Origin of the sequence: Streptosporangium sp. NPDC020072 (assembly GCF_040631445.1) — a bacterium.
Lineage (GTDB): Bacteria > Actinomycetota > Actinomycetes > Streptosporangiales > Streptosporangiaceae > Streptosporangium.
The window spans coordinates 57672-101185 of sequence record NZ_JBEYAB010000025.1 but is presented as its reverse complement, the minus strand read 5'-3'; the positions used below and the strand labels follow the sequence as shown (position 1 = coordinate 101185).

Here is a 43514-nt window from a genome sequence, read left to right as displayed (position 1 = left end):
GATGGTGGGGGGGTTGTGGCGGGTGAGGTCGTGTAGGAGGTGGGCGCCGTCGATTTTGGGGGTGAGGACGGGGTGGAGTCGTTGGGGGGTGAGGGTGGTCAGGGGGGTGTCGTCGGTTACGCCTGCGGTGTGGATGATGGCGGTGAGGGGGTGGTTGGGGGGGATGGTGTTGAGGAGTTGGGTGAGGGCGTGTCGGTCGGTGGTGTCGGTGGTGGTGATGGTGATGTGGGCGCCGAGGGTGGTGAGTTCGGTGTGGAGTTGGGTGGCGCCGGGGGTGTGGGGTCCGCGTCTGCCGGTGAGGATGAGGTGTCGGATGTTGTGGGTGGTGACGAGGTGGCGGGCGATGGTGGTGCCGAGGGTGCCGAGGCCACCGGTGATCAACACCGTCCCCTCAGGATCCCAGCTCCTGGTCCCGTCGCTGGCGGAGACCCGGCTGAGCCGGGGCACGAGGAAGGACCCCGCGCGCACCGCCACCTGAGGCTCGTCCACGGCGACCGCCGTCGCCACCGCGTACGGCAGCGCCGCCCACGAGGCGTCGTCCCCGTCCAGGTCCGCCAGCAGCACACGTCCCGGATGCTCGGTCTGCGCCGAACGCGCCAGCCCCCACACCGGAGCCGCCGTCAGGTCCACGACCTCACCTTCGCCTGCGGCGACGGCGCCGCTGGTCAGGACCAGCAGCCGCCCGTCGTCCCACCGTTCGACCCACTCCCGCAGTACGGCCAGCACCCGTTCCGCGTTGTCGTGCGCCCCGGCCACCGGATCGTCCTGGGCGGAGACCACGAGCACGACGAGGGAGAAAGGCGGCGTCCCGGTCCCAAGGTCCTTGGCGAGCGAGGCGAGGTCGGCGTACGAGGAGACCGTGACCCCCGCCGGAGCGGAGAACGGCCCGCCCAACACCGCCCACCGCTGTTCCCCGTCCGCCAGGGCCTCCGGCGGGAGCGCCTCCCAGCGGACCCGGAAGAGCGCGTCACCGTGGGCCGCCCCCCGAAGGCGGTCGCGCCCGACCGGGCGAACCCGCAGCTCGTCGATCGAGACGACGGGCGCTCCCGTGGCGTCGGCCGCGTGCAGGGTCAACGACCCCGAACCGGAGACCACCGCGCGCACCCGTAGCGTGGTCGCGCCGGAGGCGTGCAGCCGTACGCCGTTCCAGGCGAACGGCAGCCGAGGGTCGTCGTCGAGCCACTCCAACGCGGCGACGTGCAGGGCCGCGTCGAGCAACGCCGGATGCACACCGTACGGCGCCGCGTCATCCCGGGCTCCGTCAGGCAACGTGACCTCGGCGAACAGCTCCTCACCCCGCCGCCACGCCCGCCGCAGCCCCTGGAACACCGGCCCGTACCCCAGACCGGCGCCGGCCAGTCTGTCGTAGGCGTCCTCCACGTCGAGAGGTCGCGCGCCCGGGGGCGGCCACGCCGTGAGATCCACCGTGGGGGCCGCGTTTCCCGACGGGGAGAGAACTCCGTCGGCGTGCCTGGTCCAGTCGCCGGTTCCTCCAGCGGTTCCCCCTGAGGGACGGGAGTAGATCTCGACGGATCGCCGCCCGGACGTCTCCGCCGAGACGGTCGTGATCACCTGGAGGTCGACGGCCGTGCCCTCCGCGAGGACGAGCGGGGCGTGCAGGACGAGTTCCTCGACGCCGTCGTGCCCGGCGTGGTCGGCGGCGTGCAGGGCGAGTTCGACAAGGGCCGTGCCGGGGACGACGACCGTGCCGAAGACCGCGTGGTCGGCCAGCCAGGGGTGGGTGGTCGTGGACAGGGTGCCGGTGTGCACCGTGCCTCCACCGCCGGCCAACCGGACCTCCGCCCCCAGCAGGGGGTGACCGGCCGAGGCGAGACCGAGATCGGCGGGGTCCGCCGCCCTGCGGGGCGCGTCGATCCACAGCCGTTCCCGCTGGAAGGGGTAGGTGGGCAGGTCGACGGTCCTGGGCTGTCCGGTGAGGGTGGCGGCCCAGTCGACGTCCACGCCGCCGACGTACAGGCGCGCCACGGCGGTGAGCGCGGCGGTGTCCTCCGGCCGGTTACGGCGCGACACCGGGATCGCGGTCACGCCCTCGGCACCGAGGGTCTCCTGGACCATCCCGCTGAGCGTCCCGTCCGGGCCGATCTCCAGGAACGTGTCCAACCTCTCGCCCGGTTCGACCCCCTCGTGCAGGCGCCGTACGACGTCGTGGAAGCGGACGGGGTGGCGTAGGTGGTTGGTCCAGTAGGTGGGGTCGGTGTGGGTGAGGGGTTCGCCGGTGTGGTCGGAGATGACGGGCAGGGTCGGGGGGTTGAAGGTCAGGCCGCTGATGGCGTCGCGGAACTCGTCGAGGATCGGGTCGAGGTGGTGGGAGTGGAAGGCGTGGCTGACGGTGAGGTGCTTGGTTTTGCGGCCCAGCCTTGTGAAGTGGTCGGTGAGTTTCCGCACGGCGTCGGGGTCGCCGGTGATGACGGTTGAGGTGGGGGTGTTGAGGGCGGCGATACCGACCCCGGGGTCGAGTAGGGGGGTGATGTCTGTTTCTGGGGCGTTGATGGCGGCCATGGCGCCTGGGGGGAGGTCGTTCATGAGGCGGGCGCGAACCGCGACCAGGTGGACGGCGTCCGCCAGGCTGAGCACGCCGGCGAGGTGGGCGGCGGTGATGCCGCCGATGGAGTGGCCTGCCAGAGCGGTGGGGTGGATGTTCCAGGAGGCCAGGAGGTGGTGGAGGGCGGTGTGGAGGGTGAACAGGGCGGGTTGGGTGTAGAGGGTGTGGTTGAGCAGCTCCTCGTGGGCCGGGTCGAAGATGACATCTCTTAACGGGATGTCGAGGTGGGGGTCGAACAGGGCGGTGACCTGGTCGAAGGCACGAGCGAAGGCGGGGTAGGTCTCATACAGGGTGTGGCCCATGCCGGTGCGTTGGCTGCCCTGCCCGCTGAACAGGAACACCACACCCCGGGCGCCTGTCGCCACGCCCGTCGTCACACCGTTGTCCCGGCCGTTCACGGCGACCGTCCGGACCCCGTCCGTGAGCTCCTGCCGTGACCGCCCCAGGACGACCGCGCGGTGCTCGAAGGTGGTGCGGGTGGTGGCCAGGGAGTGGGAGACGTCCTCGGGGCGCAGCTCGGGGTGAGTTTCCAGGTGGTCGGCCAGGCGGGTGGCCTGGGCCGCCAACGCCTCCGCCGAACGCCCCGAGACGACCAGCGGCACCACCCCGGTGGTCTCCGGTTCCGGCGTGGCCGGTGCGGGGTCCGGGGCTTGTTCGATGATGACGTGGGCGTTGGTGCCGCTGACGCCGAAGGCGGAAACGGCCGCCCGGCGGGGGCGTCCGGTCTGGGGCCAGGGGGTGTTCGCGGTGAGGAGTCGTACGGTTCCTGCGCTCCAGTCCACGTGGGGGGTGGGCTGGTCCACATGCAGGGTCTTGGGCAGGACCTTTTCGCGCAGGGCCTGGACGGTTTTGATGATGCCGGCGACTCCGGCGGCGGCCTGGGCGTGTCCGATGTTGGACTTCAATGACCCGAGCCATAGGGGCTGATCAGCAGGCCGGTCCTTGCCGTAGACCGTGATGAGCGCTTGGGCTTCGATGGGGTCGCCGAGGGTGGTTCCGGTGCCGTGGGCTTCGACGGCGTCGACGTCGGTTGAGGTCAATGCGGCGTCGTGGAGGGCTTGGCGGATGACGCGTTGTTGGGCGGGTCCGTTGGGGGCGGTGAGGCCGTTGGAGGCGCCGTCCTGGTTGATGGCGGTGCCTCGGATGACGGCCAGGATGCGGTGTCCGTTGCGCTGGGCGTCGGAGAGCCGCTCCAGGAGGAGGAGTCCGGCGCCTTCGGCCCAGCCGGTGCCGTCGGCGGTCGAGGAGAAGGCCTTGCACCGGCCGTCGGGCGCCAGCCCCCGCTGCCGGGAGAACTCCACGAACGTACTCGGCGACGACATGACGGTCACCCCGCCCGTCAGCGCCAGATCGGACTCACCCGCGCGTAGGGAACGGACGGCCAGGTGCAGTGCGACCAGGGAGGAGGAGCAGGCGGTGTCCACGGTCACCGCGGGTCCCTCGAAACCGAAGGTGTAGGAGACCCGCCCGGACAGCACGCTCGCCGCGGTGCCGGTGATCAGGTATCCCTCGACCTCCTCGGGGACCCGGCTGAGTGTGCTCGCGTAGTCCTGCCCGTTGGTCCCGGCGAAGATCCCGGTGCGGCTTCCCTTCAACCGGCGGGGGTCGATGCCCGCGCGTTCCAGCGTCTCCCAGGCGAGTTCGAGCAGGAGGCGTTGCTGGGGGTCGCTGGCGAGGGCTTCACGGCGGGAGATGCCGAAGAAGTCGGCGTCGAAGTGGCCGGGGCTGTCCAGGAAGCCGCCGTGGCGGGTGTAGGAGGTGCCGGGCCGGTCGGGGTCGGGGTCGTAGAGTTCGTCGAGGTTCCATCCCCGGTCCGTGGGGAACTCGGTGACGGCGTCCCGGCCGCCTGAGACGAGGTCCCAGAGCTGTTCGGGGGTGTCGGTGCCGCCGGGCAGGCGGCAGGCCATGCCCACGATCGCGATCGGCTCCCGCTGTCCGTCCCGTACGTCGCGCAGCTCTTCACGTGTCTTGTGCAGTTCCTCGGTCACACGCCGGAGGAGATGCCGGATCTGGTCGTCACTCACAGGTCTTGCCTTCCGCACGGGCTGAACAGGGGAGCTTCAGGAGATGCCGAGCTCGTTGCTGATGAAGCTGATGAGCTCGTCGTCGGAGACGGCGGAGAGATCGCCGGAACCGGCCGTCGTTTCCTCGGGACGCGGACCCTCAAGGAGCCGCAGCAGCCTGGAGACGGCGGCCTGCCGGTCCGGCTCAGGGACCGCGCCCTCGGCCAGCAGGTCCTCCAACTCGTCGAGCTTGGCCAACGCCACGGCCGACGGCGGCTCAGGCTCGGGGACCAGGAGGTCGTGCAGATGCTCGATGAGCGCCTCGGGGGTCGGGTGGTCGAACACCAGACTGCTCGGCAGCGCCGTACCGGTCAGCCGGCTGAGGCGGTTGCGCAGCTCGACCGCCGACAGCGAGCTGAACCCCTGGTCGCGGAAGCCGCGATGGTCCTCGACCTCGGACGCCGACTCGTACCCCAGCACGGCGGCGACCTCGCCACGGACGAGCCTGCGAACCGTCTGCCGCCGCTCAGACTCGGGCATCGCGGCCAGTCGGACGGCCAGATCCTCCTCCGGCTCCTGGGCCACGGCGTCGGCCGCGTTCAGCGCGGCCTCGGGAAGCTCACCCAGCAGCGGGTACGGCCTGGCCGAGAGCACCGAGGCCCAGTCGGCACGGCTGACGACAAGTCTGGTCTCCCCGTGCCCGACCGCCTCCTCAAGCGCGGTGACGGCGAGGCCGGGCGCCATCGGCGGGAAGCCGTCACGCACCAGCTGCCTCTTCGCGGCGGGATCGGCGATGCCCTCGCCGTCCCAGTGCCCCCACGCGATCGACGTGGCGGGCAGGCCCGCCGCGCGGCGGTACTCGGCGAAGGCGTCCAGGAAGGCGTTGCCCGGCGCGTAGTTGCCCTGCCCTGCCGACCCGAGCGTGCCGGTGACCGAGGAGAACAGCACGAACGCCGACAGATCCAGCTCCCGGGTCAGCTCGTGCAGGTTCAGCGCGCCCGTGACCTTCACCCGCAGCACCCGGTCCATCCGCTCGGCCGTCAGGGAGCCGACGAGCGAGTCGTCCAGCACGGCCGCGGTGTGGACGACCGCGGTCAGCGGGTGTTCCGCGGGGATCGCGGCGAGTACGGCGGCCAGCGCCTCCCGGTCGGCCACGTCGCAGGCGGCCGCGGTGACCTGGGCGCCGAGGGAGGTCAGCTCGGCCTCCAGCTCGGCGGCCCCGGGCGCGTCGAGCCCCCGGCGCCCGACCAGCAGCAGCCGCCGGGTGCCGTTGGCGGCCAGACGGCGCGCGACATGGCCGCCCAGCGCCCCCGTGCCGCCGGTGATCAGTACGGTTCCCTCCGCCGTCCACGGCACCGGGGCACCACCCCCGGGAAGCGGCGCGGGTACCAGCCGCCGTACGAGGAGGCCGTTCGCGCGGGCCGCGAACTCCGACTCACCGTGCTGCCCGGTCAGGGCGGTGACGGCGTGCGCGGCGGCACGCGGGTCCGGCGTCACGGGCAGGTCGATCAGACCGCCCCACCGCTCGGGCTTCTCCGTGGCCACGACCGGGCCGAGGCCCCACCCGAGCGCCCCGGCCGGACGGCTGACCGGGTCCGAGGGGCCCGTCGAGACCGCCCCGGCGGTCGCCGTCCACAACCGTCCGCCGATCCCCGCCAGGTCGAGGGCCTGGATCAGCGCGACCTCGGCGGCGGCCCCGCTGGGCACCGCCGGATGTCCGGGACACGGGGAGTCGTCCAGGGAGAGCAGGGACAACACCCCGGACGGCGCGGAGGGAAGGTGCTCCAGGGCGTTGGCCAGCGCCGTACCGATGCTCTCGGCGTCGGCCGTACCCGCCTGGACGACCACCGGCGCCACCCGCGTCCCACGCCCGGTGAGAGTGCGGGCGAGCACGTCGGCCCATGCCGCCCCGGCCACCCCGGCCGGTCGGACGAGCAACCAGCTCCCCTCGGTACGGCTCCGCGCCGGGGTCACCGTGTCGAGGGGACGCCACACGACGCGGTGACGCCACGAGTCGACGGTCGAACGGACACCGTCGGCGGCGTGCCAGGACGCCAGGGCGGGCAGAACCGTGCCCAGGGCGTCCCGCACCCGTTCCCCCTCGGTGCCCAGGGCGGAGACCAGGGAGTCGAGATCCCCCCTGCCGACCGTGTCCCAGAAACGGGCGTGCCGTGAGCCGTCACCTCCGGAGGAGACGCCCCGCTCCAGCCAGTGCCTACGTCGCTGGAAGGCGTAGGTGGGCAGGTCGACGGTCCTGGGTTGTCCGGTGAGGGTGGCGGTCCAGTCGACGTCCACGCCATCGACGTGCAGGCGGGCGGCCGCGGTGAGAAGGGTGGTGGATTCCGGCCGGTCACGGCGCAACGTCGTGAAGGCCGGGATGTCGGGTGTCGTCTCGGTGGCGAAGGTGGTGAGGACGGGGTCGGGGCCGAGTTCGAGGAAGAGGTCGGTGGTGGGTGCGGCGGTGGTGAGGGCGTCGTGGAAGCGGACGGGGTGGCGTAGGTGGTTGGTCCAGTAGGTGGGGTCGGTGTGGGTGAGGGGTTCGCCGGTGTGGTCGGAGATGACGGGCAGGGTCGGGGGGTTGAAGGTCAGGCCGCTGATGGCGTCGCGGAACTCGTCGAGGATCGGGTCGAGGTGGTGGGAGTGGAAGGCGTGGCTGACGGTGAGGTGCTTGGTTTTGCGGCCCAGCCTTGTGAAGTGGTCGGTGAGTTTCCGCACGGTGTCTTCGTCGCCGGTGATGACGGTTGAGGTGGGGGTGTTGAGGGCGGCGATGGTGACTGCGGGGTCGAGTAGGGGGGTGATGTCGGTTTCGGGGGCGTTGATGGCGGCCATGGCGCCTGGGGGGAGGTCGTTCATGAGGCGGGCGCGAACCGCGACCAGGTGGGCGGCGTCCGCCAGGCTGAGCACGCCGGCGAGGTGGGCGGCGGTGATGCCGCCGATGGAGTGGCCTGCCAGAGCGGTGGGGTGGATGTTCCAGGAGGCCAGGAGGTGGTGGAGGGCGGTGTGGAGGGTGAACAGGGCGGGTTGGGTGTAGAGGGTGTGGTTGAGCAGCTCCTCATGCGCGGGGTCGAAGATGACATCTCTTAACGGGATGTCGAGGTGGGGGTCGAACAGGGCGGTGACCTGGTCGAAGGCACGAGCGAAGGCGGGGTAGGTGTCATACAGGGTTCGGCCCATGCCGGTGCGTTGGCTGCCCTGGCCGGTGAACAGGAAGGTCACCCGGGGTGTGCCGGTGGCGGGGTGGGAGTCGGTGAGCGCCCGTAGCTTTCCGGCCAGGTCCGCACTCGTGTCGCCGAGGACGACCGCGCGGTGTTCGAACACGCTTCGGGTGGTGACCAGCGAATGTGCCACATCCTCGGGGCGCAGTTCGGGGTGGGTTTCCAGGTGGTCGGCCAGGCGGGTGGCCTGGGCGGTCAGCGCCGCCGTCGAGCGGGCTGACAGGGGGAGTGCGACGGGGGAGTTCCGCTTTTCGTCGCGGGGTTCCGGGGGTGTTTCCGGGGCCTGTTCGATGATGACGTGGGCGTTGGTGCCGCTGATCCCGAACGACGAGACACCCACGCGGCGGGGCCGTCCGTTCCGGGGCAACGGAACGTTCTCGGTCAGCAGCCGGACCCCGCCCCCGGCCCAGTCGACGTGCTCGGACGGCTGGTCGGCGTGCAGCGTCCTGGGCAGGATCCCCTCCCGCAGGGCCTGCACGACCTTGATGACACCGGAGACTCCTGCGGCGGCCTGGGTGTGGCCGATGTTGGACTTCAGCGACCCCAGCCACAGAGGCCGGTCTTCGGGGCGGTCCTTGCCGTAGACCGCGATGAGCGCCTGCGCCTCGATCGGGTCGCCCAGGGTGGTTCCGGTGCCGTGGGCTTCGACGGCGTCGACGTCGGTGGGGGCCAGCGCGGCGTCCCTGAGCGCCTGCCGGATCACCCGCTGCTGCGCGAGGCCGTTGGGGGCGGTGAGGCCGTTGGAGGCGCCGTCCTGGTTGATCGCGGTGCCCCGGATCACGGCCAGCACCCGGTGCCCGTTGCGCCGGGCGTCCGACAGCCGCTCGACCAGCAGGAGGCCGACGCCCTCCGCCCAGCCGGTGCCGTCCGCGGCGCCGGAGAAGGCCTTGCAGCGGCCGTCAGGGGCGAGCCCGCCCTGCCGGGAGAACTCGGTGAACATCCCGGGCGCCGACATGACGGTCACCCCGCCCGCCAGCGCCAGGTCCGACTCCCCGGAACGCAGCGAACGGACCGCCAGGTGCAGCGCGACCAGCGACGACGAGCAGGCGGTGTCCACGGTCACCGCGGGCCCCTCAAGGCCCAGGACGTAGGAGATCCGGCCGGAGGCGACGCTCGCGGTGGTGCCGGTCAGCGCGTACCCCTCGGCCCCCTCTCCGGTCTCGTGCAGGCGCGGGCCGTAGTCCTGTGGCGTCAGCCCGACGAACACTCCGGTGCGGCTGCCCCGCAACGTCTCGGGCACGATGCCGGCGCGTTCGAGGGCCTCCCACGCCGTCTCAAGCAGCAGCCGCTGCTGCGGGTCCATCGCGGCGGCCTCCCTGGGGCCGATGCCGAAGAACTCGGCGTCGAACCGGTCGGCGTCGTGCAGGAAACCGCCCTCCCGGGTGGTCGAGGTGCCGGGCCGTACGCCTTCGGGGTCGTGGAGCGCGTCCACGTCCCAGCCCCGGTTGGCGGGGAAGACACCGATCGCGTCGGTGCCGTCGAGCACCAGTTCCCAGAGGGCCTCGGGGGTGTCGGCGCCGCCCGGCCACCGTCCCGCCATCGAGACCAGCGCGATCGGCTCGTTCTCCTGGCCCCGCCGGTCGTCCTCGGCGGAGGGAACGTCCGCCGTACGGCCCTCGGCCGTCGCCTCCAGATGCCTGGCCAGGGCGAGCGGGGTCGGGTGGTCGTAGGTGACGGTCGTGGGGATCGTCAGGCCGGTCGCCGAGGACAGGCTGTCGCGCAGCTCGACGGCGCCGAGCGAGTCGAGCCCCAGATCCCTGAAGGTACGGCCCGCCTCGACGGCCCCCGGGTCCTCGTGGCCGAGGACTTCCGCGGTGGCCGAGACGACCAGGCCGAGCAGTTCCCGGGCCTGCCCGGACGGCCTGGCGACAGGATCCGGGACAGGTGGCCCGCCGAGCGGCGGCGGCGGTACGGGCTCGGTGGCGTCGATCCAGTGGCGGTCGCGCTGGAAGGCGTAGAGGGGCAGGGGAACGCGGCGCGCGCCGGGACGCAGCGCGGCCGTCCAGTCGACGGGGGCGCCGTGCGTGTACAGGTGGGCGAGCGCCAGCAGGAACCGGTCCAGGCCGCCGTCGTCACGCCGCAGCGTCCCCGTCACCACCCCGTCGGAGGAGCCGGGCGCGGCGCTCTCCAGGATTCGCTCAAGCCCGGTGGACAGGATCGGGTGCGGGCTGACCTCGACGAACACCGTGTGGCCGTCGGCCAGAGCGCCACGTACGGCCCGGTCGAACTCGACCGTCTGCCTGAGGTTGCGGTACCAGTAGTCGGCGTCGAGTGTGGTGGTGTCGAGCGGACCTCCGGTGACGCTGGAGTAGAACGCGACGCCGGTGCCGCGCGCGCCGTACCGGGGGAGGAACTCCAGCAGCCGGTCCCGCACCTCCTCGGCGTGCGCGGAGTGCGAGGCGTAGTCGATCCGCACCCGCCGTACGGGGACGTCCTCGGCCTCGTAGTGGGCGACGAGTTCGTCGAGCGCGTCGGCGTCACCGGAGACCACGGTCGTGTCGGGGCCGTTGACGGCGCCGATGTTCAGCCGTCCCTCCCAGCGGGCGAGCGTGGCGCGGACCCGCTCGACGGGCAGCGGGAGCGAGGCCATCCCGCCCCGCCCGGAGATGGCGGCGAGCGCCTGGCTGCGCAGCACCACGATCGCGGCGGCGTCGTCCAGGGACAGCGCCCCGGTCACGGCGGCGGCGGCGAGTTCCCCCTGCGAGTGGCCGATCACGGCGTCGGGGCGGACGCCGAACGACTCCCACAGCCGGGCCAGCGCGACCATGACCGCGAACAACGCGGGCTGGACGACGTCCACCCGCTCCAGGGAGGGCGCTCCCGGCTTCTGCCACAGCACGTCGGTCAGGGACCAGTCCACGTGTCGTTCGAGGGCCTCGGCGACGGTCCGCAGGTGCCCGGCGAACACCGGGGAGGACTCGGCCAGCCGCCTGCCCATGCCCGCCCACTGCCCGCCCTGGCCGGGGAAGACGAACACGGTTCCGCCGAGTTCACGGGCCGTGCCCCGCACGGAGCCCCTGACCGGCTCGCCCGCGCCGAACGCCCTGAGCCGCTCGCGCAGCTCCCCGCCCTCGGTCCCCACGAACACCGCCCGGTGGCCGAACGCCGTCCGGGTGGTGGCCAGTGAGAACGCGACGTCCGGCACGTCCCCGTCGAGCGCGGGGGAGGCGGCCAGCCTCGCGGCCTGCGCGCGCAGCGCGGCGGGCGTCCCGGCGGACAGGATCAGCGGTACGGCGACGGCCTCCGCGGCCGGTCCCGTGGTGACCTCCTCCCGGGTGCCGGAGGGCGCCTCGCCCAGGACGACGTGGCAGTTCACGCCGCCGACCCCGAAGGAGCTGACCCCCGCCACAAGCGGGGCGTCGGGGCGGGGCCAGGGCCGTGCCGTACCGGAGGCGACCCGCAGGTTCAGCGCCTCGAAGTCGATCAGCGGGCTGGGGGTCTCGAAGTTGAGGCTGGGCGGCACCTCCCGGTTGCGGATGCTCAGCACGGCCTTCAGCAGCCCGGCGATGCCCGCGGCCCCCTCCAGGTGGCCGATGTTCGTCTTGACCGAGCCGACGAGCAGCGGCTGCCCGGCGGGGCGGCCGGCGCCGAGGGCCGCCCCGAGCGCGGCGGCCTCTACGGGGTCGCCGACCCTGGTTCCGGTGCCGTGCAGCTCGACCACCTGTACGGCGGAGCCCTCGATCCCGGCCCTGCCCAGCGCCAGGCGTACGACCTCCTCCTGGGCCGTGGCGTCGGGCACGGTCAGGGCGCTGGTCGCGCCGTCGTTGTTGACCGCGCTGCCCAGGATGACGGCGTGCACCTCGTCCCCGTCCGCCAGCGCCTGGTCGAGCGGCTTGAGCACGACCAGGCCGCCGCCCTCCCCGCGCGCGTAGCCGTTGGCGCGCGCGTCGAAGGTGAAGCAGCGTCCGTCGGGGGACAGGCCGCCGAACCGGTCGGCGGTCACCGTGCTCTCCGGCACGAGGTTGAGGTTGACGCCGCCCGCCAGCGCGACGGCCGACTCCCCCGAACGCAGGCTCTCGCAGGCCAGGTGCACCGCGACCAGCGCCGACGACTGGGCGGTGTCGACCGTCAGGCTCGGGCCGCGCAACCCGAGGAAGTAGGACACGCGGTTGGCGAGGATTCCCCTGGTCAGCCCGGCGAGGGTGTGCCGGGTCACCGCGCTCGCACCGTTCCGGTAAACCAGCGTCGCGTAGTCGGAGGCCATCGCGCCGAGGAACACCCCCGAGGCCGTCCCCGCCAGCGTGGCGGGCGGCAGCCCGGCGTCCTCCAGCGCCTCCCAGGCCAGTTCGAGGACGAGCCGCTGCTGGGGGTCCATTGTCGCGGCCTCACGGGGGGAGACGCCGAAGAACCCGGCGTCGAACAGGTCGACGCGGTCGAGGAAACCACCCCGCAGCCCCGCGATCCCGGGGTCGGCCCGCAGCCGGCCCTCGGACGGCTCACCGGTCGCGTCGTGTCCCGACCGCAGCAGCTCCCACAGGTCCGCCGGGTTCGGCGCGCCGGGCAGTCTGCAGGCGAGCCCGATGACCGCGATCGCCTCCCCGCCGTTCCGCTCCCGCCGCGTGCTCTTCTCCGGCTTATTTCCTGCCATTGTGAAAACCCGCCTCTTGTCGTGCCTTCTTCGATCCGTTCGCGCTCCGGATATCGACTTCCGGGAATTGTGGCGCGGGTGGTGGCCGCCCAGCGGACGTCGCAATTAAAAGGCGCGTCGGCAAGAATTCGGTGAGATCGCACAGCCGTGGGGGAAAGGATTCTCCCCGTTCGGTCTCTTCCGGCGGGCGGCGGTGTTACGTGGGCGGAACCCGGTGGGACTCAGCGACAGGCCCGGTCGGCCCGCCGTACGTCCCGGCACGGATGGTCGGTCGCGGTTATTTCCCTGTTCACGCTACGAAGGTCGCACGCATTTCCCTACAAAGTCAAGCGGGATTGAGGGTTTTTTGGGCCTCTGACCTGCCATAAGGCTTCCTTTGTCGTTACTCATTAAGAATCGTGATTGGACGTTCCCGTGATGCCGCGCCTAGCGTGCCAATAAGCATCGGCGGTTAAAAGAGAAGACACGGGAGCGCTTCATGACGGTTGTCGCGGCGGCACCGGGGGAGATCGGCCGCGATTCCAGGCACCCGGGGGACAGGCTCGCCCGGCTGCTCGACCCGGGATCGGTCACCCCGCTGCACCCGGAGGACCGCAGCGGCGTGCTCGCGGTCAGGGGGCTGGCCGGCGGGCATCCGGTGGTCGCGTTCTGCACGGACGCCACGGTCATGGGAGGGGCCCTGGGCATCGCCGGGGCACGGCACATCGTGGCGGCGGTCGACGAGGCCGTACGGCTGCGCGTCCCGATCATCGGCCTGTGGCACTGCGGGGGAGCGAGACTGGGCGACGGGGTCGAGTCGCTGCACGGCGCGGGGCTGGTCTTCGCCGCCAATACCCGCGCCTCGGGGCTGGTGCCGCAGATCTCCGTGGTCCTCGGCCCGGCGGCGGGGGCGGCGGCCTACGGGCCCGCGCTCACCGACGTGATCGTCATGTCCGAGCAGGGCCGAGTCTTCGTGACCGGCCCCGACGTGGTCCGCAGCGTGACCGGTGAGGACATCGACATGGAGCGGCTCGGCGGCGCCGACGCCCACGGCCGCCGCTCGGGGGTGGTGCACGTGGTCGCCGCCGGGGAGGAGGACGCCCTCCTGCGCGCCCGGCGGATCGCGCTCGTCCTCGGTGTCCAGGGAGACTACGACCTCGACGACCTGGACGAGGGCCGCGACCCCGCGGCGCTGCTGCCCCCCTCTCCCCGGCAGGCCTACGACGTCCGGCCGCTGGTGCGCGTCCTGCTGGACGAGGGCGAGCGGTTCGAGGAGTTCCAGCCCCGCTGGGCGCCGAACGTCGTCGTCGGGCTCGGCCGTCTCGCCGGGCGCTCCGTCGGTGTGGTGGCCAACAACCCGCTGCGCAAGGGCGGCTGCCTGGACGCCCTTTCCGCGGAGAAGGCCGCCAGGTTCGTGAGGATGTGCGACGCACTGGGGGTTCCGCTGGTCGTGCTGGCCGACGTCCCCGGTTACCTGCCGGGCGTCGCCCAGGAGTGGGACGGGGTGGTCAGGCGCGGGGCCAAGCTTCTGCACGCCTTCGCCGAGGCCCGGGTCCCCCGGGTGACGGTCGTCCTGCGCAAGTCGTACGGCGGCGCCTACATCGCGATGAACTCCCGCGCGCTCGGCGCGACCCGGGTCTTCGCCTGGCCGGACGCCGAGGTCGCGGTCATGGGCGCGGAGGCCGCCGTCGGGGTCCTGCACCGCAGGCGGCTGGCGGCGGCGCCGCAGGAGGAACGCGCGGAGCTGCGGGCCAGGCTCGTGGAGGAGCACGAGCGGGACGCGGGCGGTGTGCGCAGGGCGATCGACCTCGGCGTGGTGGACGAGGTGATCGACCCGCGCACGACCCGCCGCCGCGTCGCCGAGGCGCTGGCCGGGGCTCCGGGGGAGCGCGGCCACCACGGCAACATCCCGCTGTGAGGGCCTCCCGTCACAGGCGCAGGGCCGCCAGCCGCTCCTCGAACGGCACCGCCTCCCCGGCGCCGGTCGTCGCCTGCCCGTGCCGCATCAGGCCCGCCAGTTCCCCGGCCGCCCTCGTGACACGGGTGGCCAGATCCTCCCCCTGCGAGCCCGCGCTCGTGCCCCAGTCCTCCGAGGCCGCGTAGACGGCCGTCGGCGCGACGACCGCGCGCAGGTAGGCGAACATCGGGCGCAGGGCGTGCTCAAGGGCCAGGGAGTGCCGTGCCGTACCTCCGGTCGCCCCGACGAGCACCGGCTTGCCCGCGAGCGCGGTGTGGTCGATCACGTCGAAGAACGACTTGAAGAGCCCGCTGTAGGAGGCCGTGAAGATCGGCGTCACGGCGATGACGCCGCCCGCCCCGGTCACGGCCTCGATCGCCTCGTCCAGCGCGGGGGACGGGAAGCCGGTGACCATGTTGTTGGCGATGTCCCTCGCCAGGTCGCGCAGCTCGATCACGCGCACCTCGACCTGGCGCTCCGGTTCGAGGTGCTTCCTGGTCGCCTCGGTCAGCCGGTCGGCCAGCAGGCGCGTCGAGGACGGCTTGCCGAGACCCGCCGAGACGGCGACGAGCTTCAGGGCTGTCAACGTTCTCTCCTTCTCGTGTTCCGTACGGCTTCTATCGGGCCTCGGCGGTGTCGCGCTCCCGCTCCGCGGCGACGAGGGCGGCGTGGGTCGGGCCGTCGGGCACCCCTTCGGGCCGTCCGGCGGCGAACTCCCTGCGCAGCACGGGCACGACCTCCTCGCCCAGGATGTCGAGCTGCTCCAGCACGGTCTTCAGCGGCAGGCCCGCGTGGTCCATCAGGAACAGCTGGCGCTGGTAGTCGCCGAAGCTCTCCCTGAAGGTCAGGGTCCTGTCGATGACCTCCTGCGGGCTGCCGACCGTGAGCGGGGTCTGCTCGGTGAACTCCTCAAGTGAGGGGCCGTGGCCGTACACGGGCGCGTTGTCGAAGTAGGGCCGGAACTCGCGCACCGCGTCCTGGGAGTTGCGGCGCATGAACACCTGGCCGCCGAGCCCGACGATCGCCTGCTCCGGGGTGCCGTGCCCGTAGTGGGCGAAGCGCTCCCGGTACAGCTCGACCAGGCGCTGGAAGTGTTCACGAGGCCAGAAGATGTTGTTGGCGAAGAAGCCGTCGCCGTAGTAGGCGGCCTGCTCGGCGATCTCGGGGCTGCGGATCGAGCCGTGCCAGACGAACGGCGGCACGCCGTCCAGCGGCCTGGGCGTCGCGGTGAAGGACTGCAGCGGGGTGCGGAAGCGGCCCTGCCAGTCCACGACGTCCTCGTGCCACAGCCGGTGCAGCAGCGCGTAGTTCTCGATGGCCAGCGGGATGCCCTGGCGGATGTCCTTGCCGAACCACGGGTAGACCGGGCCGGTGTTGCCCCGGCCGAGCATCAGGTCGACCCGCCCGTCCGCCAGGTGCTGCAGCGTCGCGAAGTCCTCGGCGATCTTGACCGGGTCGTTCGTGGTGATCAGCGTCGTGGCCGTGGAGAGGATGAGCCTGTCGGTCCTGGCGGCGATGTAACCGAGCAGGGTCGTCGGCGACGACGGCACGAAGGGCGGGTTGTGGTGTTCTCCGGTCGCGAAGACGTCCAGCCCGACCTCCTCGGCCTTGAGCGCGATGGCGACCGTGGCCTTGATCCGCTCGTGCTCGGTGGGCGTCCTGCCCGTGGTCGGGTCGGTCGTGACGTCTCCGACGGTGAAGATTCCGAACTGCATGATCCTCGCCGCCCTCCCTCTTGGTTGAAGTTTCAACTACGGGAACAGGGTGCGGTTCCCGGCTATTCCCGTCCTCGTCAGCGCCTTCCCCTTCGGCGGCCAGGGCGGGTGAGCCGGTCGTAGACCACGGCCGTCGTCAGCCCGTAGGCGAGATGCGGCAGGAGGTCGGAAACCCACGAGGCCGCGTCCCAGCGCCGCGGGTCGGTCACCCCGGCCGCCGCGAGAGGGATGTCGCTCGCGGCCATCGCGGCCAGTGACAACCCGAGCGCGGCCAGCGGCAGCGCCGGGCGCCGTCCGCCGGGGAGCAGGCCGTACAGCACGCCGACCCCGAGACCGGCGGTGTAGCCCAGCAGCGCTCCCAGGCCCGTACGCCTGCTGTCGCCCTCCTCGCCGTGCCCCAGGTCGATCCCGGCCCGTCCCGCCAGCTCGTCCGCGGCCTCGGCCGGGACGTCGCTCGCGGGACGGCCGCGCACGACCATGTCCAGGTAGCCGACGGTGTCCAGGGCGGTGATGCCCGCCGCGGCGGCGGTGACTCCGGCTGTGAGATTCATGCGCGTCCCCCGAATCCGTGTGCGCGGGCCCCCGGTCTCCACGGTTCGTCTCCCCGCGGAAACCCCGGCGGGCGATCCCCTGAATATGCCCAGCCGGGGCGGGCCGTACCCGCCGTATCGGTCGTGCCCGCAGTGTCCTCCACGGGCGCCCGGATGGTTCGTCCCGCCCAGGAAGGGGACACAGGTCCCGGCCGAAGGGGACCTTCGGCCGGTGAGTCCCGGGGCGGGACGGTGATCGGATGAGGACAGACGTGACAGGAGGCCGGGATGACGGCACATGTGGTGGTGGGGACCGACGGTTCACCCTCGGCGGAGGCCGCGGTCGGGTGGGCGGCAGAGGACGCGGTACGGCGCGGCGGCGCGCTGCGGATCGTCCACGTGCGCGAGGACTGGCGGCGCGGGACCCCGAGGGAGCTTGAGGAGTCCCTGACGGAGGAGGCGAGGGGAGTGCTGGAGACCGCCGCGAGCCTCGCGCGCGGGCGCGCCCCCGGCGTCGACGTCACCACCTCCCTTGAGACGGGCAGGCCCGTCGAGGTCCTGCGGCGGGAGGCGGAGGACGCCGAGCAGATCGTGATCGGCAGCCGGGGCCGGGGCGGGTTCGCCGGGCTGCTGCTCGGCTCCGTCTCACTCTCGCTGGCCGGGCACGTGGCGGTCCCCGTCGTGGTCGTCAGGGGCGAGGAACACGGAGGGCACGGCGGAGTCGTCGTCGGGTTCGACGGCTCGCCCGAGTCCGAGGCCGCACTGGAGTACGCCTTCGGGGAGGCCGCCCGCCGCGGCGCCGGGCTGCGTGCCCTGCACGCCTGGCAGCTGCCCGTCATGGCGGTCGGCTCCGTCGCCTACACACCGCTGATCGAGGACATCTCCGGCACCGAGGAACGGCTCGCCACCGAGATCCTGGCGCCGTGGCGGGAGCGGCACCCGGAGGTCGAGGTCGAGCAGACGGTGCTGTTCGAGCACCCCGTGTTCGCCCTCGGCGAGGCCTCCAAGGCCGCCGACCTGGTGGTCGTCGGGTCACGGGGGCTGGGCGGGTTCGGCTCGGCCGTACTGGGATCGGTCAGCCACGGGGTCCTGCACCACGCCTCCTGCCCGGTGGCCGTGGTACGGGCCAAGGCCTGAGGGGTAATGGTCAGAACATAAGTCCTTTTAAGGGAGGCCCGCAGTTCCGCGGCGGGTCTCCCGGGTCCCGGGACGGCATCTGTGAGACGGAGCACCACCCATGGACGTCTTGGACCTGTCGCGCTGGCAGTTCGGGATAACGACGGTCTACCACTTCTTCTTCGTCCCGCTGACGATCGGCCTGTCCGCCGTCGTGGCCGGTCTGCAGACGGCGTGGTACCGCACGAGGAAGCCCGCCTACCTGCGGCTGACGAAGTTCTTCGGGAAGCTCTTCCTGATCAACTTCGCGATGGGGGTGGTGACCGGCATCGTGCAGGAGTTCCAGTTCGGAATGAACTGGAGTGACTACTCCCGTTTCGTCGGTGACGTGTTCGGCGCCCCGCTGGCGATGGAGGGCCTGATCGCCTTCTTTCTCGAATCCACCTTCCTGGGCCTGTGGATCTTCGGATGGGACAGGCTGTCCCCCGGACTGCACCTGGCGACGATCTGGGCGGCGGCGATTGGCACCACCATTTCCGGATATTTCATCCTTGCTGCGAATTCGTGGATGCAGCACCCGGTCGGCTTCAGGCTCAACCCGAAGTCCGGCCGCGCCGAACTCGTCGACATCTGGGCGGTGCTCACCAACTCCACGAACCTGATCACCTTTCCACACGTCATCTTCGGCGCGTTCGTCTCGGCCGGGATGTTCGTCGTCGGGGTGAGCGCCTGGCAGCTCCTCAAGAAGAGGCACGTGGACCTGTTCCGCCCCGCCGCCCGCCTCGGGATGGTCGTCACCCTGGCCGCGGCGCTGGGCGTCGTGATCAGCGGCCACCTGCAGGCGCAGATCATGACCAGGCAGCAGCCGATGAAGATGGCCGCGGCCGAGGCGCTGTGGGACGACGAGACCTCCGCGGGCTTCTCGATCTTCGCCGTCGGCGACGTCCGCAACGGCCGGAACCACATCAACATCCAGATCCCGTACGGCCTGAGCCTGCTGGCGACCGACACCCTGCACGGACGGGTCGAGGGCATCAACGACATCCAGGCCCGCTACCAGCTGAAGTACGGCCCCGGTGACTACCGGCCCATCATCGGCCTCACCTACTGGTCCTTCCGTCTGATGATCGGGTTCGGCGTGCTGGCCGCCCTGGTCGCGCTGGCCGGTCTGTGGCTCATCAGAGGGAACCGGCTGCCCAGGAGCCGCTGGCCGTACTGGGCCGCGGTCTGGGGGATCGGCCTGCCGCTGCTCGCCAACTCGCTGGGGTGGATCTTCACGGAGATGGGCCGCCAGCCGTGGACCGTCTTCGGGCGGATGCGCACCGCCGACTCGGTCTCACCCGGTGTCGGCGTCACCGAGGCCGCGATCACCCTCAGCGGGTTCACCCTGCTCTACGGGGTGCTCGCGGTGATCGAGGTCGCGCTGCTGATGAAGTTCGTCCGGCGCGGCCCGGAGGACGAACCGGAACCGGAGAGCACGGGCGAGGCGCCCGTCCTGTCCTACTGACCAAGGAACGTTCATGGAGCTCACGACCGTCTGGTTCCTGCTCATCGCCCTGTTGTGGACCGGTTACTTCGTCCTGGAGGGCTTTGACTTCGGGGTCGGTGTCCTGCTGCCGGTCCTCGGTGTGGATGACGACGACCGCAGGTCGATCCTGGCCACGATCGGGCCGGTCTGGGACGGCAACGAGGTCTGGCTGATCGTCGCGGGAGGCGCGACCTTCGCCGCCTTCCCCGAGTGGTACGCCACCCTGTTCTCCGGCTTCTACCTGCCGCTCTTCCTCATCCTGGTCGCGCTGATCCTGCGTGGCGTGGCCATCGAGTACCGCGGCAAGAGCGACAGCCCGCGGAGCTGGGACCGGGCCATGTTCCTCGGCTCCCTGCTGCCGGCCTTCCTGTGGGGCGTGGCGTTCGCCAACGTCGTCAGGGGCGTCCCGCTGGACGCCGACCACGAGTACACCGGTTCGCTGCTCACCCTGCTCAACCCGTACGCCCTGCTGGGCGGCCTGGCGACGCTCACCCTGTTCACCCTGCACGGCGCCGTGTTCCTGACCCTGCGCACCGGCGGCGACCTACGGGCCCGCTCGGCCGCCCTGGCCGGGAGACTGGCCGTCGGCGCGCTCCTGGTGGGCGGCGCCTTCCTGCTGGCCACCCAGCTCACCGTGGGCAAGGCCGCCACCTGGGTCACCGTCGCGGTGGCCGCCGCGGCGATCGCGGGCGCGCTCCTGGCGACGCTGCGCGGCCGGGACGGCTGGGCGTTCACGGCCAGCGCGGTGGCGATCATCGCGGTCACCGTCACGCTGTTCGGCAGCCTGTGGCCCAACGTGATGCCCGCGCTCGACCCGGCCAACAGCCTGAACGTGCGCGACGCGGCCTCGACGCCCTACACGCTGACGGTGATGACCTGGGTCGCGGTGATCTTCACCCCACTCGTCCTGTTCTACCAGGGGTGGACCTACTGGGTCTTCCGCCGCCGGGTCACCGGCGCCCGCGTGGGGGCGTGAGGCCAGGAGAGCGCGGGAGCGCTCTCACCGGTCGCGGTCCGTCTTCATCCGCGCCGCCAGCGCGGCCACCTGGGTACGGCGCTGCATGTTGAGCTTGGACAGCAGGTTGGACACGTAGTTCTTCACCGTCTTCTCGGCCAGGAACATCCGCTCGCCGATCTGCCGGTTCGTCAGGCCCTCGCCGATCAGCTCCAGGATGTGGCGCTCCTGCTCCGACAGCGCCTCGACCGGGTCCTTGCGGGTCGCCTGGTCGCGCAGCCGGGCGAGCATGCTGGCGGTGGTCTGCGGGTCGAGCAGCGACTGGCCGGAGGCCACCGTCCGTACCGCGCCGATCAGGTCGGAGCCGTGGATCTGCTTGAGCACGTATCCGGACGCCCCCGCCATCACCGCCGTGAACAGGGCGTCGTCGTCGGCGAAGGAGGTCAGCATCAGGCAGGCCACCCCCGGCGTCGCCGAGCGGACCTCCCGGCACACGTCGATGCCGCTGCCGTCGGGGAGCCGCACGTCCAGCACCGCGACGTCCGGCCGCAACGCCGGGATGCGGGCGATCGCCGACTCCGCGGTTCCCGCCTCCCCGACGACCTCGATGTCGTCCTCGGACTCCAGCAGGGCCGCGACGCCCCGCCGTACCACCTCGTGATCGTCCACGAGAAACACGCGAATCATGCTCCGAAGCTAGTCGCTTGTGGCCGTGCGGGGTAGGGGCCTTGGTCCCCGATGACCTCCTCAAGGCCCTCGCGGCTCAGGCCGGGCGGGAGGTTCCCCTGGTCGGTGGTCCTCGACGACGGCCGTGACACGGGGCCGCCGGTGCGAAGGGCATGCCGGGGTCTTCCGAGGCCTCCGGGGTCACGGGCTCAGGGGGACGGCTCCCGTCCGATCTCCTCAAGGGAGGTCCGCATGAGGGCCGTAGCGCGGGTGAACCAGTCGGCCAGTACGCCGATCTCGTCGGGCGTGTAGTCGGCGAACAGGTCGGAGAGCCGCCGGTAGAAGGGCTCGTAGACGGCGGCGACACGGGCGGCGGCCGAGGTGTCGGCGACGACCAGCACCCGGCGCCGGTCGGCGGGATCGGCCTGCCTGCGGGCGTATCCGGCCTGTTCGAGGCGGTTCAGCACGCCGGTGACGGCACCGGTGGTGAGGCCGGCCCGCTCGGCCAGCTCGCCCGCGCTGATCGGCTGTCGCCCGGTCCCCATGATGTGGCCCAGGCAGGTCAGGTCCGTCGTGTTCAGCCCGAGACGCTGGGCGATGTGCTGCTGGCCGACGAGGCTGAGCGCGATGAGGCCGTCCATCCCGGCCAGGGCCCGCTCCGCCGTCGCCTCGGGCCGCGGCTTGCCCTCCACAGGCATTCTCCTTAGCATCTAAGATAATTATTACGTGAGATAAGTATTCTACGTTCGCCGAGGAGAGGCAATGAGCGGTGTGCACGGTGACGTCGATCTGGGACACACCGTCGCGGGATGGACCGGATGTGTCATCGGCCTGGCCGGCTTCTCCGCGGTGGGCCTGGCCATGTGCGCCGGATGGGCGCCCGGCCTCTGGCTCGGCGCCGGAGTGATCCTCTGCGCCGGCCTGGTCACCTGGGCGTTGCACCTGGCGGGCTGGGGCAAGCCGAGCGGCCCCCGGCCCGCCGGGCGGCGGGACTGGCGGGTGAAGGACCCCATGACCGGCCATCGCGACTGTCTCGCGTGCCGGTTGGCGGGGAGGGCCTGATCGGGACCGGCGCTCAGACGGACTCGGCGCGGCCCGCCCGCCAGTAGCCCATGAAGGCGACAGAGCGCCGGTCGAGGCCGCGCTCGGCGACCAGGTGGCGGCGGAGCGTCCTGATCACAGCCGCCTCACCGGCCAGCCACGCGTACACCGAACCGGCCTCCCGCCCCTCCGGCGGCACCTCCCACAGGATCTCGCTGTCCACGTCGACCTCGGGAAGACCCTGCGGGGCGGCCGGTCGGCCAGGGGTGGGCAGCAGCCGGTCGGCGGCGGCCCGTACGGCGGGCACCAGCAGGTCGCCGTGCCCGGCGCCGTCGCGCGGCAGCCATGTGACGGCCACCCCCTCCGGCGCGTCGAGGTCGAGGACGTCCGCCGCGCACGGCACCTCGAGCAGGACCTCGCCGCGCCGGTCGCGGGGCAGGCGTTCGAGGATCGAGGCGACGGCGGGAACGGCGGTCTCGTCACCGGCCAGCAGTATCGGCCCGTCCCCCTCGGGCAGGCGGAACTCTATCCCCGTCGGCTCGCCCCCGTGCCGGGCGTCCGGCCCGAGCAGCACGGCCTCGTCGCCGGGCCGTACGGCACGGGCCCAGCGGGCGACGGGGCCGGGGGCGCAGGTCGGGGTGAGCCTCCCGGTTCCATGCGTGGCCTCGCGCGCGGCTGCGTGCGCCGTCGCGTGCGCGGCCTCATGCATGACGATGTCGAGGTCGACCTCGCGGAGGCCGTGCCGTACGGCTCTGACGGTGTAGGTGCGGAAGGGGTTGCGCAGTCCGGCGGGCAGGGCGCGCCAGCGGGCGTACCAGTCGGAGCCGGTCGGCAGATGGGTGAAGCGTTGCTCTCCACGGGCCTTCTCGCGAGGCCCTTCGTGGGGGAGGACGAGTTTGATGCGCTGGTCGAACCCGTTGTCCGCGAACAGGTCGAGGTCGTCGCCGGTGAAGGTGACCCGCAGGAAGGAGGGGCTGAGCCGTCGCAGCCCGCTCACCTGTACGTGGAAGAAGCGGAACGGGTCGATCATCGGCTGTGCCTTCCTCTGCGTGTGCCGCCGGAGACGGTCCCGGGGCGAAACAAAGGTAAGGCTAACCTACTCTCTTTTCGGGTGCGGTTGGGCGGTTAGAACCCGACATTCGGGACACGGATCAGGTGTCGGCAGAGAGGAAGGTGAACACGATGAGTGAGCATGAGCGCTCCCGCAGGATCTCCGCCTCCGCGGAACAGGTCTTCGACCGGGCGAGCGACCTGGACAGTATCGACCGCTGGCTGCCCAGGGACCTGCACGTACGGCCGGACGACCTGCCCGCCGTCACGGTGCACGAGGACGAGACGGGGCGCGACGCCCGAGGCCTGTTCCAGGCGGAGCGTGACCAGCTCCGGATGGAGTGGGGCACCCGCGACGACGACAGCTACGCGGGCTGGCTGCAGGTGGCCGGCATCTCCCCTCAGGAGAGCGAGGTGACCGTACACCTGTCGTTCTTCGAGGAGGAGCACCCGCCACCCGGCGAGTACGTCGAGCGCGCGCTCGACGAGAGCCTGGCCAGGCTCGCCGAGCAGGTACGGCAGCCGGCCTGAGAGCGGGTCGCCGGAGGCTGTGACGCCAGGTGACGCCAGGTGACGCCAGGTGACGCCAGGGTGACGCCGGGACCCGTCCCGGCGTCGCGGCCCTTCCATCCTTTGGCGGGGTGCGAAACGGCCGAACGGAAACCGGCGAGTCGCGTAGGTCGCCTTGCGGAACAGGTGAATGAGGGTTCCGGGCCCACGCCAGGCCGGTCATCGCCCGGCGGCCCGGCGTCCAGCACGGCGGCAGGATGCGCGGCAGGCCCGCGCGGGGAGGCCATGGCTAGCAGGTCACGGTGCGGTCATAGGAGCCCAGGTTCCAGCGGAAGGTAAGAGCCTGGCCGTTTTTCAGGGAGTGGCAGGAGTCGTCGGGGCCATTGTCGATGGTGATCCTCACCTTCATCGTTCTGCCACAGCCGTTTGCGACCCGGGCCACTTTGATGTTCTCGTGCACCTCCCGGCCGACGCAGGCCGGTGCCGTACCTCCGGCGGCAGCTGCGGACGCCGGAGTGATCCGCTCCCGGGCGGCGGTCGCGTTCGCCTGAACAGCGGCGACGCCGGTCACCAGCGCCGCCGTGGACAAGGCGATTCCGATCTTGCGATTAGGCCGAAACATGAGAGCCCCCTTTTCTCGCCGGCGCGGAGAATCGCAAGGAGGTAATTCCACGGCCCGCGCTTTCCCCGTCTGGCACGTTGAACGTCCGGGGCAATTCACTCATGTTCCGCGCTGATGCGTCATTGGCTGCGGGCGCACCGGTCTATGCGCAGGGCGCACTGTCGCCTTCCGGTCTGGAGAGAGGCTTTCTTTACGGCGGCAGACCGGCCTCGCCGCCGCCGTCACCGCCTCAACCGCCGCCTCCGCTGCGCGGGCTCGGTATGGCGCCGCCCAGCACGGTGCTGGTGTCACGCAGGTCCTCGGCGAAGGCCAGCACGGCCCCGACACCGCGGGCGCGGTCCTTGCGTTGCTGCCAGCTCAGTCTGAGGCCGAGCTCCCCGGCGAGCCCCGCGCCGTCCACGAGGTCGCTCAGGAACAGCAGACGCTCGTCAAGCGGGGCCCGCTGGTCGTAGACGGCGCGTAATCGGGCGATGAGCGAGCCACGGGCCGACGGATCAGGATGGTGACGTTCTCCGGCCAGGAACCTGCCGGGCCGGTGGCGTAGCAGGCCCAGCTCGATCAGCGCGTCGCGGTGCAGGGTGAGAGCCGCGCGGCGGCGATGGCGCAGCCACTTGTGCATCCCCGAGCCGGACTGCAGCGCGTCCAGCAGGTCGTCGGCCCAGCCGAGACCGGTGCGGCCGACGTCCAGCAGCTCGATCGTGCCGCTGAGGCGGTAGACCTCGAAACCGAACAGTTCGGACTTGCGGACGCGTACCCGCAGCCTGCGGCGCAGCGCGAGTTCGCCGAGCTCAGCGGCGGCGCAGCCGTAGGCCACCTGCTCGGAGTCACGCACCCTGCCGGACTCCTGGTGCGCGAGGAGCAGGAACTCCTCGGGCAGGGACAAGTGCCACATGGGCTCATTATGTGCCGTGGAAGATCGCCGCGAGGCTCAGTGCGCGGGCGGGGCGCGCGACGGTGAGGGCGGAGGTGCGAACGCGCCGAGTACCAGGGCCCTCCTGGCCGGATGCCTGCCGTGTTCCGCACACGGCGTCCTGTGACATCGAACACCGCGCGTTGTCACCGGAGGTCGGTGATCAGTAGGTTCACGCCACCGGGGATTGGGCGGGAAGGGGTTGCTGAGGTGCTCACATTGGCGGCGGTCGCCGAAGACCCGCTTGTCCTGACGCGTCGCCTGAACCTGAACGACGGTTCGGAGGTCGTCTTCCGGCCCCTCGTGCACGCCGACGCGGAGCGTCTTGCAGGCCTCCTTGAGGAACTGTCCGCCGAATCGCGGCGACTGAGTCCCTTCGACGGGTACGACCTCGGGGCTGCCCGGAAGCTGTGTGACGCGATCGCGCGTTACGACAAGCTCAGGCTGGTGCTTGAGGACGTGTCGTCCGGCAGGATCGTCGGCCTCGTCGAATTCAGTCTCGATCTCCATCCGGCGGACATCGCCCGCTATAGGGAGGCCGACATCCACCTGGAGGCGACGGACTGTCGCTTCGGCCTCAGCCTGGCCGACGACTACCAGGGGAGGGGGGTGGGGACGCGGATCTTCCCTCTCGTCGTGGATGTCGCACAGCGTTTCGGCAGGAAGAGAATCATCCTGTTCGGCGGCGTTCTCGCCGACAACCCACGTGCCATTCGTTACTACGAGAAGCACGGCTTCCGGCTGGTCGGCTCCTTCACCGGGAGGAACGGCGCGCGGTCGTTCGACATGATCCTGGACCTTCGTCCGCCGCCAGGCCGGTGACGCCTTCGCCCAAGCTTCGCCGGCGCGAGCGGTGGCTTCGCCCGAACCGGCTCGCCGTCGGCCGTTCGGCTGTCGCTCAAGGGCGGAGTTTCACAGAGCGGTTTCGCCACCCCGCCATCGGTGACGGTCACGGGTTTTGACCGGCTCCTCACCGTCCGCCATATCGGAAAGTCAGGGCGGTGTTCATCGGGCGCCGACGATTTCCGGTCAAAGGTAATTGGGCACGATTTCGGCCGGTGGCGACCGTATGTGAATGTGTTTCGCCTGGCGGTAGTGGCCGTGGTCGCCCGGGGCCGGCCGGATACCGGCCGTGACGGCGCCCGAGAGGTAGGGATCCGTGTCACTTCGGGTAAGCGCGTGAAACAAACTATGTATGACAGAAATGTCTTTTATTTACTAAGTCTCGATAAATGGTTATTTTAGGTGTTGAGCCGGTTTGTGGTGGACGGAAACAGGGAGACGGGGCGCATGGGGGAGTCCGGTGACCAGGACGATCCGGTTGGTTTCGATGTTCGGCATCTCGGGGGACGACGGCGCGGGAAACCGGGCCGTCCGGCCGGACGCCGCCTCCCGCACGCCGGTGACGGGCGGCTTCGGCAGCGGTGACCCCCTGAACCGCGACCGCCCCCGGCCCTTCGTGCCCGGGGGCCGGAGGCCGGACGCCCGGCACTCCTGACAGGGGACGGACAAGGACCCCGCGCGGCGCACGCGCGGGCACGGGCCCCGGCGCGTTCCACACCGGAAACCGGGGCGTACGGCCGACGTGGCAGGCCGTCGAGTACGGGATTGTCGGTGCGGGGCATTAGCGTTCCGCGCATCACCGTCACAGGTACCGATCCCTGAGGGCGGATTCGTGTCGTGTCGAGAGGTGGGGAGCGTTGGGCTGGCTGTCGGCGGGCGACGGGTACGAGGTCGCCCTCGTGGAGGGCCGGGTGGTGGCGAGGTCCACCTCCGGAAAGGCTGCGGGAAGGCAGCTGAAGTCGCTGCCGAAGCAGGTGCGCGAGCACCCCGAGGCGGAGCGGCTGCGCCGTCTCACCGAGTGGCTCGACCGGCACGCCGCCGCCTGCCTGGCACAGGCCGACACCTGGATGGTCTCCTCCCTTCCCGTCCCCACCGGCCTGGTGGCCGCGGTCTGGCCCGACGAGGCCTGGCAGTCGGTGCTGCGCGACCTCGTGGTGGTCGGCGACGACCCGGAGGAGGCGGGCTTCCTGCGCGACGTCACCGCCACGGGCGAGCTGCGGGTGGTCAACCTCGACGGCGAGACCGTACGGCTGTCGCCGCTGACGGTCACCCTGCCGCACCCCGTCCTGCTGCCCGACCTCGACGAGCTGAGGGAGTTCGCCGCGGAGCTGGGCATCGTCCAGCGCGTCGAGCAGATCCACCGGGCGACCTGGTCCAGGCCCGCCGAGCCCGCCGACCGGGTCGCCGAGGTGACGGAGTTCTCCGGCGGCGGCTTCGACTCCCGGTTCGGCCTCGCGGCCAGGGCGGCCTCGCTGGGCTACCGGGTCTCCGGCGGCTACGTCACCTGCGCGGCGCGCGACGCCGGGGGCGTCACCGAGGCGTCGGTGTGGATCGGCGAACCCTACTGGGACGGCGAGACGGAGACGGGCGGCCTGACCTGGCAGGGCCACGACGGCAGGAGACTGTCGGAGCGCGAGGTCGGCCCGGTCGCCTGGTCGGAGGGGATGCGGATGGCGGCGGCCCTCTACGCGGGGCGGACGGTCGAGGAAGGAAGAGACGCGTGAACGGGGACATGCCGACTGAGGGCGCCGCGACGGCGACGGGAGACGGGGCACACGAGCTGCTCGACGCCGGAGCCGTCCTCCTCCCGGGGGCCGACGGCGGCGACGAACGGGCGGTCGCGCTCACCGCGCGCCCCTACCGGCACCCGGGGCTCGACGGCCGGGTGGTCGTCCGCCTGGTCACCGAGGACCTGGGGGTCGCGGAGGACGCCGCTGCGGGCTTCCTCGGGCTTGAGGCCGCGGGTGAGCCGGTCGTGGTCGGGGTCGGCCTGCGGCGCTCACTCGGCTTCCCCGAGTGGGTGCTGGTGCACCACCCCCGCGACGGCCACCACGCGCTCGCCGTCGTGCCCGAGCTCGAACGAACCGCCAGACAGGCAAGGACGAAGCCGAAGGCCGCCCTCGGCGCCTACCTGCGTCTGGCCGCACAGCTCGCCGGATCGGTCCCGCACTTCCTGCCCACCTTCTTCGAGGAGGCGGGCCGGGCCTTCCTCGCCGCGGAGAGCGTCACCTACGCGGCGCAGATGTTCGGCCAGGCGCGCAGAGCCGAGGCCGAGCACGGCCTGCCGGTCGACGAGGAACGCCTCGACGCGGTCTTCCTGGAGTTCGCGCTCGCCGGGGCGCTGCCGGTCAAGGCGCTGTCCGGATACGCCAAGGAGCTGGCCGCCAGGGTGCCCGCCCAGGAGGCGCTGCGCAGGTTCCGCGGCCTGTGCGTGCGCCGTACGGCGGGCGGTTTGGCACCGTCGACCCAGATGGCGGGCGACCTGCGGCGCCTGGCCAAGGCGGCGGGCAGGGACGCCGAGGCCGAGGAGCAGGACTACCTCGCCGAACTGCTCGGCCTGCCCGCGACCGCCGGGGCTCCGCTCGGCTGGTGGAAGGCACACCGCTCCGCCCTGGTCGCCCTCGGTGCTCGGGACGCCTCCGTGCGCGGGGCGCTGCTCAACCTCATGCCCCGCGGTGACGAGCGGCAGCTGCCCGCCCTCTGGCTTGAGATCCTCAAGGAGTCGGGGGCCGACGCCGGCCTCGGCGAGGGGGAGGTGACCCCGCAGGAACGGCCCAGCGACGGCGCCGCGGGCTGGCTCAGGCGCTTCCAGCGGCTCTGGAGCCCGGGCTGGCAGGCGGAGCCGCGCCTGATGGGCCTGTACGACCTGGTGGAACAGATCGCGGGACGGCTGCGCGCCGAACTGGCCGAGACGGGCGAGAGCCTGACGATCAAACTCGACGTCGACCTGCTCGACCTGCTGCTGGCCCAGCGGGTGCCGGTCGCCGCCCCCGGAGACGACGCCGCCCTGCTGCTCGAACCGTGGGCGCGGGGCGAAGGACAGCGCGACCTGCTCGCCCTGGCCGCGGATCCTCGCTTCACCGCGGCCTTCGACCAGGCCGCCGACCGGTTCCGCGACGACGAGGACGGCAGGCGGGCCGTGCGTGTGCTCGCGGCCTCCCCGGGCGGCAGGCCGATGCTGGCCCGCTGGATGCGGGCGGTCGCGGGCCGCTCGTTCACCATGGGCCTGCCGCAGCTGCCCGACGCCCTCAGAAGGCTCACCTGGCTGCCCGCCGAAGGCCTCGTCCTGGCCGCGGAGGAGGTCGCCGCGGTCGCGCGGGCGGACCTCGCCGCCGAACTGGCCAGGACCCTGCGCGGCGGTCTCGTCGACGAACTCGGCTGGCCCGCCTGGGAGGAGGCGATCGCCGCACTCGTCAGCCCGAAGGACCTCGACGAGATCGAGGTCGCCGACGCCTGGCCCCACCTGGTCGTCTCCGGCCCCTCCCAGGCCAGGGTCATCGGCACCGAGGGCACCGTGCTCGTCCACGACCTGCGCAGGCCGCCCGCCGACGTCTACGGCGACCCCGGCTTCCACTACGTGGACGGCGAACTGCTGGTCTACTGGAACGCCTACGGCGCGGGCGACCAGCTACGCGGATACTGGCACTCCTCAGCCGGGTCACTGCGCACCCTCCAGGGACGGGCCGGGATATGGGCGCTGCGCAACGATCTGGTGACCCTGCCGTTGCCCGGTGGCGGCCGGACGACGGGCGCGGGCGTCATCCACCAGGGAGACACCGTCGTGCCCGCCAGGAGCAACCTGATCAGCGACGGAGCCTCCTTCTGGGTGCCCGACCAGCAGGGCGACGGCTGGCGTGAGTACGACCCGGTCAGCGGGACGTACGGCAGGCCCGGGCTTCCCGGCTTCCTCGCCGACGCCGTGCGCTCGGCCCCGCCCGGCAGCGTGTTCGACGGCGGCTGGCTGCTGCCCCTCCCCTCGGCCGAGGCGACCCCGGTCGCCGTCCCGGTCGGCGGGCTGCTCGGCTGGCGGGTGGTCCGTCTGCCCGGCGGAGGACTGCGCGGAGAGGACCTCGCGGGACGCGTCGTCACCCTGCCCGGCGACCGGGAGACCCTCTCGGGCGCCGTGACCTTCCCCGGGGACGACCGGCCGCGCGCCCTCGTCGAGAGCTACCCCAGGATCAAGCTCGTCGATCCCGAAGGGGTCGTCGTCGCGGCCGTGACCGTGGGCCGGGAGCCCGGCATGTTCGCCGAGGGCACCGCGATGCTGCCGCCGCCGCGCTACTGGCGCTGCCTGCGTCCCCGCGACCCCGAGGGCTCCCTCGCGCTGCGCCGGATCGACACCGAGACCGCGGTCGCCCTGCTGAAGGCCGCCGTCTGCGCCGAGTGCGAACGGCAGGGACAACCGGCCCAGGCCGTGCGGGAGGAACTGCACGCGCAGGTCCGCGCACTGCTGCCCCAGGTCAGGGACGAGGCGCTGATCGCGGGAATCGCCGGGGTCGCCCGGTTCGCCGCCACCCAGCAGATCACCCTGGACGCCGTGGCGACCAGGCTCGACCGCGCCCTGGCGGGCGGCCACGAGGACCGGGCACCGTCCGGCCCCCCCGACCAGGTGCTCGCCCGCGCCCTCAACGGCCTGGGAGTCTCCGGCCCCTGGTGGTACGGCAACGCCTCCCACGACTCCTTCCATCAGCTGAGGACGATCGGCGGGGTCCTGCGTTCCGCCTCGGCCGACACGGTCCCCGAGGAGGGCCCGGCCGCGGTCCAGGGCGTCGCCCTCCACTTCGACGGGCCGCGGCTGCCGGAGACCTCCCTCAGATGGGAGCCCCTGCTCGACCGCTGCGCCGCCGTCGCCTACCGTGCCGTCTCCGCCGCCTTCGAACCCGGGCACACCGAGGCGACGCACGACCTGCTCCGTGAGATCGGCGCGCTCGGCCTCGGCTCCGCCGCCGAACCCGCCGTCTGGCGCCGCATGTCACTGCACCTCGACGACAAGTGGCTCGTCGACGAGGGCGGTAACCGGCGCGAGGGCACCTGGTGCGGAGTGCTGCCCCTGCCGGACGGGGCCTTCATCGCCTTCCAGAACAACTCCCTCGACAACGGCGGCTGCGACTTCACCGCGCTCTTCCACGACCCGTCCGGCCGCTTCGACGTCCCGCCGCCCTACACCGCGCGCCTCTCGGCACCGGTCGGTGAGGACCGCGAGGACGGCTGGATCGACGGGCTGCTCGCCCTGTGGGCCGAACACGGCCCCGCCCCCTGGCGGCCGGAGGCCGCGGAGGAGTTCGCCCGCCTCACCGGTGTCACCCTGACGACGGCCAGACTGGTCGTCGCCGGCCTGCCGTACGTCGACAGCCACGACCGGGGCTTCCTGCCGTCGGCGGTGAGGACCGGGCTCGGGCTGAAGGCCGCCGACGCCGTCGTCGCCAGGGACGAGCTGCGCGAGCTGGACGCCACCGTCCGCAGGCAGGTCGTCGCGGCGCTGCTGCCCGCCGACCTCGCGACGCTGTGGACGGACGGCCCGGACGTCGCGGCGGCGGCGCGGGTGTGGAACGAAAGGGTCGGCAGGCGGGTGGCCGTCCCCGAGTGGATCGTCTCCGAGGCCTCCCGCGCGGTGCGGACCCCCTGGGAGCCGAGCCGCGCGCTTCCCGCGCTGCTCGACCCCGCCTCCGCGCCCGAGCTGAGCGGAGACCTGCGCTGGCGGGTGTACCGCGACCGGGTCTCCCCGATCGAGGAGGGGACCGTGGGCTTCACCGAGTCCACGCTCGTCAGCGTGGTCGCCGTGATGGCCTGGCTCGCCCACCGGCTGCCCGCGGGAGACCCGGTGCGGGCCGTGCTGCCCGCCGCGCTTGCCACGGTCAGGGAACGGCTGGCCAACCCCGACCTGATGCTCAGCCTGGGCCGCTACGTCAACCTGCCCGGCTTCAGGAAGGTCGCGGGGACCCCCAGCGAGGTCGCGGACGGGTGGGAGCGCTACGGCGCCGTGATCATGGCCACCCACGACAACCAGCCCGCTCCGGGCATCAGGATGGCCCTGCTCGACGCCTCGGGGGAGGACCCCTACCTGCCCGCCCTGCGGGCCCTCGCCGGGGAGGCCGGGGCGCCGTTCCCGGTCGAGCTGGCGCTGCGCGCCGCCAGGGACACACGTTTCGAGGCGCTCCTGGCCGACCCGGGCGACCCGGCCGCGGGGGAGCGGGCGGCCGACGGCACCTGGTGGCCGCAGGACCCCTCCCGTTCGGCGCCCGAGCTGGTCTCCGAGGCCGTCGCCGAGTACGGCATCGGCGCGGACGCGGCCACGCTCTACCTGATCCTGCTGGCGATGCCGGACCCCACCGACAGGAACGTCGCCCGGTGGACCGGCTGGAAGCCCGCCCGGCTGAAGGCGGCCCGCACCGAGCTGGCCGCGACGGAGCTGGTGGTCGAGGCCAGCCGGGTCAGGGCGGGGCGTTCACTGTTCCTGCCGGGCGCCTGGACCGACCTCAGGACGCCGCGCCTGCCGTTCGAGCAGTGGAAGGCCCCGCTGTACGACCTGATCAGCGGAGAGAGCGCGCAGCTCGGGGTGGTCGTGCCCATCGAGCCTGCGGCCGCCCTCCACGCCAGGGCGTGGCGGCGCGTCCGCGACGGGGACGTCCCCCGTTTCGAGGAGCTCCGCATCCGGCGCGGCAGGCGCCGCTGAACCCCATGACGTCACGGCCCGGGCCTCTCGCCTGAGTCCCGGCCGGGATCGACGGCGGGGGCGCGGAACGACCCCGGGACGGATGCCGAAGCCGCCCCCGCCACCGCACCATCCACACGACACGTCCCTCCCGAGGGGCGCGAGACCCGAAGGACCTCCCTCCATGACCACGACGCGACAGGCGGCGCCCGCCGCGACCTCGGACGGGGCTCCCCCGGCCAGGCAGGCACAACCGGCCGAGGAACGCCACGCCACCGAGCTCGCCTTCCTCGCGGCGTACGACGACGGCCCCCGCCCGCCGGGCTGGGCGCTGACCCCGCGGGCGGTGGTCACGTTCATCTGCGGCAGCGGCGGCGAAGCCCTGGAACTGCCGAAGGGGCGCCGCTCCGGCGCCGGCGTCACCACCCCGGGCGACGGCCAGGCGCCGCCGTCCCGGCTCGTGGTCGAAGCCAAGTTCGTCGGTGAGCGCGCCCTGGTCGAGCGCTGCGTGGTCACCCTCGCGGGCGAGCGCGGGCTGCTGCTCGTCGGCGAACCGGGCACCGCCAAGTCGATGCTCTCCGAACTGCTCGCCGCCGCCGTCTGCGGCACGAGCGCCCTCACCGTGCAGGGCACGGCGGGCACGACGGAGGACGCCTTCCGCTACGGCTGGAACTACGCCCTGCTGCTCGCCCAGGGGCCGAGCCCCCAGGCGCTGGTCGCCTCCCCGGTGCTGACCGCCATGCGCTCCGGGCGCGTCGCCAGGGTCGAGGAGATCACCCGCTGCCTGCCCGAGGTGCAGGACGCCCTGGTGTCGATCCTGTCCGACCGCCGTGTCAGCGTGCCCGAACTGGCGGGCACCCCGGACGCCCAGGTCGCGGCGGCCCCCGGCTTCACCGTGATCGCCACGGCGAACCTGCGTGACCGGGGTGTCTCCGAGATGTCGGCGGCGCTCAAACGCCGGTTCAACTTCGAGACCGTCAACCCCATCGCCGACCCCGAGGCCGAGGCCGCCCTGGTGCGCGGCCAGGCCACGGCCGTGGTCGGGCGGGCGGGCGCCGCCTTCCGCGTGGACGACGCGGTGCTGGACGCCCTGGTCACGGTCTTCCGCGACCTGCGTTCCGGCCGTTCCGCCGAGGGCTGGGACGTCGAGCGGCCGGGAACGGTGATGTCGACCGCCGAGGCGGTGCAGGTCGCGGCCTCCCTGGGGGTCGCGGCCGCCTACCTGCCCTCGGGGGACGTCCTCGACCTGGTGCCCGGTCACCTGCTCGGCGTGGTCCGCAAGGACGACCCCGCCGACCATTCGAGGCTGCTCGGCTACTGGGACGGCCCGGTACGGCGCCGTGCCGAGGAGGGCTCCGCGATGTGGCGCCGCCTGTGGGACCTGCGGGAGAACCTGCGTTGACCACCGGAGAAGGCCGGGGGAACGGGGCCCCCGAGGACACGACGGACGCCTTCCGGGAGCCGGAGAGCGCTTCCCGGGCGGCGGGAGGCTTTGGAAGGGCGGCCGACGGCCCCCGGCGGGCCGTCGACACGCTGGCCGCCTGCGCCCGGCCGTACCTCCTGGGGGTCCGCCACCACAGTCCCGCGCTGGCGGCGGCCGTGCCGGCGCTGCTCGCGGAGGCCGGGGCCGAGGTGGTCTGCGTCGAGCTGCCCGCCGACTTCCAGCCGTGGCTGGTCCACCTGGCCGATCCGGCGACCGTCGCGCCGGTGGCCCTGGCCGGGACCGGGCAGGACGGCAGACTCGGGTTCTACCCCTTCGCCGACTTCTCCCCGGAGCTGGCCGCCGTCCGCTGGGCCAGGCAGCACGGGGCCGAGGTGCTCTGCTGCGACCTTCCGCTGTCCGCCCCGGCCGAGGCGCGGGAAGGGACGCGGGACGGGGCGCGCGTCCCGTCCTCCCGCGACCAGGCGGGCCGGGCCGGCGTCGCCGCCAGGCCGGGTTCCGAGGAGCCCGAGACCTCCGAGCCCCCCGGAACCCCCACGGACCACGGGGACGCCCGGGACACGGCCCTCCCGATGGGGAACGCGTTCGCTGACGGGCTCGCCGCCTCCTGCACCGGCAGGCAGGGCGACGACATGTGGGACCGCGCTGTCGAGGTGCTCGCCCCCGGCTGCTCCCCCGAGGAGGTGCGCCGGGCCGCGCTCGGCGTCGGCTGGGCACTGCGTCAGGACGCCGAGTCCGCCGGAGGCGTGCCCCAGGCCGACCTGGCCCGTGAGGCGCACATGCGCGAGGTGATCGCCGGGGCCCTGGCCCGTGGGGCGCGGGTCGCCGCGGTCGTCGGCGCCTTCCACGCCCCCGCGCTGCTCCTCGCGGATGAGGAACCCGGCGCCGTGGCCTCCGCACAGGGGCAGGCCACCGCACGGGCGGAAGAGCACGCCCGCGCCGCCGCACGGGTCCCCGCCCCGGAGGCCGTCCCGGCCGCGACGTCGCTGGTGCCGTACGCCTTCGACCTGCTCGACTCCCGCTCCGGCTACCCGGCGGGCATCCGGGACCCGCGCTGGCAGCAGGAGGTCTTCGCGGCCGGCGGAGACCCGGACAGGGTCAGGGACGCCGCGGCCCGCGCGATCACCGGCGTGTGCAGGAGACTGCGCGAGGCCGGGCACACCGCGGGCACCGGAGAGGCCGTGGAGACGCTGCGGGTCGCCTGCGACCTGGCGCGCCTGCGCGGGCTGCCCGCGCCGGGCCGGGGAGAGATCGTCGAGGCGGTGACCATGGTGCTCGGCCAGGGCGAACCCCTGGGCCGGGGCAGGGCGCTCGCCCGCGCCCTGGAGGCCGTCCTCGTCGGCGCCGAACGCGGCAGGACCGCCCCGGGCACGCCCCGTTCCGGGCTCGGCCCCGCCGTCGAGGCCGAACTGGCGGCGCTGAAACTGCCCTGCCCGGACAACCCCGACGCCAGGGAGGTCCGGCTCGACCCGCTCCGCTCCGACCTGGACGGCCGCCGCGAGGTCCTGCTGCAACGCCTCCTGGTGTGCGGGGTCGGGTACGGCAAGCAGATCGAGGTCACCGGGACGGGGGACGCCTCCGCGCTCACCACCCGCTGGCGGCTCTCATGGACCCCCTCCGTCGCGGCCCTGCTCGACCTGGCGGGCATCCGCGGTGTCACCGCGGAGCTTGCGGCGGCGGGCACCCTGCGTGAGAACTTCCGCCGGGAGTCGGCGGAGGGCGGTCCGACCTGCGAGCTGATCCTGACGGGACTGCGCGCCGCGGCCGTCTGCGACCTGCCCGGCCTCGTCACGGACCGGCTTGAGGACGCCGCGGCCGTGCTCCCCGCGACCGCCGGACTCCCCGACCTGCTACGGGCGCTCGACCTGCTGGAGGCGCTGCGGAGACGGCACCTGCCGGGCACCACCCCGCACAGCAGACAGCAGGCGGCCGAACTGGCCGCGACTCTGCTGGACGCCGCAGTCCGCGCGCTGCCCGGCCTGGTCGGCAGCGACCGGCACGAGGACGCCGCCGCCCTGGTCGCGCTCGTGACCCGGGCGGGCGAGCACCGCCTCAGCATGCGCATGGACGACGTGCTCGCCACCCTGGCGAAGGAGGGGTCCCCGCTCATGCAGGGGGCGGCGCTCGCCGCCAGGGTCCTGCTCGACCTGGACGAACCGCACACCCTCGGCACCCGCGCCGCGGGGTGGATCGACACCGCGACCGGTCCCGAGGGGCGTCACCGCCTGTCCCGCCTGGTCACCGGACTGCTCACCGCGGCCGGGCCGCTGCTGCAGTCGGCGACGCCGGTGTTCGAACCGCTGCTCGACCGCGTCGACGGCCTCGCCGACCGTGAGTTCCTCGACCGGCTGCCCGCCCTGCGCGGAGGGTTCGACACGCTCACCCCGGCCGCCCGTGACCGGCTGCTGCTGGCGGTGACCGACCGGCTCGGCGACCGCATCGACCTGGCGCTGGGCGCGCCACCGGCGCTGCTCGCGCTGTGGACGGCGGCGGACGCCGCCGGGCTGGCCGCCCTCGGCGCCCTCGGAGTCCCCCTGCCGTCTCCGGGCCCCGAGGAAACGGACACCGGAGACGAGGGGCCGCCGACCACCCGAGACCCCGGCACGCCGTCACGGGCGGCCCGGAGGCTCACCCCGGCCGACAGGTGGCGTCTGCTGCTCGGCAGGGAGACCGGACGGCTCCCCGAGGACGCCCGCCGCTACGCCCACGCGCTCGACGAGCTGTACGGCGGAGGCCGGGGAGAGGGGGCGGACGACCTGACGGCCGGGCAGGGCGGACAGGCCGGTGGCCAGGGGGCCTCCTTCCCCGGGGCCCGCGAGTGGGCCGCCGAGCTGGACGCCCTGTTCGGGCCCGAGGTCCGTGAGGAGGTGCTGGCCAGGGCCGCGGACGAGGGCAGGACCGACGTGTTGTCCGTGCTCGACCCGGACGCGGTGCGCCCCTCGGTGGAGCTGCTGACCTCGGTCCTGTCCCTGGCGGGCGGCCTGCCGGAGCAGCAGCTGGCCAAGCTGAGGCCGCTGGTGCGGCGCCTGGTCGCCGAACTGTCGCGCGAGCTCGCCACCCGCCTGTGCCCCGCGCTGACCGGCCTGTCGACGCCCCGGCAGAGCCGCCGCCGCAACGGCAGGCTCAACCTGCCCGCCACCCTGAGGGCCAACCTGGCGCACACCCGCAGGAACTCCGACGGCGGGTTCGTCGTCGTCCCCGAACGGCCGATTTTCGACACCTCGGTCCGCAAGGAGGCCGACTGGCGGTTGATCTTCGTGGTCGACGTGTCCGGTTCGATGGAGGCCTCGGTCGTCTGGTCCGCGCTGACCGCCGCCGTCCTCGGGGGCGTGCCGACGCTCTCGACCCACTTCCTCGCCTTCTCCACACAGGTGATCGACCTGACCGGCCAGGTGGCCGACCCGCTGTCCCTGCTGCTGGAGGTCCAGGTCGGCGGGGGCACCCACATCGCCGCCGGGCTCGCCCACGCGCGGTCCCTGGTCACCGTGCCCAGCCGGACGCTCGTCGTCGTGGTCAGCGACTTCGAGGAGGGCTACCCGATCGGGGGCCTGCTCGGAGAGGTCCGCTCCCTCGTCTCGTCGGGAGTGCACCTGCTGGGGTGCGCCGCGCTCGACGACACGGGGGCACCCCGTTACTCGGTGCCCGTCGCCCAGCAACTGGTCGCCGCGGGCATGCCCGTCGCCGCGCTCAGCCCGCTCGCCCTCGCCCGCTGGGTCGGCGACCGCCTCAGAGGAGAGAACCGTTGACCCCGCCCGCCGTACGGCTGCCGCAGGTCGAGCCGCACGTGGCCGCGACCGCGGTCGAGAACCTCACCCCCCGGCTGCGCAGGAGACTGGAGGAGGCGGTCGGACGTTGCGCGGGCCTGCCCATGACCCAGGAGCAGGGCCGCGTCTCGGTCAGCTGGGGGGAGGACGCGGTGGTCACCCTCAGCCCGGCCGGGACGGGCGTCGTCACCGACCCGGCGGCGGCGCTGTGCAGCTGCCTGCTGGCGCCGCGCTGTCTGCACCTGGCGGCCGTCCTCAGCGCCTGCCCGGTCGCGGAGGGAGGCTCCGACGGCGACCCGGTCGCGGCGGCGGCCGAGCCCGTCCTCGCGGAGACACCCCAGGCCGAGACAGCCCCGGCTGAGACACCGCAGGCCAGGAGACCCGTTCAGGGACAGGTCGCGGCGGCGGCCGAGCTGTGGGCCGCGGGCACGGCCGTGCTGGCGGCCGGGGTGCCGGGAGCTGGGGCGCTGCTCCAGGCCGAGCTGCTCAGGGCCGCGCACACCGCCAGGCTCGCCGGACTGCCCAGGGCGGAGGCCGCGGCGCTGCGCGTCGTCCGCGGCGTGCGCGCCGCCCGCGAACGCCAGGACGGCCACCGCCTGTCCGACCTGGTCTCCGCGCTCGGCGACCTGCTGCTGACCTCCGGCAGGCTCGCGGCCTCCGACCCCGACCCGGCTCTGGTCGGCACCGCCCGCCGCGCCTACCGTCAGGGTGAGGGACTGCGCGTCTACGGGGTCTGCCGGGAACCGGTGATCAGCGCGACCGGCTACGGCGGGGTGGTCACGCACCTCGTCACCGAGGACGGCCGCTGGTTCTCCGTCGCCGACGTCAGGCCGGGAGGACCGGCCCGCGCGAAGGGGGCGGGCACGGCGGCCGTCGCGCTCGGCTCCGCGGCCCTGAACCACGCGCAACTGGCCAGGGGAGGCCTGCTGATCTCCGGCGCGACGGTCTCCCCCGAAGGGCGTCTCGGTTCGGGCAAGGGCGTCAGGGCCACCTCCGTCACGAGGCCGTCCTGGTCGCAGGGGCCGCTGGCGGCGCTGTTCTCCCGGCCCCTGGCCCAGGCGGCGGACCTGAGGCTCGCCGAGGAGGCCTGGCGTGAACCACGGGAGACGGACGAGACGAACCGGCCGGTCGGCTGCGACCTGATGATCGTCGGAGCCGTCGGGGAACTGCTGCTCGCCCGCGAGCTGTCCCCCGGGGGAGCGGCGCAGGACGGGCCGCTGATCCGCCTGATGGCCGCGAGCTCCGACCCCGGCCTCGCCCACGTCGCCAACCTGCGGCAGCTGGCCTCCCGGCCGGGGCTGCGGGTCAGGGTGCTCGGACGGCTCGACCCCGACAGGGCGGCGACCATGCGCCCGCTGGCGGCCGGGCCGGTCCCGGGGGAGGGTCCGACACTTCGCCTGCCCGCCGAGTGGCACGGCCACGCCGATCTCGGCTACGACCGGCTGAGCGGTTCCCACCTGCCCCCTCGCGAAGCCTGCGCGCAGGACGGGCCGGCCGGGGACGAGGCGCCGGGCCCCGACCCGGTGACCGGCTCACCGCTGTGGCGGGTGCGCCGCCTGGTCGAGCTGGCCGTGACCGGCGGCAGACGGGCGCTCGCCGAGTCCGCCAGGGGCGGCGACTGCCTCGCCCAGCGGGCCTCGCTCCGCCGGGCCGGCTTCGGCACCGCGGCGGAGCTGGTCGGCGCGCTCGGCGCCGAGGCCGACCGCCGTGCCCGAGACGTGTTCGGCCGCCTGACGGACACCGGGGGCGACCGGTACGCCTGGGCGTGGCTGGCCGCCGCGCTCCACCTGGCCGCCACCGAACGGGCGCTGGTCAGGGCCTCCTGGCAGCCGGAGCGTCCCGGCTGAGAAGGAGGTCAGGCGAGCAGGTCGGCCAGGCGCAGGCCGTCCAGCTCCGGGGCGTCCCGTGACGGCAGCCGCAGTGCGAAGGCCTCCTCAAGCGAGCGTTCCCCGCCGGGAACCACCCCGAGCCGCCTGACCTCGTCGATCTCCCCGGCGACCAGCGTGGCCACCCGCTTCCTGTCCAGCGGCGTCAGGTCGGGCGAACACCAGGCTCGCACCACGGCGTCGGAGCGCAGGTCCCGGAACGTCTGGGTCTCCCCGCGCCGGAGATACTCCTCCCCGGCGCGGTCGATCAGCTGGGCCAGCTCGGGGAAACGCCAGTCGTCCCGCTCGGCCCTGCACTCGATCCGCAGCACCAGGAAGTCGGCCCCGACGGGGGGCCTGCCGTCCACGAGCAGCCTGCCGTCCTCGATCGACAGCGTCCCCGGCGGCTCGGGAGAGTCGATCACCACCAGGTGCCCGGCGCGCACGGTCCTGACGCCGGAGCCGGAGACGCCGGGCACGGGCGCGACCATGGTCCAGTGCACGCCGAGAACCGGCTGTTCGCCCAGGTCGCCCAGGATTCTGTCGATTCCCTCGGACACCTTGGTCGCGAGGGTCGCGGCGGCGGCCAGCGGCGGCGCCACCAGCCCGGCCAGCCCCCCGGCGATCTGTACGGCGGTGCCGAGCGGCCCCCTTCCCGAGACGCGGTACAGGCCCGCCTGCACCGTCACCGTGCCCCCGCCGTACGGCAGCAGCGGCGTGATCGGCTCGCCGAGCGTGACGCCGGGGGCCATCCAGGAGGACTGCCCGGCCATCGTGGTGAACGCCAGCGGCTCCCCGCCGAGGAAGGACAGCGAGACCCCGCCGTGCAGCGCCGGATACTGGTCGGCGGCCCAGCTGCGCCGGTCGGCGAGAAACCCCTCGGCGACGAACAGCCGGACGTATCCCTCGTACGGCGCCGGCGCCGTCGCGCCCTCCTCGGGGACGAATCCGACGGTGATGTGCTCCGAGGCGGCGTGGAACCAGGATTCGATCCGCTGCCACATGGTCATCCGGGGGTGTCCTCTCCTGTGAAGGTGGTCGGCAGGAAGAGCAGCACGTCGCAGACGGCCTCCCGTTCGCCGCCCGCCTTCCCGACGAGGGCCCGCAGGTCGCGCTGGAGCCGCAGCAGGTGCCGGGGAAGAAGCGAGGCTCCGTGCCCGGAGGCCCTCGACTGCACCAGGGACACGGCCTGGTCGGCGACGGTGTCGGGCAGCGGAGGGACGACGAGCACGGCGCGGGTGCCCATGGCGAGGAGTTCCCTCGCCATGGCGGCGAAACGGCCACGCTGCTCGGCGAGCGGCGCCGGGGGCCCGTCGACCGGGTCGGCCTGCAGGGCGACCAGGGTTCTCGTCCCGGCCTCCATCGACATCGGGCCGAGCAGTTCGGACCGTCTGCCCTGGAGGTCCCCGTTGAGGCGGATCCGCGGTCCCGCCGCCGTCGTCACGGCCGTGCCGACGACGTGCAGCAGGGAGAAGGACGTCCGGCGCACCACCTGCCCGTCCGCGTTCCGCTCAGGGACGGGCGGTTGCGCGGGCGGCGCGGCGGCGCCCCGGAAGACCCGGGCGTGGGGCGGAAGGCGTGACTCCCAAGGCTCGTCGTCGAGAGAGGAGGGAAGTTCGAGCCGGACGAGGGACCGGAGACGATCGGCGAAATAGGGGCGCTGGAACCTCCACATGGCGAACTCCCCGCCGTCGGGGGACCCGCTCCAGGCCACGTCGGCCCAGTCCGGCCTCCGGTTCCGCAGGGACCGGCGGCCGACGACGCGGATCACCGCGCGACGGTGCCCGACGCCCATGACCGTGACGACGAGCATTCGGGGGATCAGCCGGTCCAGGAGACCGATCGTGCCCACCGGCACACGTCGTTCCCAGCCGGAGGGCAGCACCAGGACGACCGCCGCGGTGAACGGGACCAGGGCGGACAGCAACCGCAGGACGGACGGCAGACGGTCCGTGACGGGAAGCAGCCCCGCCGCGAAGGCCAGCGCGAGCAGCGCCACGACGGCCACCCCTCGTACGGCACCGCCGAACCCGCCGACGGCGAAGGCGGAGGAGGCCCCGGGGGACAGGGGAGCCGAGGCGGCGAGGTCCAGGGCCAGCTCCGGCAGGTCGGAACCGGTGGCGGCGGGGTCCTCAAGCAGGCCGCGCAGGTAGGCGATCCGTTCCGGCCAGCCGGAGCCGGGCGGGAGGTCCACATCCCCCAGGGGAAGCGCGTCCAGGACCGCGACGGGAGGACGTTCGCGCGGGCCGCCGACACGCACCCGGGCCAGCAACGCCAGGATCCGGGCCTGAAGCGCGCCACGCCGGTCGTACGCCCTGTCGAGCAGCGCCGCCGCCTCGTCGAGCATCGGCCCGGCCAGGTCAGGGGAGCGCAGGGCGAGCGTCTCGGCCTTCTCCAGCAGCCGTCTGCCCTCGCCTCCCGGTCCCGGGGGCGGCACCGGGGGACGAACGGCCGGGGTCTCAGGGTTCCCGGCGTACTCCTCGCAGGCGGCCAGCGTCAGCTCCCAGGGGATGCCGGGCTCGGCCGTGGACGGCGGACCCCAGGGCCGGCCACCGGCCAGGGAACGCCTGTCCTGGCACTGCCACCAGCCGTACCAGCTGCCCGCCTCCTCGGGCGAGGCGGGCCGCGTCCCGGTCACCAGCGTGAGGGTGATCCAGGCCTCCGCGCGCACCAGGGGCGTCCCCGAGACGGCGAGTGAGGCCAGTTCCGGACAGAGGGCGAGCGACCTGACGCGGCGGCAGGCCCGGATCAGGGCGAGCTGGCACTGCTCGACGGTGTCCGGGTCGTCTCCGGCGGCGACCGCCGCCTCGACGCGCCCGCGCAGCAGTTCCGCGGCCCTGGCGGGCTCACCGAGGGTCAGCCACGCCTCGGCCACCTCGGCCACCAGCGGCCGTACCCGGTGGTGCTGCCACACCGACGCGCGTCTGGTCGGGGAGTAGGCGTCCAGGACGGTCAGCGACTCCAGGACGTGCGGGTCGAGCGGCCGTCTCCCGTTGTGGACGCGCACCCGCCAGGAGAGCAGCCGTTCCACGTCGATGTCGTCGATCGGGGCAGAGAAGGCGTGCCACGGGGTCTGGAGGTCGTCGTGCTCCTCAAGCCCCGCCGTGACCAGCCGCCACACGAGCAGGCAGCGCGCGTCCAGACGCCGGGGGACGCGCCAGTCGGCCCAGGCGGGGGCGGGCGCGTCGCCGGGGGAGGCGGCCGCGACCAGCGCCAGGGACAGGGCGGTGGTGTTCCCCTCAGGGGCGTCCGGCAGGGGTCTCCGCACGGCGGGCAGGGCGGCGGCGAACGCGTGGGCCGCCAGCCGTCCGGCGGTCTCGCGATCACCGTGGTGCAGGGCGAGCAGGGCACGCTGGGCGGTGACCGCGGCGGCGATCCCCGTCCGCGCGGCGGCGTCCGGACGCCTCTCCTCGGCGCGGTCGAGGCCCTCGCCGATCCGCCGCAGGTCCGCGTCCCGCAGGACGGACCAGTCGCCGTGCCGCATCCACCCGTCGAGCGCGGCGACGAAGGAACCCTCGGGGGCCGCGCGCCGGGCGACCACGCCGGGCAGGACGTCGCCGAGCGGGACATCGGCCCCGGACGCGGCCAGGCCGAGAAGGGCGCGATCGGCGAGCACGACGGCCTGGGCCGGATCGGGATGCCCGGGCGCGTGCTCGGCGACCCGCCGCCACAGCTCGCCGGTGCCCCCGGTCCCGGTGTGCGTCCTGGCCGCCGCCTGGGTGGCGAGGATCGCGGCCAGGATCGACGGCCCCGGCTCCCCGGCCCGCGGCGCCTCCTCGGCGGCGGCACGCACCGTGACCTGCTCGGCCCACGGCCAGGCCTCCTGCGTCGCGGCCCTGTTCTCGACCCTTCGCCAGAAATCCGCCGCCTCCCCGGCGGGCAGCAGGCGGACGGCGGCCAGCACGGTCGCCGCCGAGACCTCGGACAGGACGGGGGCGGTGTCGGCGACGGCGGCGGCGTCCCGGCCGAGCAGGTCCCTCCTGAGCGGGAACCTGCCCGGG

General features: G+C 73.2%; 25 protein-coding genes (1 of these 25 only partly in view). 13 read left to right on the top strand and 12 right to left on the bottom strand.

The features are described from left to right. Together ABZ470_RS40335 and ABZ470_RS40330 are read right to left on the bottom strand one after the other, a co-directional pair. A partial coding sequence (locus ABZ470_RS40335) for a type I polyketide synthase (protein ID WP_362918388.1) occupies positions 1-4551 on the bottom strand: 4551 nt, incomplete at its 3' end. A gap of 72 nt (positions 4552-4623) precedes the next feature. Continuing rightward, positions 4624-12369 carry a type I polyketide synthase gene (locus tag ABZ470_RS40330; protein WP_362918386.1) on the bottom strand — a complete coding sequence of 2582 codons (7746 nt, stop codon included), beginning with the start codon at positions 12367-12369 and terminating at the stop codon, positions 4624-4626. A 478-nt stretch (positions 12370-12847) separates the two neighbouring features. Between ABZ470_RS40330 and ABZ470_RS40325 the strand changes: the two genes are divergently transcribed. Then, the gene (locus ABZ470_RS40325; RefSeq protein ID WP_362918384.1) at positions 12848-14266 is read left to right on the top strand and encodes a carboxyl transferase domain-containing protein; all 1419 of its coding nucleotides are present in this window, start codon (positions 12848-12850) and stop codon (positions 14264-14266) included. Positions 14267-14276: 10 nt separating this feature from the next. Here the strand turns inward: ABZ470_RS40325 and ABZ470_RS40320 are convergent, their stop codons facing one another. From ABZ470_RS40320 to ABZ470_RS40310, 3 genes are all read right to left on the bottom strand, one after another. After that, on the bottom strand, positions 14277-14891 hold the full coding sequence (locus ABZ470_RS40320; RefSeq protein WP_362918382.1) for an FMN reductase: 615 nt from the start codon (positions 14889-14891) through the stop codon (positions 14277-14279). Between the two features lie 31 nt (positions 14892-14922). Beyond that, positions 14923-16020 carry an LLM class flavin-dependent oxidoreductase gene (locus ABZ470_RS40315; RefSeq protein ID WP_362918380.1) on the bottom strand — a complete coding sequence of 366 codons (1098 nt, stop codon included), beginning with the start codon at positions 16018-16020 and terminating at the stop codon, positions 14923-14925. A gap of 77 nt (positions 16021-16097) precedes the next feature. Next, the gene (locus ABZ470_RS40310; protein WP_362771932.1) at positions 16098-16571 is read right to left on the bottom strand and encodes a hypothetical protein; all 474 of its coding nucleotides are present in this window, start codon (positions 16569-16571) and stop codon (positions 16098-16100) included. A 267-nt stretch (positions 16572-16838) separates the two neighbouring features. Between ABZ470_RS40310 and ABZ470_RS40305 the strand changes: the two genes are divergently transcribed. The 3 genes from ABZ470_RS40305 (at position 16839) to cydB (ending at position 20170) form a co-directional block, all read left to right on the top strand. Next, positions 16839-17687, top strand: coding sequence for a universal stress protein (locus tag ABZ470_RS40305; protein WP_362918378.1), 849 nt, complete (start codon positions 16839-16841; stop codon positions 17685-17687). A 100-nt stretch (positions 17688-17787) separates the two neighbouring features. Beyond that, entirely contained in the window at positions 17788-19173 is a 1386-nt protein-coding gene (locus ABZ470_RS40300; protein WP_362918376.1) for a cytochrome ubiquinol oxidase subunit I, read from the top strand. Positions 19174-19186: 13 nt separating this feature from the next. Continuing rightward, positions 19187-20170 carry a cytochrome d ubiquinol oxidase subunit II gene (gene cydB, locus ABZ470_RS40295; protein WP_362918374.1) on the top strand — a complete coding sequence of 328 codons (984 nt, stop codon included), beginning with the start codon at positions 19187-19189 and terminating at the stop codon, positions 20168-20170. 24 nt (positions 20171-20194) lie between these two features. On the opposite strand, the gene ABZ470_RS40290 is transcribed toward cydB, so the two are convergent. Beyond that, positions 20195-20836, bottom strand: coding sequence for a response regulator transcription factor (locus ABZ470_RS40290; RefSeq protein WP_352015780.1), 642 nt, complete (start codon positions 20834-20836; stop codon positions 20195-20197). Positions 20837-21024: 188 nt separating this feature from the next. After that, complete coding sequence (locus ABZ470_RS40285; RefSeq protein ID WP_362918372.1) at positions 21025-21507, bottom strand: MarR family transcriptional regulator; 483 nt, start codon at positions 21505-21507, stop codon at positions 21025-21027. A gap of 70 nt (positions 21508-21577) precedes the next feature. On the opposite strand from ABZ470_RS40285, the gene ABZ470_RS40280 reads away from it, so the two are divergent. Then, on the top strand, positions 21578-21877 hold the full coding sequence (locus tag ABZ470_RS40280; RefSeq protein ID WP_362918370.1) for an HGxxPAAW family protein: 300 nt from the start codon (positions 21578-21580) through the stop codon (positions 21875-21877). Positions 21878-21890: 13 nt separating this feature from the next. Here ABZ470_RS40280 and ABZ470_RS40275 read toward each other — a convergent pair whose 3' ends face one another. After that, positions 21891-22886 (bottom strand): siderophore-interacting protein, encoded by a 996-nt coding sequence (locus ABZ470_RS40275; RefSeq protein ID WP_362918368.1) that lies wholly within the window; start codon positions 22884-22886, stop codon positions 21891-21893. 152 nt (positions 22887-23038) lie between these two features. On the opposite strand from ABZ470_RS40275, the gene ABZ470_RS40270 reads away from it, so the two are divergent. Continuing rightward, the gene (locus ABZ470_RS40270; RefSeq protein WP_352015776.1) at positions 23039-23437 is read left to right on the top strand and encodes an SRPBCC family protein; all 399 of its coding nucleotides are present in this window, start codon (positions 23039-23041) and stop codon (positions 23435-23437) included. A gap of 268 nt (positions 23438-23705) precedes the next feature. Here the strand turns inward: ABZ470_RS40270 and ABZ470_RS40265 are convergent, their stop codons facing one another. Further along, positions 23706-24038 (bottom strand): hypothetical protein, encoded by a 333-nt coding sequence (locus ABZ470_RS40265; RefSeq protein ID WP_362918366.1) that lies wholly within the window; start codon positions 24036-24038, stop codon positions 23706-23708. Positions 24039-24267: 229 nt separating this feature from the next. Beyond that, positions 24268-24930 carry a GPP34 family phosphoprotein gene (locus tag ABZ470_RS40260; protein WP_362918364.1) on the bottom strand — a complete coding sequence of 221 codons (663 nt, stop codon included), beginning with the start codon at positions 24928-24930 and terminating at the stop codon, positions 24268-24270. Between the two features lie 237 nt (positions 24931-25167). Here ABZ470_RS40260 and ABZ470_RS40255 point away from each other — a divergent pair, with 237 nt between their 5' ends. The 7 genes from ABZ470_RS40255 (at position 25168) to ABZ470_RS40225 (ending at position 39495) form a co-directional block, all read left to right on the top strand. Continuing rightward, positions 25168-25770 (top strand): GNAT family N-acetyltransferase, encoded by a 603-nt coding sequence (locus tag ABZ470_RS40255; protein WP_362918362.1) that lies wholly within the window; start codon positions 25168-25170, stop codon positions 25768-25770. Between the two features lie 481 nt (positions 25771-26251). Next, on the top strand, positions 26252-26446 hold the full coding sequence (locus ABZ470_RS40250; RefSeq protein ID WP_362771951.1) for a hypothetical protein: 195 nt from the start codon (positions 26252-26254) through the stop codon (positions 26444-26446). 202 nt (positions 26447-26648) lie between these two features. Then, complete coding sequence (locus ABZ470_RS40245; RefSeq protein WP_362918360.1) at positions 26649-27515, top strand: DUF4132 domain-containing protein; 867 nt, start codon at positions 26649-26651, stop codon at positions 27513-27515. Further along, entirely contained in the window at positions 27512-32464 is a 4953-nt protein-coding gene (locus ABZ470_RS40240; protein ID WP_362918358.1) for a DNA-binding protein, read from the top strand. The genes ABZ470_RS40245 and ABZ470_RS40240 overlap by 4 nt, the downstream gene beginning before the upstream one ends. Positions 32465-32627: 163 nt before the next feature. Next, entirely contained in the window at positions 32628-33845 is a 1218-nt protein-coding gene (locus ABZ470_RS40235) for an AAA family ATPase (protein ID WP_362771957.1), read from the top strand. Then, positions 33842-37630: a DUF5682 family protein gene (locus tag ABZ470_RS40230; RefSeq protein WP_362918356.1), complete on the top strand. Its 3789-nt coding sequence runs from the start codon at positions 33842-33844 to the stop codon at positions 37628-37630. Before ABZ470_RS40235 ends, ABZ470_RS40230 begins: the two co-directional genes overlap by 4 nt. Continuing rightward, entirely contained in the window at positions 37627-39495 is a 1869-nt protein-coding gene (locus tag ABZ470_RS40225; RefSeq protein ID WP_362918354.1) for a hypothetical protein, read from the top strand. Before ABZ470_RS40230 ends, ABZ470_RS40225 begins: the two co-directional genes overlap by 4 nt. 8 nt (positions 39496-39503) lie before the next feature. On the opposite strand, the gene ABZ470_RS40220 is transcribed toward ABZ470_RS40225, so the two are convergent. Both ABZ470_RS40220 and ABZ470_RS40215 read right to left on the bottom strand, forming a co-directional pair. After that, complete coding sequence (locus ABZ470_RS40220; RefSeq protein WP_362918352.1) at positions 39504-40523, bottom strand: hypothetical protein; 1020 nt, start codon at positions 40521-40523, stop codon at positions 39504-39506. Then, positions 40520-43514, bottom strand: partial view of a hypothetical protein gene (locus ABZ470_RS40215; RefSeq protein WP_362918350.1) — the 3' portion only. 1730 nt of this gene lie beyond the right edge of the window; only the last 2995 of its 4725 coding nucleotides appear in the window; its start codon lies beyond the right edge, outside the window; it ends in the stop codon at positions 40520-40522. Before ABZ470_RS40215 ends, ABZ470_RS40220 begins: the two co-directional genes overlap by 4 nt.

Bases quoted from the DNA above. Each gene is read 5' to 3' on its own strand.
- ABZ470_RS40330 (WP_362918386.1), bottom strand. From the start codon at position 12,369: ATGGCAGGAAATAAGCCGGAGAAGAGCACGCGGCGGGAGCGGAACGGC.
- ABZ470_RS40325 (WP_362918384.1), top strand. From the start codon at position 12,848: ATGACGGTTGTCGCGGCGGCACCGGGGGAGATCGGCCGCGATTCCAGG.
- ABZ470_RS40315 (WP_362918380.1), bottom strand. From the start codon at position 16,020: ATGCAGTTCGGAATCTTCACCGTCGGAGACGTCACGACCGACCCGACC.
- ABZ470_RS40310 (WP_362771932.1), bottom strand. From the start codon at position 16,571: ATGAATCTCACAGCCGGAGTCACCGCCGCCGCGGCGGGCATCACCGCC.
- ABZ470_RS40305 (WP_362918378.1), top strand. From the start codon at position 16,839: ATGACGGCACATGTGGTGGTGGGGACCGACGGTTCACCCTCGGCGGAG.
- ABZ470_RS40300 (WP_362918376.1), top strand. From the start codon at position 17,788: ATGGACGTCTTGGACCTGTCGCGCTGGCAGTTCGGGATAACGACGGTC.
- cydB (WP_362918374.1), top strand. From the start codon at position 19,187: ATGGAGCTCACGACCGTCTGGTTCCTGCTCATCGCCCTGTTGTGGACC.
- ABZ470_RS40290 (WP_352015780.1), bottom strand. From the start codon at position 20,836: ATGATTCGCGTGTTTCTCGTGGACGATCACGAGGTGGTACGGCGGGGC.
- ABZ470_RS40280 (WP_362918370.1), top strand. From the start codon at position 21,578: ATGAGCGGTGTGCACGGTGACGTCGATCTGGGACACACCGTCGCGGGA.
- ABZ470_RS40275 (WP_362918368.1), bottom strand. From the start codon at position 22,886: ATGATCGACCCGTTCCGCTTCTTCCACGTACAGGTGAGCGGGCTGCGA.
- ABZ470_RS40270 (WP_352015776.1), top strand. From the start codon at position 23,039: ATGAGTGAGCATGAGCGCTCCCGCAGGATCTCCGCCTCCGCGGAACAG.
- ABZ470_RS40265 (WP_362918366.1), bottom strand. From the start codon at position 24,038: ATGTTTCGGCCTAATCGCAAGATCGGAATCGCCTTGTCCACGGCGGCG.
- ABZ470_RS40260 (WP_362918364.1), bottom strand. From the start codon at position 24,930: ATGTGGCACTTGTCCCTGCCCGAGGAGTTCCTGCTCCTCGCGCACCAG.
- ABZ470_RS40235 (WP_362771957.1), top strand. From the start codon at position 32,628: ATGACCACGACGCGACAGGCGGCGCCCGCCGCGACCTCGGACGGGGCT.
- ABZ470_RS40220 (WP_362918352.1), bottom strand. From the start codon at position 40,523: ATGACCATGTGGCAGCGGATCGAATCCTGGTTCCACGCCGCCTCGGAG.